Source organism: Armatimonas sp., assembly GCF_043757465.1.
Classification (GTDB): domain Bacteria; phylum Armatimonadota; class Armatimonadia; order Armatimonadales; family Armatimonadaceae; genus Armatimonas.
Genome location: NZ_JAYVPL010000155.1, coordinates 1 through 41,018, shown reverse-complemented (window position 1 = coordinate 41,018; position 41,018 = coordinate 1). Strand labels below are relative to the sequence as shown.

Annotated in this window: 40 protein-coding genes and 1 tRNA gene; 18 read left to right on the top strand and 23 right to left on the bottom strand. The window is 58.0% G+C overall.

Annotation, left to right across the window (positions count from 1 at the left end; genetic code table 11):
- A partial coding sequence (locus tag ACH2ED_RS21380; RefSeq protein WP_395094759.1) for a transposase occupies positions 1-450 on the bottom strand: 450 nt, incomplete at its 3' end.
- A 248-nt stretch (positions 451-698) separates the two neighbouring features.
- Between ACH2ED_RS21380 and ACH2ED_RS21375 the strand changes: the two genes are divergently transcribed.
- The gene (locus tag ACH2ED_RS21375) at positions 699-1,313 is read left to right on the top strand and encodes a site-specific integrase (protein ID WP_395094758.1); all 615 of its coding nucleotides are present in this window, start codon (positions 699-701) and stop codon (positions 1,311-1,313) included.
- Between the two features lie 405 nt (positions 1,314-1,718).
- Here ACH2ED_RS21375 and ACH2ED_RS21370 read toward each other — a convergent pair whose 3' ends face one another.
- The 5 genes from ACH2ED_RS21370 to ACH2ED_RS21350 form a co-directional block, all read right to left on the bottom strand.
- The gene (locus tag ACH2ED_RS21370; protein ID WP_395094757.1) at positions 1,719-4,028 is read right to left on the bottom strand and encodes a sialate O-acetylesterase; all 2,310 of its coding nucleotides are present in this window, start codon (positions 4,026-4,028) and stop codon (positions 1,719-1,721) included.
- Positions 4,025-6,118: a discoidin domain-containing protein gene (locus ACH2ED_RS21365; RefSeq protein ID WP_395094756.1), complete on the bottom strand. Its 2,094-nt coding sequence runs from the start codon at positions 6,116-6,118 to the stop codon at positions 4,025-4,027. Before ACH2ED_RS21365 ends, ACH2ED_RS21370 begins: the two co-directional genes overlap by 4 nt.
- Before the next feature lie 6 nt (positions 6,119-6,124).
- Positions 6,125-6,982 carry a sugar phosphate isomerase/epimerase family protein gene (locus ACH2ED_RS21360; RefSeq protein ID WP_395094755.1) on the bottom strand — a complete coding sequence of 286 codons (858 nt, stop codon included), beginning with the start codon at positions 6,980-6,982 and terminating at the stop codon, positions 6,125-6,127.
- A gap of 175 nt (positions 6,983-7,157) precedes the next feature.
- On the bottom strand, positions 7,158-9,380 hold the full coding sequence (locus ACH2ED_RS21355) for an alpha-L-rhamnosidase C-terminal domain-containing protein (protein WP_395094754.1): 2,223 nt from the start codon (positions 9,378-9,380) through the stop codon (positions 7,158-7,160).
- Positions 9,381-9,388: 8 nt separating this feature from the next.
- The gene (locus ACH2ED_RS21350) at positions 9,389-10,327 is read right to left on the bottom strand and encodes a family 43 glycosylhydrolase (RefSeq protein WP_395094753.1); all 939 of its coding nucleotides are present in this window, start codon (positions 10,325-10,327) and stop codon (positions 9,389-9,391) included.
- A 44-nt stretch (positions 10,328-10,371) separates the two neighbouring features.
- On the opposite strand from ACH2ED_RS21350, the gene ACH2ED_RS21345 reads away from it, so the two are divergent.
- Genes ACH2ED_RS21345 through ACH2ED_RS21330 form a run of 4 tightly spaced genes read left to right on the top strand, consistent with a single transcriptional unit; the run spans position 10,372 to position 13,859 of the window.
- Complete coding sequence (locus ACH2ED_RS21345; RefSeq protein ID WP_395094752.1) at positions 10,372-11,415, top strand: DUF3500 domain-containing protein; 1,044 nt, start codon at positions 10,372-10,374, stop codon at positions 11,413-11,415.
- Positions 11,393-11,983, top strand: a complete 591-nt coding sequence (locus tag ACH2ED_RS21340) for a hypothetical protein (protein WP_395094751.1) — start codon at positions 11,393-11,395, stop codon at positions 11,981-11,983. The genes ACH2ED_RS21345 and ACH2ED_RS21340 overlap by 23 nt, the downstream gene beginning before the upstream one ends.
- Positions 11,984-12,028: 45 nt before the next feature.
- Positions 12,029-13,171, top strand: coding sequence for a radical SAM family heme chaperone HemW (gene hemW, locus ACH2ED_RS21335; RefSeq protein ID WP_395094750.1), 1,143 nt, complete (start codon positions 12,029-12,031; stop codon positions 13,169-13,171).
- Positions 13,172-13,226: 55 nt separating this feature from the next.
- Positions 13,227-13,859, top strand: coding sequence for a hypothetical protein (locus ACH2ED_RS21330; RefSeq protein ID WP_395094749.1), 633 nt, complete (start codon positions 13,227-13,229; stop codon positions 13,857-13,859).
- A gap of 52 nt (positions 13,860-13,911) precedes the next feature.
- Here ACH2ED_RS21330 and ACH2ED_RS21325 read toward each other — a convergent pair whose 3' ends face one another.
- On the bottom strand, positions 13,912-15,456 hold the full coding sequence (locus ACH2ED_RS21325; RefSeq protein ID WP_395094748.1) for a trypsin-like peptidase domain-containing protein: 1,545 nt from the start codon (positions 15,454-15,456) through the stop codon (positions 13,912-13,914).
- 94 nt (positions 15,457-15,550) lie between these two features.
- Entirely contained in the window at positions 15,551-15,946 is a 396-nt protein-coding gene (locus ACH2ED_RS21320) for a response regulator (protein ID WP_309687827.1), read from the bottom strand.
- A 226-nt stretch (positions 15,947-16,172) separates the two neighbouring features.
- Between ACH2ED_RS21320 and ACH2ED_RS21315 the strand changes: the two genes are divergently transcribed.
- From ACH2ED_RS21315 to ACH2ED_RS21305, 3 genes are read left to right on the top strand one after another with little or no spacing between them, the layout of a single operon-like run.
- Complete coding sequence (locus tag ACH2ED_RS21315) at positions 16,173-16,400, top strand: hypothetical protein (RefSeq protein WP_395094747.1); 228 nt, start codon at positions 16,173-16,175, stop codon at positions 16,398-16,400.
- A 4-nt stretch (positions 16,401-16,404) separates the two neighbouring features.
- A complete protein-coding gene (locus tag ACH2ED_RS21310; protein WP_395094746.1) occupies positions 16,405-17,334 on the top strand; it encodes an SPFH domain-containing protein in 930 nt (309 codons plus the stop codon).
- Positions 17,331-18,173, top strand: a complete 843-nt coding sequence (locus ACH2ED_RS21305; protein WP_395094745.1) for an SPFH domain-containing protein — start codon at positions 17,331-17,333, stop codon at positions 18,171-18,173. The genes ACH2ED_RS21310 and ACH2ED_RS21305 overlap by 4 nt, the downstream gene beginning before the upstream one ends.
- A 57-nt stretch (positions 18,174-18,230) precedes the next feature.
- On the opposite strand, the gene ACH2ED_RS21300 is transcribed toward ACH2ED_RS21305, so the two are convergent.
- The 14 genes from ACH2ED_RS21300 to ACH2ED_RS21235 form a co-directional block, all read right to left on the bottom strand.
- On the bottom strand, positions 18,231-18,443 hold the full coding sequence (locus ACH2ED_RS21300) for a hypothetical protein (protein WP_395094744.1): 213 nt from the start codon (positions 18,441-18,443) through the stop codon (positions 18,231-18,233).
- Positions 18,444-18,640: 197 nt separating this feature from the next.
- Complete coding sequence (locus tag ACH2ED_RS21295; protein WP_395094743.1) at positions 18,641-21,922, bottom strand: NB-ARC domain-containing protein; 3,282 nt, start codon at positions 21,920-21,922, stop codon at positions 18,641-18,643.
- Positions 21,922-22,596, bottom strand: a complete 675-nt coding sequence (locus ACH2ED_RS21290; protein WP_395094742.1) for a hypothetical protein — start codon at positions 22,594-22,596, stop codon at positions 21,922-21,924. Before ACH2ED_RS21290 ends, ACH2ED_RS21295 begins: the two co-directional genes overlap by 1 nt.
- Positions 22,593-23,369, bottom strand: coding sequence for a hypothetical protein (locus ACH2ED_RS21285; protein WP_395094741.1), 777 nt, complete (start codon positions 23,367-23,369; stop codon positions 22,593-22,595). Before ACH2ED_RS21285 ends, ACH2ED_RS21290 begins: the two co-directional genes overlap by 4 nt.
- A gap of 20 nt (positions 23,370-23,389) precedes the next feature.
- Positions 23,390-24,262, bottom strand: coding sequence for a carbohydrate kinase family protein (locus tag ACH2ED_RS21280; protein ID WP_395094740.1), 873 nt, complete (start codon positions 24,260-24,262; stop codon positions 23,390-23,392).
- A complete protein-coding gene (locus tag ACH2ED_RS21275) occupies positions 24,259-24,786 on the bottom strand; it encodes a hypothetical protein (RefSeq protein ID WP_395094739.1) in 528 nt (175 codons plus the stop codon). Before ACH2ED_RS21275 ends, ACH2ED_RS21280 begins: the two co-directional genes overlap by 4 nt.
- Positions 24,783-25,622, bottom strand: a complete 840-nt coding sequence (locus ACH2ED_RS21270; RefSeq protein WP_395094738.1) for a class II glutamine amidotransferase — start codon at positions 25,620-25,622, stop codon at positions 24,783-24,785. The genes ACH2ED_RS21275 and ACH2ED_RS21270 overlap by 4 nt, the downstream gene beginning before the upstream one ends.
- A 3-nt stretch (positions 25,623-25,625) precedes the next feature.
- A complete protein-coding gene (locus tag ACH2ED_RS21265) occupies positions 25,626-26,402 on the bottom strand; it encodes a PspA/IM30 family protein (RefSeq protein ID WP_395094737.1) in 777 nt (258 codons plus the stop codon).
- A gap of 161 nt (positions 26,403-26,563) precedes the next feature.
- Positions 26,564-26,818 (bottom strand): hypothetical protein, encoded by a 255-nt coding sequence (locus ACH2ED_RS21260; RefSeq protein WP_395094736.1) that lies wholly within the window; start codon positions 26,816-26,818, stop codon positions 26,564-26,566.
- Positions 26,815-27,372: a sigma-70 family RNA polymerase sigma factor gene (locus ACH2ED_RS21255; RefSeq protein ID WP_395094735.1), complete on the bottom strand. Its 558-nt coding sequence runs from the start codon at positions 27,370-27,372 to the stop codon at positions 26,815-26,817. The genes ACH2ED_RS21260 and ACH2ED_RS21255 overlap by 4 nt, the downstream gene beginning before the upstream one ends.
- A 545-nt stretch (positions 27,373-27,917) precedes the next feature.
- A tRNA-Phe gene (locus ACH2ED_RS21250) sits at positions 27,918-27,990 on the bottom strand.
- Between the two features lie 68 nt (positions 27,991-28,058).
- Complete coding sequence (locus ACH2ED_RS21245; protein WP_395094734.1) at positions 28,059-29,450, bottom strand: Nramp family divalent metal transporter; 1,392 nt, start codon at positions 29,448-29,450, stop codon at positions 28,059-28,061.
- A complete protein-coding gene (locus ACH2ED_RS21240; protein WP_395094733.1) occupies positions 29,447-30,136 on the bottom strand; it encodes a transporter in 690 nt (229 codons plus the stop codon). The genes ACH2ED_RS21245 and ACH2ED_RS21240 overlap by 4 nt, the downstream gene beginning before the upstream one ends.
- 102 nt (positions 30,137-30,238) lie before the next feature.
- Complete coding sequence (locus ACH2ED_RS21235) at positions 30,239-30,673, bottom strand: metal-dependent transcriptional regulator (protein WP_395094732.1); 435 nt, start codon at positions 30,671-30,673, stop codon at positions 30,239-30,241.
- Between the two features lie 73 nt (positions 30,674-30,746).
- On the opposite strand from ACH2ED_RS21235, the gene ACH2ED_RS21230 reads away from it, so the two are divergent.
- The 6 genes from ACH2ED_RS21230 to gap all read left to right on the top strand — a co-directional run bounded on the left by ACH2ED_RS21230 (position 30,747) and on the right by gap (position 37,145).
- Entirely contained in the window at positions 30,747-31,130 is a 384-nt protein-coding gene (locus tag ACH2ED_RS21230) for a response regulator transcription factor (RefSeq protein WP_395094731.1), read from the top strand.
- A gap of 8 nt (positions 31,131-31,138) precedes the next feature.
- The gene (locus ACH2ED_RS21225; protein WP_395094730.1) at positions 31,139-31,474 is read left to right on the top strand and encodes a response regulator; all 336 of its coding nucleotides are present in this window, start codon (positions 31,139-31,141) and stop codon (positions 31,472-31,474) included.
- A 4-nt stretch (positions 31,475-31,478) separates the two neighbouring features.
- Entirely contained in the window at positions 31,479-33,173 is a 1,695-nt protein-coding gene (locus ACH2ED_RS21220; RefSeq protein ID WP_395094729.1) for a glycoside hydrolase family 36 protein, read from the top strand.
- A gap of 6 nt (positions 33,174-33,179) precedes the next feature.
- Positions 33,180-33,614, top strand: a complete 435-nt coding sequence (locus ACH2ED_RS21215) for a hypothetical protein (RefSeq protein WP_395094728.1) — start codon at positions 33,180-33,182, stop codon at positions 33,612-33,614.
- A gap of 148 nt (positions 33,615-33,762) precedes the next feature.
- The gene (locus tag ACH2ED_RS21210) at positions 33,763-36,003 is read left to right on the top strand and encodes a beta-galactosidase (protein ID WP_395094727.1); all 2,241 of its coding nucleotides are present in this window, start codon (positions 33,763-33,765) and stop codon (positions 36,001-36,003) included.
- 122 nt (positions 36,004-36,125) lie between these two features.
- A complete protein-coding gene (gene gap, locus ACH2ED_RS21205; RefSeq protein WP_395094726.1) occupies positions 36,126-37,145 on the top strand; it encodes a type I glyceraldehyde-3-phosphate dehydrogenase in 1,020 nt (339 codons plus the stop codon).
- A 54-nt stretch (positions 37,146-37,199) separates the two neighbouring features.
- Here gap and ACH2ED_RS21200 read toward each other — a convergent pair whose 3' ends face one another.
- Complete coding sequence (locus ACH2ED_RS21200; RefSeq protein WP_395094725.1) at positions 37,200-37,718, bottom strand: DUF4240 domain-containing protein; 519 nt, start codon at positions 37,716-37,718, stop codon at positions 37,200-37,202.
- An 86-nt stretch (positions 37,719-37,804) separates the two neighbouring features.
- On the opposite strand from ACH2ED_RS21200, the gene ACH2ED_RS21195 reads away from it, so the two are divergent.
- The 4 genes from ACH2ED_RS21195 (at position 37,805) to ACH2ED_RS21180 (ending at position 40,853) form a co-directional block, all read left to right on the top strand.
- Positions 37,805-38,575, top strand: a complete 771-nt coding sequence (locus ACH2ED_RS21195) for a sulfite exporter TauE/SafE family protein (RefSeq protein WP_395094724.1) — start codon at positions 37,805-37,807, stop codon at positions 38,573-38,575.
- Between the two features lie 59 nt (positions 38,576-38,634).
- Entirely contained in the window at positions 38,635-39,159 is a 525-nt protein-coding gene (locus tag ACH2ED_RS21190) for a rhodanese-like domain-containing protein (protein ID WP_395094723.1), read from the top strand.
- A 6-nt stretch (positions 39,160-39,165) separates the two neighbouring features.
- Complete coding sequence (locus tag ACH2ED_RS21185; RefSeq protein WP_395094722.1) at positions 39,166-40,527, top strand: rhodanese-like domain-containing protein; 1,362 nt, start codon at positions 39,166-39,168, stop codon at positions 40,525-40,527.
- Positions 40,528-40,724: 197 nt separating this feature from the next.
- Positions 40,725-40,853: a hypothetical protein gene (locus ACH2ED_RS21180; protein WP_395094721.1), complete on the top strand. Its 129-nt coding sequence runs from the start codon at positions 40,725-40,727 to the stop codon at positions 40,851-40,853.
- Positions 40,854-41,018 lie beyond the last annotated feature (165 nt).

Genomic DNA, 41,018 nt, shown 5'->3' with positions numbered 1-41,018 from the left:
TTTTTTTAGCCATTCTCTTCTTTCTAAGACAAATTGTTCATCCTTTTTAGGATTATTTTTTTGTGTCTTTTTCCAAGAAAACCCTGCTTCGTTCATTAGGCAATAGTATGATTGTTGTGACTGATAGACAGTATTGTATTTATCTTTAATATATTGTATTATTTCTTGAATTTTCCAGTTGTTCTTATTTTTTAAATGATTTATCACCTCTTCTTTTTCTTCTTTCGTTAATTTTGGTTTTGATCCTTTATATTGAAGATTTAGCGACTCTGCTCCTTTCTCTGTGTAAATTTTTATCCATTTAGAAACAAAAGCGGAAGATATTTGTAATGTTTTGCAAATGATTTTTCTGTCGATTTTGTTCTGGTGCATTTGTACGGCGATTGCTCTTTTGAGTTCTCGTGTTTGTGTGGTGTTTTGTATGAATTGTTCAATGTCTTGGGAAGCCATTCTGGGAAATTACCTCATGGAAAAAGATGAAGAGAGTATACCAGAGAATAGTATTTTTACAAATCAATTGGGAATACTATAGTATTTCTGCCGCAGCGGTGTTTGCTCCCTCGTGGAGCGTGTTATGCCGCAGATGGTCTTTTGGACTTTCATTATGAGACTTTTCACTTTTTATCAGAAATGCCCTTTCTCAACCGTTCTGTAGGCGAAGGTGAATCCTACCTTAGCTAGGAACAGAATAACACAAAATGACATCTATTTCAACTTTTCTCGACGAGTGTCGAGATGTGGCACGGCTACGCCACCTTGCTTACTCCACGGAGCAGAGCTATGTCGCCACAATCCGGCGCTTCATTTACTTTCATGAGCGACAACATCCAACAAAATTGGGAGTCGAGGAGATTCGAGCCTATCTGACACATCTTGCAGTTGAGGGCAATGTTGCCGCATCCACCCAAAACGCCGCACTGGCAGCACTCCTCTTTCTATACCGCAATGTTCTGAAGGTCGAACTCTCTCACATCCACGATGTGGAGCGTGCACGACGATCCAAGCGTCTGCCAACCGTCTTTACCCGTGAGGAAGTGACGGCGATTCGGGGAGAGATGGCGGAGCTGTACTACCGCGCATCGCCTGTGATCTCCGCGCCGATCCACTGCGGCAACCACGAGGCCCTCGTTGTTTCCCAGAAACGCATCTTCTCCACTAGCGGCCCCTCGCGCACGGTTCGGTGCTCGTCACCAGAAACTTGCGCTCGATCTCGGTGTTCGAACTCACAGAGCGAAAGTCCCGACCTTGTTACTTCCTTCGCGAAGCGGCAGATTTGGCACGGGGGGCAGGCTTCTTTTTCCGAAGTCCAATAGCGGAGTATATGCAAACATAATCATCGGCAACCTGTGGACCGCCTGTCGTTGCCCATATTGCACATCTCGATAGATCCGGTTGGATCGTGATCTCATAGCAAGTCAGCACTGGGGCCAGAGGGTTCTTCGGACTGTGAAACACAGCGGACACACGTGGCTGCTCCCTGAAACCGTTGGGCAGAGCAATATCCGCGGCGAAGGCATTCGATCTCTTTCCATCCGGGGTTTGGCCTCCCGATTGCTGGCACATCGGCTCAGTTCCGCAGCATAAGAGATCGTTGGGGAGCTTCATCTTGACCTGTGTACGCCACTTGGAAGGGGCACAGTGTGAGTGTGCCATTTTGTTTTTCTTACGAGATGCCATGATGGGATTGTAACAGAAAAGCCTCTGGTTTCCTTGGTAGCCTACTGCCGCTCCAGCCAGGGGGCGACTTTTTCTACCCAGCGGGCGGCGTGCTCGCGGAGGCCAGGGCCGCTGAAGTGGACACCCTTGCCGCCGGTGTCGCGCCACTCAGACTTGAGGGAGTCGCTATCGGGGCCTTGGAGGGCGAGGTGCTCTTTCCAGAGGGCGGCTTGGGCGGCGCGGATATCCGGGGAGGACTCGTCGCCGGGGACGTGGTAGCTCACTTGGGCTACAAACCAGGGCGCATCCCAGCCAATGGCGCGGCGGGAGTCTCGGATGAGCTTTGCAAGATAGTCGTGGTAGAGCGTTCCGGCCAGCGTGCGCGTGGTGTCTTTTTGGTTGGCATCGCTCTCCCCCTGGTGCCACAAAACAGCGCGAAAGCCGTGTGGCCCGAGGAGCTTCATGCGGCTCGTAAACATTTCAAATGCCTCGCCCTTGCACTCCCAGAGCCCGTCGGCGCGCTTTTGCACGCGGCTCTCAATGGTCGGGGGATTGGGAAACGTGCTGCCCTTGGGGAGCCACTCACGCACACTGCTCGCCCCGATTCCGCAGGCGATAAAGCCCACCGGGACTTTGAAGCGCTCGGCAATCGCATCGCCAAACGGAGGCAGAAAGCTCCCGCCACCGCCACTCGCGCCGGGCTGTGGGTCGTTTGCAAGCTGCCAGCGGGTGCCGTCAAACGTGACGACCTTGCCCGTCTTGGTGCGCTGCTTCTCCTCGCCGTGATTGGCCGAGTTGGACTGCCCTGCCACCACAAAGACCTCCCCCACCCCGACGTGCGCGACGCTTGCTTCGGCGAGCACGGCTCCAGCGCGTGTGGCTCGCACGTCCAAGCGGTACCAGCCACCGGCGGGCGCGTCGAGCGTTGCCGTAAATGCCATACCTTCAAACTTCGGCTTGAGCCTTTGCCACGGGCCGTCGCCCAGCCGCGCCTCAAGAGTTGTGCCTTTTCCAGAAAGTTCAGCCAGCATGCCCGTGATCGTCAGCTTGCCTTTTGTCCGCGACAAGCGCTGCGTCACTTGATACTCTAGCGGCGCGGTGAGAGCCATACCCGTTGTCTGCGCCAGAACAAAGTCCACCAGCTCCTGGCACAGGAAGAAGCCGGGCCACATGTTGTGCCCCTGGCCGGGAGGCACGATTAGCTGCATCGTTCCACCCAGCGCCTCGTAGCGGCGCTTGACCTCACCCGCGTTCTTCTCCAGCGGCACGACGGTATCGCTATCGCCCTGGATCGCAAAGAGCGGCACGCGGGCTTTGGCGAGCAGCGCAAGCCGATCTATCGGGTTATGCTCCTTGAGCCGTGCCGTCAGCTCCGCCTCGGTCATCCGGTAGGCACCGCTGGCCTTCGCGACTCCGGGGTAGCTAGCAATGTCACAGACCGGGTAGATTCCCGCAAATCCTGCCACTTTCTCCGGGTTCTCTGCCGCCCAGCTCAAAGTCATGAGCCCGCCCCGGCTCCGCCCCAGCAGAACCATCTTTGCAGCAAAGCCACGTTTCTGGGTGAGCTCGGTATAGAGTGCCGTGAACAGCGCGCGACCGTCTGGGCTTCCGTAGGACTCCCCAACATCAATTCCCGCGAGGGCGATCCCTGCCTTTAGGAAGCGCTCGAACATCCAGCGCTCCTCCGGCCCCGGTAGGCCCGGCAAGGTCGGTGCGTACCAGACCCAGGGCGTAGGGCGGCCCGTGGGCTTACCTTCGGGGAGAATCACAAACGCGGGTCGCCCCGCAACCATGAACGCCTCACCGGGCAGTGGGAGTGCTTTCTGGGGGACAAGCGCCGCCGCTGCTTTCCGCGCCGTGGCTTTTTCATCGTCGGTGAGGTCGTTGCCAGGATCGTTGCCGCCCATTAACCGATGAAGCGGGGACGCTCCGGGCTCGGGGTGCTTGAGGCCAAGAAGGTGCCCCAGCTCATGAGCGACCGTGCGGCTAAACGAGCCCTGCTGAAACGGGCCACTCTCCACCAGCACGAGCTTGCGCCCTGGCAGTGCGTGGCTCTGCGACGTGCCGCCGAGATACGGGACGACATAGACATTCACCACTTCCGGGTCTGAGTGCCCCTCGCTATCGCGGACGGCGTTTAGCACATAGGACATCACCTCAGTGCGGCCCTCGCGACGGGTCGTGGCGAGGCTCACGCCGCTTAGTTTCCACGCGATCTGCGCCGCCGACCAGATGTGATTGACCTCGGGAAGAACCGTTTTTGCGAGCTGCTCCGGCGTGAGCCAGGGTATCATCGCGACCTCGCGCTTGGCCATCAGCAGATCGGCGACAAGGTGAAAGTGGACAGGAATCTGTAGTAGTGATTGTTTCATAGCAGATCGATCTCGTAGATAGACCAGTGGTAGATAGGGCTGATGCCGGTCTGCGTGATTCGGACGTAGCGGGCAGTCTGTGTGGGGAACGTAATCGTGGTGATTCCGAGATCGCCCTTGCCGGTGGCAACCGGAGTGCTCCAGTGATTGCCGTCCTGGGAGACGGTGACGGCATACCCGACAGGCGAGTCCCAGAGCGCCCAGGTGTTGTCTAAAACGAGCTTGGAGAAGCGCTCGGTGCGCTGGAGGTCGAGCTGAAACCACTGACCGGGGTACTGCGTTTTTGTCATGTCCCGCCAGCCCGTCCAGTGGTCGCCGTCAATCGCGCTAGCTGCCGGAACCGCAATAGGGATTTTGTCGCCGCTGAAGAGAAACGAGCTATCGGGCACGGACGCCGACGCGACCCAGTGTTTTTTTTCGAGGGGCTTTGCCTTCGCGGCAGGCTTCGGCGCAGGCTTGGACGAGGCAAGCGGCAAGCTCCCAATGCCACGAAACTTCCAGGCCCCCGGGGGAACAGAGAACGTCACATAGTCCGCGTCCTCGGCAAGAAACGCCACTCCTGCGGGGACACCCCGCATGGTCCCGTTTTCCCAGAGTGTCTTACTGCCGAGCTTGATCGCCTTCAGCGCCGAGAACGCCGCTTTGGGAATCCCGACCACCGCAGTGGTGTCTGCCGGAACCGTCACACTGAGTGCGTACTCGGACTTGGTTTTCTTCAGCGCGACTGTGACATTGCCCTTCACCGTGGGCACGACCAAGTTGATCTCGGTGAGAAACGCCTCCTTGGGCAAGACCTGAAAAACCGTCCAGCCCGGCTCGATGGGCGCAACTCCCGTGATGCTCTGCGAGAGAATCAGTGCGGGCGGGTTCCAGCCATGATTCAGCGACGATGCATCGTCGAAGGCGTCTATGCGCGATGCCCACCAGCGGTCGTAGTGCTCCCAGAGGGTGGTGAAGCTGCACGGGATCATGGTCTTGTAGCGCTCGACCATCCGTAAGAGTGCGTACTCTTGCTTGCCCATCAGGCACAGCGCCTCAAAGACCCACCTATCGAAAAAACAGCTCGCGTAGGTCTTCTTGGTAAGGACATTTTCGTAGATCGCGTCCCACTTTCCGCGCTCCGCCAGCCCCACATTGACCGCCATCGCATTGGCACGGTCATCGGGAGCGTTTACTTGCTCCGACTGGTAGTAGCTCCCCTTCCAGAACTTGCTATTAAAAGTCGCCTGGATCGCCGCGCGCTTCTGGTCAATCTCGGGCACATCGGCGTCGTGCCCCGTGGCGAGCGCGATCTTCTTGAGTGTCCCGAGGCAGTTGTAGTAAAAACAGGTCTCCGTCACCGCGATGTCCTTGACCTCTTTGCCCCAGTCAAACCAGGTGCGCTTACCAAACTGATAGGTCTCAAACAGAAAGACTTTGGTCGGCTCGTAGATCTTTCGCAGCGACTCTAGATCACCGGTGTGGAGATAGTAGAACCACAGGCCGTAGTCTCCCAGGAACTCTAAGTGCTGGCCCGGGTAGAACTTGGGCTCCAGCTTGCGCAGCACCAGCTCTTTGGCCAGCGCGTGGGCCTTGGTGTCAAAAACATAGAAGCACTGGTTCAGCTCCGGGGTGCCATCCCCCCAGAAGCCCACGCGCTCACGATCCGGACAGTCGTAGAAGTGGTCCCGCATGCAGATATAGGCCGTGCGCGCCGCTTTTGTCCAGAGTGTGTTGTAGTCGCTGTCGTTACAGACAAACGAGCCCGCGAAGCTCGTATCGTAGCCCGTCTCACGGTACTGTACGGCGCGAACCGTCATGCCTGCAGGAATCGTGTAGACCGCCCCCTCGCCGCTCACCCAGTGTTTCGCCTCGTAGCGCTGCACACCGGGCTTGGCCTCGCACGTCTCCGTGGGTGTGAGATAGAGCACGAGTGGGTTGCTGGAGTTAAACAGAATCTGGCCCCCACTTGCGCTCTCCACCTCGATCCAGGGCTGAAAGTGGCAGTTATACGGGATCGTACAGACCAGCTTCCAGGGCTTATCTTCCCCGTGCGGCAGGTCTTTCGAGGTGCGTAAATAGGGCCTCAGCCCAAAGTCTTTAATTGCCATTTGTGTTCAAGCCGTCTCTTTGATTGCCTGACGTAGCGCCGCCAGTAGTTTTGTTACTTCCACGAAGGGATCGTAGTCCGTGCGGCCCATCGCCAGTGTCTCGATCGGCAAGTAGCCACGATACCCCGACTTGCGGATCAGAGCCAGCAACTTTTCCATGTCAATCCGTGGCGAGTCGAGCTTGCTCTGCATTGTCTCTTTAATCTGCCAGTTTACGGCGTACGGGGCCATGAGAGCGATATCCGCGTACGGATCGGCGCTCAGGTACTTGCCCGTGTCCACAAGCGCCGCGCACCACTCGTGGTTCACGCGCTTGAGCAGGCTGAGGTGCTGCTCCCCCGTGGCGATGAAGTCCCCGTGGTTTTGTACAGCCACAATCACCCCGAACTTCTCCCCGTGCTCTGCACACTCCCGCAGCGCCTCCGCCATCCAGGCTTCGACGGTTTCACGGCTCGCACTGCCCGACGCTTCCTGCCAGCTCTTGAAAGGGGCCTGTGAGTCCGCGAAAGCCCGGATCACGGGTGCCCCCAGCTTTGCGGCGACCTCGATCCAGTCCATGATACACCCTACTCCCTCAGCGCGGACGGACGTATTATCCGTAGTAAAGTCATTGCGCACGCCTGTGCCACTAATATCCAGACCGAGCCGCTGTGCGTGGCGCTTGAGCCGGAAGATATAAGCATCCTCGGGCACTTTGGGATAGCGAGCAAAGAAGTAGCCGGTCAAATCCACGGCATCAATATCCTGCTGGGCGCAGAAATCGCAGACCGCGAAGAGATCAATCCCCACGCTCGCCTCCTTTGCGTTTGCCAGGAGAAGCTCTTGGAAGGATTGACAACCCCCCACGGATAAATCCGGGGGCACTCTCGGACGCTCTCCCGGTAGCCAGCGGGACAGGAATGGTGTTCATGAGTAACAGTCTAGACGATACCGTGTTTTATTTCAACACGGGCCGTCCACTGAAAGTGGGTGTCTACGGGCCTTCGGCCCTAATGTCGCTCCGCGACGCCTCGTCACAACAAACGTTTCAACGGGTCGGTTAGAGCACGTGCCGTCCTGCTCCTACTTGCTTCGTCGTCTCGCTTCCGGGGAGCTTTATCTCCGCATGGCAGCCCTTGGGAACCGTCAGTTCTAGCGTGAGCCGCTCGCCCTGCTTGCGCCAGCTCACTTTGATGTCCCCGTGGGGCGTGGGAACGATACCTTTGGCCCAGGTGAGGCCACTGGGCTGCGGCGCGACGGTGAACGTCTCAAAACCGGGTGTGGCGGGGCGCACCCCAAGAATCTGTACTATCATTTGATAGAGCGGTGTCCCGCCCCAGCTATGGCTCAGGTCACCACGATCCCACATCTCGAGAAGCGACTGCGTGTCCTCCACAATCCTCCAGCGCTTCAGTTGTTCGGGCGCGTGTTTCTCAAAGAGCCCCGTGTGGGCCAGTGCCGCGAAGACAAAGTGCATGAAATACGGCTGGCAAGAAAAGTTTGATGCGGTGATGGCTTTCTCGACAATCGCCGACTGCCGCTCTTTAGGGGCAAGATCATAGAGCGCGGCGAGGAACTGCAGGTGCGCCGTAAATGTCTCGATCTCTTTGTCGGCGGGGAGCCACTGCCCGGGCTTAACCGAGGTCTGGAAGGGCTTGCCGTCATGATACAGACCCTTCTCCGGTACCCAGAGCTCGCGCTCGAAGGCGACGTAGAGATCCCGGCGGATGCGGAAGTACTCGCGCATCCGCCCGGAGTCGTTGGTAAGCCGAGCCACACGCATCCCATCGGCAAGCGCACGGTAGAAGAACGCGGTCATGTAGCCCTGCCCGATCACGGCGGGGGGATGGTGACCGGGAAAGCCAGCGATATCCACCCAGTCTAGGAACATGTAGTTGGGCGCTTCGGAGATCAGGCCGTTCTTGCCAATATAGCTGGTGAACGTATCCAGAAGCGAGTGGATTTGGGGCGCGAGCTCCCGCACCAGCGAGTCATCACCGGTGTGATCCCAGTAGTCCAGCACCATCTGGAGCCAGAGAAGCGCATAGCTCGTGTGAAAGTTCTGGTTCTTGCACTGCGTGAGAATCCAGGCGTACTTGCGTGAGTCTTGGATCGTCAAGGCGGGCTGGAAAAACGCAGCGTAGTTTACGAGCGAGGCGATTAAGTAATCTCCGGGATCACTGATGGGCTCCTGATGGTGCGGCGAGTCTAGGTGATGGGTCTGGAGGCAGATCTGCGTTGCCCAGCGGCACACCGACCAGAGCCGGGTTAGGCTTGGATCACTGCACGAGAAGCTCCCCCGATAGGCCACAGGCTGAGAGACAAAGCTTGCCCGAATATCCATGATCTCCAGTGGCTCGGTGACGTTCTTCGCGGTGAGGTTAACTACGGAGAAACTGTCCATAAATGGCAGCTCGAAGGTCTGGATGCCTCCAGCGAGCGTCGCCGTTGCCATGCGATTATGCCCAGGGGCGTTGGGCTCATTGGGCTCGATGGTGAGAGTTGCTCCCTTGCCGCCTTTGACCACAAAGCTCAGGTACGCCGGTAGCACCCGATCCCAGCGGATACGTGCCGTACCGTCCACCGTCCAACGGGGAAGTGACTGGGGTAGGTGCGGGTACACGACCTCCATGCGGGCGGGAATCTCGCTGGGGACAAAGGGCTGCCACTTATCGGGCATGACACGGGCCATCTCCCAGGCCGACACATCAAACCCTGCTAGCCGCCAGCCATCGGGTTCGGCGGCGGCTTCGTAGTGCCAGTGACCCTTCTTGACCCAGTGCTTGCACTGTGTGACACGCCAGCTTGCATCGGTGGCCGTCACTCCCGGCGCATCAAGGAAGAAGCCACCGTGCCCCCGCGAGCCTTCCCAGCCGATAAGATTCGCGAAGAAGACTTCGGCGGAGAGAGTGTTTATGCCGGGCTTGAGATAGGGCGCGAGATCTACCGTGTCGTAGAAGAACTTGCCGGTTGGGACTCGGTGATAGTCCATCCCGATGTCTGCGGGGCCACGCGCCACCAAGACCCCGTTGATCCAGAGGCGGTAGGCATTGTCGGCACTGATAGAGGCGAGGGCAGTCTTTGGTACACGCGCCAGAGCCAGCTCTTTCCGCACCAGCACAACGGGAGCCTGGGCAGCGAGCCAGATCCAGGCACCGCGCTCGGGCTTGCCTGTCGGCTTGGTGTCTTCGCCTTTGTAGCCTTTTGCTTCGACGCCCTCAGTAACAACTCGGGGCAAAACGCCCTTACGGGCAATCGGGCCGCGTGGATCAGGAGATTGCATGTTGCTCCTTATTCCGCCAGTGCAGGGAGGTTTTCCTTTGTCCAGCGAAGGCGTTTCTGCGAGAGAAACCAGGTCTTGCCCTTGTCGTTGTTGCCCTGGAAGAACAAAACTGTCTTGCCGCGCTCGTCGTAGATCCCCGGATGGCCGGACTCGGAGGCGTTCCACTCGCCTGGCGTGCCGTTGGCCAGAAGCGGCTGGTCGCTCAGGCGGGTCCAGTGGACGCCATCGGTGCTACTCGCCACCCCGATCTGCTGCGGTGCGTTGTTGTAGGCTCCCGCGTAGAAGAGAAACAGTGTCTTCCCCCGCTGACAGAGTGTCGCCGCCTCAATACAGTCGCGCTCCCACGGTAGCTCAGGGGTGAGCATCGGGCCGTCCACGCTCAGATTTTTCCAAGCGTCTTTGTCAAAGTTGGACTTCAAGTCTGCGACAGCCACCCCGAGCATCTGGATCTTAAATGCCGGGTCGCGAGTGGCGTAGTAGAGATAGAGCTTGTCGCCAAGCGGGAAGACCTCGGCATCTATCGCACGCCCACAGTTCCAGGCCCCATCGGGCCGAAAGATAGGATTGGTTGGGTCATGCTCGAAGTGCAGTCCATCGGAAGAGACCGCGTGACAGATCGCATCTTTTGGCCCCATGCCGTAGGTCTGGTAGAAGAGATGAACTTTACCCTTGAGCACCCGTGCCCCCGGTGCACAGATCCCTGCCTCCTCAACCGTTCCTGGCTTGCCCAAGAGCTCGCCCACCTTGGTCCAGTGGATTGAGTCCGTGCTCGCGGCGATCCCAATCCCCCAGCCCTTGGGCGAGTCGGGCAAAGCCAGCTTCGGGTCAAACGGCGGGATTGAGTAGTACATCCAGTACGACTTCTGAAACTTAATCACCGTCGGGTCTTTGGCAAAGGGTCGCCCCAGCCGCGACGAGTCGCCATAGTACATCTTTGGGGTATTCATGACTTCATTATTTCTTTATGATCTCGCGGTATCCTCTCTTCACGATGAAAAAATCTGTTTTTATTGTTGCTGCCGCACTAGCTTTGGGGCTCTGTGGGCTTAGCGTCTATGCCCGCTCGGTTCAGGCACCTAAGGCTCTGGTTGCGGATGCGACGACCAAGAAAGTCGTGGCCGCTGCCGAGGCACTTCGGGCCACACTGAGTCCCGAACAGCGTAAAGCGATGAGTTTTGAGTTCACGGATGCACAGCAGCGTGTTCGTTGGTCGAACTTACCGACAGGGATTTTTAAGCGCGTGGGCCTACGTATGGGCGATCTCAACGAGACACAGCAGAACGCCGTGCACGTGCTCCTTCAGAGCATTCTTAGCAAGCAAGGCTTTCAGAAAGTCACGGATATCGTCAATGGCGATGAGTATCTGCGCCAGAACGACCCGATGAGTGGACGGCTGAACTTTGGCAAGGCCGAGTTCTATCTCGCGTTTCTCGGCAAACCATCGGTGACAAGCCCCTGGATAGTCCAGTTTGGCGGGCATCACCTCGCCATCAACGCCACGGTGGTTGGTCAAGACATTACCCTCGCGCCTAGCCTGCCCGCCGCGCAACCCGCGAAGTACACGCTGGGCGGCAAGACAATCCAACCGCTGGGCCGAGAGATGACAAAAGGCTTTTCGCTCATTCAGGCGCTCACCCCCGAGCAGCAAAAAACGGCGATCCGTGCCCCGTACTTTATTGACCTGGTGCTTGGTCCCGGCCAAGACGGTAAGACGATCGCTCCAGAGGGCATTGCGGGCTCCACGCTCACGGAGCCCCAGAAAAAGCTCCTGCTAGACTTGATGGGGGAGTGGATCGGCAACCTGAACGACGACGATGCGGCTCCGAAGCTGGCGGCGGCTAAAGCGAATCTCGACAAGACCTATTTCGCTTGGGGCGGCCCCACAAGTGCGGGAAGCGCCGCCTACTACCGGGTCACGGCGCCGACGATGGTGATTGAGTACGCTCCCCAGCGGATGGGCGGTGATGGCACAGGTCACACACACTGCATCTACCGCGAGCCCACTAATGACTATGGCGCAGCGCTTACGAAGTAGCGCACTGGCGCTTCTCATTCTCCCCATGGCTTCCCCTGTTCGGGCCCATCCGCGCGATGAGCTTGGGCAGGCAAGCTATGTCGGAATCACGCGCAAGGCGATCACGGTCGAGCTGAGCCTCGCGCCCGGCGACCAGCTTGCTCCCAGCTTTGCAGCGCTTGAAGAAAAACCTGACTTTGCGCAGCGTGTGCTTGGGAATCTCACCCTCTCGCTCGATGGAAAGCGGCTGGCCCTGCGCCTGGTACGTGAGCCACTCCGAACCCCAGAGCAGAGCACCAAGCTCTTTATGGAAGCGCCGCTAGTCTCGCTCTCTGCGGGGGCGCACACGCTGCACTACGAGAACCGCTACGCGCCGTTTAAGAGCGGCTACCTCGCCACGACGCTCGCTGGCACCGATGGCATCACTATCGGCACACAGACCCACGGTGCCTTTCAGCAGACCCTTACCGTAGCGTTTCAGGCTCCTGCGACGGGGTACCCCCTCTTCGTCTGGATCGTTGCCAGCCTTCTAGCACTCGCGGCAAGCTACGGTGCCTGGGGGCGCAAAAAAAGCCAAAATCTGAGATGAGCCCTAAACGAGCCTAGGGGCAACATGGTACAACAAGTCTCACCCATGTCTCAATCCGCCACCGCAATCTATGTCCATATTCCGTTTTGCTCGCGTAAGTGCGGCTACTGCGACTTCAATACCTACTCGGGCTACAAAGATGGCACAAAGGCGCGCTATGTTGAGGCGCTGTGCCGCGAGATTGAAGCCGCAGGAGATGGCAGCCAGATCCAGACGATTTTTTTCGGGGGTGGCACCCCGACCAATCTTGCGGCCAGTGAGCTTACCCGGATTCTGACAACTCTCAGGAGCCACTTTCTGATTGCTGCCGATGCCGAGATCTCGCTGGAAGCCAACCCTTCCGACGCAGACCGGGGTTATCTTGAGGCACTTCGCCAAGCGGGATTTACTCGCATCTCGTTTGGTGTCCAGACCTTCAACGATAGACTTCTCAAGCTCATTGACCGTGAGCACAGCGGCGAGGCGGCAAGGCGTGCCATTGAGCAAGCACGAGCGGCAGGCTTTGATAACGTCTCGCTAGACTTGATGTTTGGCCTGCCTCGGCAGACAGTCGGCGACTTCGAGCGCACACTCGACACCGCACTAGCGCTGGAGATTCCCCATCTTTCGATCTACGGCCTGATTGTTGAGGAAGGTACGCCGTTTTTTGCGAGGCGCGAGCGCGGCAAGCTTCCTCTTCCTCCCGAGAGTGCCGAGGCGACGATGTTTGGCAAGGCGCTCGAAAAGACAAGAGAAGCCGGGCTCACCCGCTACGAGATTAGCAATTACGCCCGCTCGGGCTATGCCTGCCGCCACAACCGTGTCTACTGGCGCAACGAGCCCTACTTCGGACTGGGTGCGGGCGCGACGGGCTATCTCAACGGCGCTCGGCGGGTGAATATTCGGAGGCCCTCCGAGTATATTGAAGCGGCGCTGGTGGGAAAAGAGCTGGCAATCACGCAAGAAACGGAGATACTCACGCAAGAAGAAACCATGGGCGAGACCATGATGCTAGGCCTGCGCCTCGCAGAGGGGATCGCGCTGGACGACTTTGCCGAGCGCTTCGGCGTGCGTGCCGAGGCGCACTGGGCGCAGACAATCGCCACACTAACCACGCAGGGCTTGCTGGAGCGCACACCCACCCACTTGCGCCTCACTGACCCTAAGGGGTTATTTCTCGCCAGCGAGGCGATGGCGAAGTTTATTTGAAGGCAATCAAGCCGTGCAGAGTCCTACTAAGTAACCAACTTACAAGGAGATTCCTATGAAATTCCGTACAATTGCAACTATCGCTCTCTCACTTGTCTTGACAGCAGCACCACGCTCGGTGCTCGCTCAAGACGTTGCGGCCACACCGGTAACCATTACCGCACAAGACGCCCCCGTTCGGAGCACGCTGGAAGCCTTTTTCAAGCAGGCTGGGATCAAAAACTACATCCTTGAAAATGGGGTCGCCGGGTTTGTGACCCTCAACTTGGTGGATCAGCCGATGGAATCCGCGCTTAAACTGGTGCTACGCGCAAACTCTATTCCCTTAACCTACTCCAAAGAGAACGGGGTCTGGATTGTTAAACCCCGGCGCGTCTCAACCGAGGCCGTTCTGGCCCCGATTGAGCTTGCCACGCAGGAGCAACCCGCGTCACCACACTTTGAGCGCATCTCGCTGACCTACCTAGACCCCGCAGATCTCTCGCAGATTCTTGGGGGGATCACCATGATCCATCAGTTCACGCGTTTTACGGGTGGCCAGGGATTTTCAGCGGGGCAAGGTTTTTCATCAGGAAACGGCTTGCTAGGGCGCGGAAACGGGCAACCGAACTCAGGCAATCGGCAGCCAGGAACAGGCGGAGGCGTTCTGTTCCAGGGAGCGGGTAACGGCCAGAGCGGCGGTGGCTAAAACGACTCGCTAAGTGAAAAAAGAGAGCGCCCTGGAAAGAGCGCTCTTTTTGTTAGGGGACAGAGATATTAATGGCCGCTCGGCTCGGCTTCCCTGTCCGACTGGGCAGAAGCACCTTGAGCATTACAAGCCCCCCCGAACGAACCGTACTGGCGGCTTTTTTCGCCTCCTCCAGTGTGGTCACGAGCTTTCCATTGACACTCTGCAAAACCATGCCCCGAGTCAGCCCGGCCTCATCTGTCGGTGTCCCTTGCTTCACTCCAGTGACCAGTAAGCCTTTCACACTCTCCTCAAGCTTCAGCTCTGTCCGAGCCTCCGCATCAAGCGGCTCCAGAGTCGCTTCCAGTACCTCTGGAGTTTTCTTGGTTACAGTAGGACGTGTCGCCGGTGCGGGGCGAAGCTCCTTCAGCTCCTCCAGAGTGGCATTCAGAGTGAGTGGTTTGCCTTCCCGACGAACCTGGATCGCCACCTGGCTCCCCGGCTTGGTGGTCGCAATCGCATTACGTAGGCCTACTTCATCTCGCACATCAGTGGTGCCGAAGCGGGTGATCACATCCCCTGCCTCCACTCCCGCCGTGTCCGCAGGCCCCCCACCGCTCACTTGGGAAACATAGGCGCCCTGAGAGACCTTCAGCTCCTGCCGCCACTCCGGCTCGATATTGGCAGGATTGAGCCCGAGAAAACCGCGGGTTACTTTCCCCTTTGCAATAAGCTGATCCGAAACAAGACGGGCAGTGTTGGCGGGAATCGCAAACCCGATCCCGACACTGCCGCCCGAGGGAGTGTCTATACCCACATTGATACCGATGAGCTCGCCTTTGATATTGAGCAGCGGCCCCCCGGAGTTGCCCGGGTTGATCGCGGCATCGGTCTGGAGAAGCTCAGGATAGTAGCGGCCATCGAGCGGTCCTCCAATCGTGGACTTGCGCTGGAGTGCGGAGACAATCCCGGTGGTGACTGTGTTGTCCTGGCCAAAGGGCGAGCCAATCGCAATGGCCCACTGCCCCACTTTGATGCGCGTTGAGTCCGCGAACTTGATGGCGGGCAGGGGACGCCCCGCGTCTATCTTGATAACAGCAAGGTCAGAGCGGTCGTCGCGCAGGACACGCCCGGTAAAAGTTTCTCCCGTGGAGAGCTTCACTTTCACCTTCCCATCACGTGCTTTCTCTATCACATGGTCGTTGGTCAGGATATAGCCCTCGCTGCGAATGATCACCCCAGAGCCGCCCACGGGTCGCAGGAGCATCTCGGGTTCCTCTGAGGGATTCGGATTCTCTGCGGGTTTCTCCCCGCCATCGGGCTTCGGGGCGGGCTGGAGACGGCGGCGGCGTTGCGGCGCGTTGCCCCCCTGCGGCGGCCCTAAAAACTGCTCAAACGGCGACTCGGCGCGTGGCACTTCGGCAACTGCACTGATCGAGACAGCCGACGGCCCCATTGTCTCAGCAAGCTGTGTGAAAGCCACTTCGAGAGATTGTGCTGTATCACGGCCTTCCTGAACACGAACCGCAGGATCGCGCGCGATCAGACGAGCAGAAAACGGCAAAGTGCAGGTAATCAGCCCCGCAGTTAGGGCAAACGAAACATATTTTCTGGACATTGAACAACCTCCATAGAGAGGACGAGCCAGGGGCTCCTAGCCGCGAAAAATAGAAAAAGCCCCCGCGGCAACGCGCGGGGGCCTGAGAGGCACTTTAAATCTTGTAGCGTCCGTCTCCCTCAGTCGAGGTCTGAAGAATACGTTTCACAAACGAGATCAGCTCCATCGGATTGAAAGGTTTCGTGAGGTACATGTCCGCGCCACCAGAGTACCCACGGAGGACATCCTTATCCTGAGTCTTAGCGGTCAGCATGATCACCGGCAGCTCCGCGAGCGCCGCATCACGACGAATCGAGGCAAGAAGCTCGAAACCATCCATCTCCGGCATCATCACATCGGAGACAACCAGATCGGGGCGGTTCGCTCGAATCTTCTCCAGAGCCTGAACGCCGTTGTTAGCGGTCTCAACGGTATAGCCCATACGCTCCAGGTTCACTTGAATCAATCGGACGATATTGGGCTCATCGTCCACGGCTAAAATACGTGCCATTCTCTTTTTTTACCCTTTCCTGCGGAAAACCCTGTACCAGCATTTTATCCCATTGCCCGGGGTCACGTCAATGGGGATTATCGGCAGGGTGCACCTTTTCCTTTCACTCTGTGCAATCTGCTCACTTTTGCGCTTAAATCAGTGCATAAGTGCAACCCAACACTGTGTCACGGGTCGCATGAGAGGAGTAGAAAAAACAATGGGACCTGTGTGGGGAACCTATTTGATGATTTTTCTGGGCGTGCTTGGTGCGTTGGGGCTCCTGGCCTGGACACTTCGCACACAGCTCAGACGTACAGGGCGCTATCTAATCGCTTGGATAGAGCGAGACAAGCGCGCCGAGGAAGAGGCCCGCACGCAGCGCCAGCAGCGCCAGGAGGCTGAGCAGGAAGTCCAACACTTTCTGCATGAGGATGAGACGCAGGAGCAACAACAGCCCCTGCAGAGGCAATAAAGCCATGAAATTTAAAACATTTGCACTGGGCTGCGGGGGCACTCTTGCCGCCGGGCTCGCGATCTGGGGATTTATTGAGTCCCGATCTGCGTGGATAGATGCGGGGTATGTGGGCATTCTCTATGATGCCAGCTCCGGCGTCCAGCCCAAGCCCCTCAAGCCGGGGCGCGTTTTTGTCGGCTGGCGGCAACGACTCTATACATTTCCCACCAAGCTGATGAGCGCCAAGTATGTTCAGGACGTTGACGAAGGAGAACAGAAGACTGCCGACGGTATCCTTATCACTACGAGCGACAACGCCAACACGACCTTTGATGTTTGTGTGATCTACCGCATCAATGAGGAAAATGCAATTCGTGTCTTCAATAACTTTGGACCCATTGATGTGGAGACAATCCAAGCAAACCACCTGCGCCGCGCCATCAAAGATGTGGTCAATGAGATCGGCCCCAAGTACGATGTCTTTGAGCTGATGGGGCCCAAACGGCAGGAGTTCTGCCGACTTGCCACGGAGTCGCTCAAGAAGCGTATGGAGACCAACGGCATCTCCATAGACTCCCTGATGCTCATGACCGCCGCCCCCGCCCCAGAGACCATGGAGAAGATCACGCGCCGGGTGAACCAGTACACCGAGTACGATATCGCCGTCCTCCGCAGGCAGATCGCGGAGGTGGCGCGGCAAACCAATGTCATCACTGCCCAAGCCAGGATGACTGCCACGAGGCTCACCAGTGCCACCGCCAAAGACAAAGGGCTTGAGCAGCTCCAGCTCCAGGCCGATGAGGAAGCGATTGAAAAATGGGACGGTCACCTCTCCGAAATTCGGACAGGCGGTGGCCAGACCATGGTGCTTGATGGCAGTACGCTCGCCGCGCTCAGCAAACGGCGCTCAGCAGCACCCGCACCCCAGGAAAAAGGACAAAAGGGACAATGAAACGCCACACCAACCGAAACCTACTCTGCCTCGCCCTGCCCCTTCTAGCAGGCTGCGCGCGTGAGATCCCGCCCGCCCAAGTGGGAGTTAAGTTTTCCTCATCCAGCGGCATGGAGGAGAAGCTTCTCAAGCCTCAGGTGGTCTGGGTACTGCCCCGCCAGCGCCTGGTGCTCTACCCCACCAATATCCGCAATGCTACCTACACCCGCGGTGGCCACGGCGGAGCGGAGCGCGCTGGCAACGACGCAATCCAGTGCTCAACCAATGAGGGCGCCATTTTGCCGCTCGATGTGACAATCAGCTACCACGTGGACCCTGCCAATGTGATGACAGTCTACAAAAACTTTGGCACCAACGACATCCAGCAGATCCAGACCGAGTTTATTCGCCCCGCCACCAACTGGGCGGTGAACAGTGTCAGTGGGCAGAAAAGTGTCTTTGAGCTCACCAGCAAGGAGCGCGCACAGTTCGGTCAACGCGTAAAAACGCTTCTCACTCCCAAGCTTGCCGCGTGGGGGCTGACAGTGGACGATGTGTTCACCGGCGAAGTATATCCTCCCGAAGAAGTCAAACAAAAAGTCAATGAGCGTATCTCCGTACGCACGGAACTAGACACTGCTCAAGTCACCCTCAAGCGTGCTACAGTTGAGGCGGAAACCATCCAAACAAAGGCAAAAGAGCAAGCCGAAGTCAACCGTCTTCTGGGAGAAGCGGGTGATAAAGCCGTCGCCCTGAAGAAGATCGAGCTACGGCGCAAAGCTATTGTCAAGTGGGACGGCGTCGCCCCCCTCACGGGGGATGGCCGCATCCCCTTCACCGATCTGACCCTAGGCCGATAACAAAAAAAGCACGAGGGGATAGATTCCCCTCATGCTTCAACGTTTCGAAAAGTGCGTCTAGCCCTTCTTCAGAAGAGGTAGACCCGTCGCATCACTCTCAACGACTAAATAACCAGCGGGCACCGCATCCAGCGCCTTGGTAATATCGTCACTTGCCTTTATTTCTTTGGCAAAAAAGTACATGGTACGCGTGCCATTTGTTGTGGGGGTAACACGCGCGTGCAGAAAATAAGCAACCCCATTCTTCTTCGATACATGACTATAGGCCACGATAGTTCTCCGTTCCTAAAAGATTGTGCTCCTCCGTGGCTACGACGTGTCGTCGACGACCAAGACTACGTCTCCCCTCAGATGAGCCTACAAGATTCGACAGAGTTTACCCTAAAGTTCCTGAGTAGGCAAGCAAACTTTATTCCGGCACGCCCACTATCAATATATAATTCAAAAATGGCAAAACCACTTTTCAGTCATGCTAACATAATAGCAGCATTCTTGATAATTTTATCCAGTCCAGGCAAGTCACGAACATCAATTGACACACTACCAGACAATAAATATACAGCATATAAATCATCAAAACCAGGCACCCAATACCTTAAGTATCTAGTAACCTCCTCAAGCAAATTAGTCAGGCCAGTGGCCCTATACAAATCTATAATTATAAAAAATACCTTCACATCAACTACACCTTCCCTATATTTATATCTATAATAATTATCACAGTAAGCTATAAAATTATTAATATCATCCATATCCAAAAACATCACATTCAATATACCCATGATTTCCGTAAATTTCAACACGTCATCAATATGATAATATAATGACCCTAAAGTAGTCATAGACACACATAAATCTCGAGTACACTGTATTTCATTACCCATATATAACGCTTTTTCCAAATCATTTTCAGCATCAGTAAATTTTCGTTGCCGGATCTTCACCTGTGCTTGGTTATTCAAATTTCTAACACAACGTACTGAATTATTTTCTTTTGTATATATCCCACTAGCTTCCTCATATAATAACAAAGCTTGATCATAATCACCAAGACGAACTAAAACAATACCTTTAAAACTAATTGCTTCAGCATATAAAAAATAATCATGTATATATTTAGCAACAATGACAACTAATTCAAGATATTTTATAGATTCTTCATTTGATTCTCTCTCCCGTAACACAAATGCTTTCATCAAGAGTAATCTTCCAGTTAACAGAGTATATTCTTCTTGATGATTGACTAATGCAAGATCGCACCATTCGCCGAGTTCTTTCAAATATCTTCGACGACGAAGGAAATAATCTAAGTCTAGTAAGTATTCGGCGAATCTTTGAGGAGGTTGAACTTGCATTAGTTCAATGGAGAAACGAATAATGTCGAAGTCCGCTTCTAAAATTTTAAAGTTCTCAAGTTCTTTTGCGGTATCTAGGTGCTGAGCAGAGCTCCTCGCAATAGAAGAGCAGTAGGCCAGTAAGCCTTCCTCGGAGGCTCTCAGTTCTGGGGAATTTTGTTTTAAGGACTCCTGAGCAAATAATCGTACAATGCTTAGCATCCGCCACCGCCCGCCTGCTTCCCGTCGGAGAAGTGATTTTTCTTCGAGGGCCGCTAGCCACTCTAAAATCTCAGGCTCTTCGCAAACCGTGCGAGCCGCCTCGTGGGTGAAGCTTCCGGGAAGGATGGACAGACGCAGGAAAAATCTTTGCTCAGACGTGTCTAGGAGGCTAAAGGACCACTCCAGTGCGGCGCGTAGAGTGCGCTGGCGCTCGGGGACGTCCCGTGCACGGGTTACCAGCAGGCTCAGGGCATTGTCCAGACGAGCTTCGATCTCCTCCAGAGAAAACAAGCGCCGCCGGGCTGCGGCGAGCTCCACGGCGAGTGGCATTCCCTCCAGCCGCTGACAGATCCGGCGAATGCAGCCCAGATCTGCCTCGGTCAGAGCGAGGTCATGCTCTACCTGAAGGGCACGCTCAATAAAGAGCCGTTCCGCCTCCGCCAGCACCAGTGGTGCAACCTCGAAGCGCCACTCTCCGGTGAGTGAGAGCAGTGCCTGAGAGGTCACCAGGCAGACAAGTCCGGGGGCTTGGCGGAGGAGCTGGGCAACACGGGGAGCGGCTACTAGTACCGTCTCAAAGTTATCCAGCACGAGCAGCATCCGTCGCTCTGCCAGGGTCTCGACAAAACGCACGCGGCTATCGCGAATCTCTAGGCCAAGTGCCTCGGCAATGGCTGCATCGAGCTGCTCTTCGTTGTGAACATCGGTCAGGGACACAAACCAGACCCCGTCGGCAAATCGGTCTGCCAGCTCCGCAGCCACTTGAAGCGCCAGCCGTGTCTTGCCAATTCCGCCGGGTCCCGTCAGAGTTACCAGCCGCCGCCCCGATTCCAGAAACGCCCGGATAGAGACAAGCTCCGCCGCGCGCCCCAGCAAAGGATTGGGTTCCAGAGGCAGGTTGTGGTTGCGTACGCGGAGTGTCCGGGGTGGCAATTCACAGAGCGGCACTTCCGGGGCATCAAGCCGACATAGATTGAGAGCCATCGAGAGATCGCGTAAACGATGGATTCCCAGAGCTGCCGTGACAAGAGTGACCTCGGTGGCAAGCTCTTGGGGCAGAAGAATCTGGCCCGCGTGTGCGGCCTGCATGAGTCGAAATGCCATCCCCGGAGCGGCACCAAAATAGCCGTCGCGCACCCGCTCCGCACTGCCCTGGTAGAGGCCAATCCGTGCCAGCAGCGGCGCACAACCTTCCGGCCAGGGGCACCGAGCCAGTGCCTGCTGAACCGCTACGCCTGCGGCGCATGCCGCCTCAGGGGTCGCAAAGACAGCACGAATCCCCTCCTCAACGGCTGCTTGCCGACGGTAGAGAAAGCCTCCCTGGCGCTCCAGTGCGGCGCAAACGGTGCGTTCAAATGCGGCGATATCGTCACGTGCCCCGAGTAGGTCGCTCAGTTCCACGTCGGCGACCAGGAATGTGGGGAGCGAAACCAAAGGCGGCACGGCGCTCGGCACGGAATATCGAAAGCCCTCGCCACCTTCCAGTGCCTGTGCCGCCGCCTCTGCCAGGGTTCCGACCTCGCTGTGGCTGAGAAGAATAATCCCCTCGGCTTGGAGCGCCGAGCGCTTTGCCTCCGTCCAGTGGACCGCACAGAGTGCTCCTTCAGTCAGCGCTCCTGTCGCGCCGAGATGGGGGCGCAGGGGCAGGCCCGTGAGTGCAGAGAGTGTCGCCAGAAAGAGCGGCAGGCCTAGGGAATCTCCTGCGGCGGACAGCCCCTCTTCCACGCCGTAGAGCAGGTGCACCGGGCGAGGCGGCGGCATTCCCACGCGCTCGATGAGTGCGAGGGCCTCGCGCAGTGCGGCGGCAGCGCTCCGAGCCACACTCGGACTCATGGGGGCGACGGGCTCGGGGAGTGGCCAGCCTAGCTCAGTAGGGGTGGAGAGGGCCGCAACCGCAACACGGCAAGTGCGTGCCTTCTGCTGTGCGGGTAGATACAGTGCCCCCCAGATTGTCCCCAGCCCACCGGCATTCACAGGCAGGCTCGCACTTGCAGCCTGTAAGGCGTGGAGCTGGCTATCCAGGCTGAGAAACGCCCCCTCAAGAGGCAAGAGAGGGTCTGCGACGTAGGGAATGAGCTGTGGGTCGTCCAGTGCCTGTAGCGCGAGCCAGAGCCCCCCCAGACGCGCCTCAGTGGGCATACTCTCCACCGCCTTCAGGAGAGCATTGAGCCGGGCAAGTGCTCTGTGTGCCATTAGGCCGTGACCAGCGCCACGCCGAGCAGGCTCACCCCTCCCTGCACCGCAGGAGCGAGGATCTCCAAGGCCCCACGCCCTTGTGCATTCACCGGAACAATCAAGATCTGTAGTTCCAGGTTGCCCTCCTCTTGCAAAGCGAGCGCAACACCGGTCACTTCTTCCGAGAGGAACTCCGGGGAAGCACTGGCATCCACATAAAAACGGAGGCGCGTGGGACTATCGGGGAGCTGGTGCACCTCAAGGCGCACCTTTTGCGCTTCCACAACCTCACGCTGGACACTAAGCGGCGCGACCGATGCTGCCAGTGCAGGCGCGAGTGCGGAAAGCCCAAAGCGATGTTTTTCCAGAGTCAGCACTCGGCGCACTGTCCCTGTAAACGTCTCCAGCCAGCCAGGCAGAGACGCAGAGTCAGAGCCAGCTCTCTGCCGCTCGGCATACTCGCGTCCCACACGCCGTGCGGCAATCGCAAGATTTTCCTGGAGCTGTGTCTGTAAAGCGGCAGAGAGCCTAGGCAGCGGCTCCGTCTCGGCAGCCACGGCTTTAAGGAGTGCCAGCCGCTGCCGCACCCCCACATCGTGGAGCGCAGCGGCAAGCACCCGGCGCTCGGTCAGTGTATCGGCGTTTCCCTCGACCACAGCGACAATCTCTGTATTGGTTATTTTAGTTCTCACGATGCTAACTCTCCTAGCTCATGCCGTAGCACATAGAGCGCTTTTCGTTCCGCCAGAGCGGTGCCGCAGAGCGTATTGACAACAGCAAACAGCTCCGTATCTCCCGCCTCTGGCTGGGCTGCCACTTGCTCCACTCTTCCCCAGTCCTCCGGAGCGATGCCCAGCAGAGAGACATAGCGCTCAAAGAGCCCCGCCGTCTCCCCATCCGCGAGCACCTCGCGTCGGTAGAACTCCGCCAGTGTAAAGAGCACATAGCTCTGGTACTGGCGTGCCCGCCGCTTGGGCTTGCCCACACAGGCCGCACGAAACGCATCGTCGCCCGCGAAAAGTGCCCCGATCAGCTTTTGTCGTGCCCCCGCCTCCAGCCAGAGAAGCCCCTCCCCCAGCTCGGAAGCACCGCTCATCTGTTCCGCCTTCCCATCGTCAAAATCTTGTTCGTCCCGTCCTTCCGCCCGGTCCAGGGTATCGAGGAAGCGCTGCTTGATCATTCGTAGCAAGAGCCGCAGCAGATGCTCTTGGGTACGAACTGCCTCACCCCCAGGCTCGGTCAGATAGGTCAGTGCCCGAATCCAGGCATCCTGCACCAGATCCTCTCCCTCCACGCCCAAGGGCCGCCATGCCGAGCGGATCAAGCGCCGTGCCTGATTCACAAGCGGCTCTCCAAGGGCACGAATTAACGGCGCGGCGGCATGGTCAATCGCTGCGCCTTCCCCGGATCGTAGCGCCTTGCGGAGCCGTGTGATTTCTTCATCTATCTGTAGAACGGTTGACATAGGCCCAATCTTACAAAATCTCAAAAAATAATTACGGGATTTTTGGCCATGAGGTCATGAATTTCCTCTAAAGGCACTTGAGAGGCTCCTCCCAGGCGGCGGCAGTGGCAGGCGGCAGTGGCACTGGCAAAGTAAAGTGTTCGCTCCAGTGGCCAGTTCTGAAGCCTGCTATAGCAGAGTCCGGCACGAAACGCATCGCCTGCTCCTGTCGTGTCACAGACATCGGTGAGAGGATAGGCACGGTAGCGCGTGATGCGTCCCTGGGTCTGGACGATGCCCCCCTCAGCACCTAGAGTCAGCAGGGCGGTACGAGCAGGGAGCGCGGCGACGATCTCCTCAGGCTCTCCCGTGGGGCCACCAAAGCGCCGGAGCGACTCCAAGCTACACTGAAGCACCTCAGCGACTGCGACGACATCAGGCTGGTGTGCAAAGTCCATTGCTATAAGTGGGCATCCGGCTTGCGCCGCCGCGAGTGCTGTCTGGGTGGCCTGTAGACCTAAGTTCGGATCCACGGCGACAATCGGGCGAATCGGGCGGCTGGTAAAGAGCGCCTCAGGAACGGGGGGAGCAATCGCCTGCGCGAAACCACGCCCGGACATCGTCCGCTCCCCGTTGGGTGAGACAACAATATCACAAACAGGCGTGACGGCATCCGGGTCATCGGGGATAAAGGCCCGTGAGAGCCCCGTCGCTTCGATGAGATCCCGCAGGCGTACGCCCTCGGGATCCCGACCAATGGCGGTTCCCACAAGCGCCACAGAGACGCCCCAGCCCGCCAGCAGGCAGGCCGTGTTGAGCGCTTCCCCACCCGGCAGCTCTCTACCCGAGGGGGAGAAACGATCCAGTGCAACCGTACCATAGACAACGATATCAACTCGATCGGGGGCGTTCACAGCTCCAGTTTAGCGAAACGATCTTCCGTGGGGTTGTTCTCACGGCGGATTTTCTCGTAGGCCTGGTTGACTCGGTCGAGAATACGCCGTGCCTGTGCCTGCTCATTGGAGTTTTCCGGGAAGCGCTGGGGATCGCTGCGACGGATAAGATCGTCGTAGGCGGCCTGTACTTCTCCCAGACTCGCTCCCAGAGGCAGCCCGAGGACACGGTAGTCAGCAGCGAGAGGGTTTGTATCCGAAACAGCCACAACAGGAGCAGCTGTAGGTGGAGCGAGCTCTTGACGCGCTTCCATTCCCCGCCGCGCCGCTGCGATTTTCTCCTCGGCACGCCGCATCAAGCTGTCCACATCCGAGAGCTCACTGGCTGGAGGAGGAGGAACCGATTTGCCCGGACGCTCTCTCCCCGCGCTCGCATCGAGCTCATCCAGAGCCGTCTCCCGCTCAGAAAGCTCAGCGTCAATCTTGTCTTTGATCACGCCGACATAGGCCCGCCCCAGTCGTCCGATCCTATCTGGAATGCTCATACCACTATCTCTTTCTGAACGGCACTATCGTGTGCACTATAGAATACCAGCTCCCCTGGGGTAAGCGCTTCCCAGCCCGCCTCCGTGTCGGTTGGCTCCGACGCTAACACCCAGCCGCCTTCTTGCAGTGGCCGTGCTGACAACGTGTAGTAGTCAGCATTTTTCGAGCACTGCCGCAGGGCATAAAGCCCCTCAGGGGCGGCGATCAGCAAGTTAATCGCCGTGTAGTTCTGGGTAGCATCACCGTCGTGGGCCGCCTGAGTCAGTAGCTGGCGGAGCGCCTCGGCGAGCTTCTTTGGCCTCTGCTCGCCTCCGATGTGACCGACCTGGGCAGCGATCCAGCCCGCCAGCGCCACGGTATCGGAGTCGGAGTGCGCCTCGCGACGACCCGCGGCCTTCCCCTCTTCCTGTACCCAGCTCAAGAGTGCTCCCTTAAGAGTGCCATTGTGAATAACAAGAAGACTATCACCGCTCTCCCCTTCAAGCGGATCCACCCGAACAGGATGGGCATTATCGCTGGTGACGGCACCGCACGATGCCTTCCGGAGATGCCCTAAAAAAACAGACGCGGTTTTGGAAGCCGTCTCCGAGGCGAAGACAAAGTAGGCCGAGCCGCTGGCGGAGCCCACTTGTCGCAGCAGAGAGACCTGCCCTGCGCGATCTAGCCAGCCCAGTCCCCAGGAGTCCTCATGACCTGGTGGGTTTCCTGGAGGCACTTTTCCGGTCTCGGCCTGATGGCGCAGAGCGTGAGGGGCTCCCACGCAGTGATACCACGACGGAAGGCCCGCCGGAGGAAGCTCCAGTGGGCCTGTCACCATTCCTAAGAGACGACACACGAACTAGCTGCCCGTGCTGGCGCTACCGCCGCTGCCGCCGACTTTTTGCTCCAGTCGGGCCAGCTCGGCCTCGATCTCGTTGGTGGGTGCGGCGACGCTCTGGGTGATCGGAGCGGCGAGACCGAGCCGGGCCTCCAGCGCTTCTAGCTCGCTTTGAGCGACGACATCCGACTCACTCACCTCAAGCTGACGCAGACGGCTCTCGACATTGGTCTGGCCTAGCTCATTCATTGCCTTGGCTTCGTTAAGCTTGGTATTAATCTTAGTTTTCGCATTGGCGAAGGCATTGTTGCTGTCTTCCCAGCTTCCCATGCCCTGGAGCTGCTTCTCCATCTCAGACTGAATCTGGGCTTGCTTCCACTTTGCTTTGAGTGCCAGCGCCTCAGCAGTCTTCTGGCGAATCTGCTCTTCCTCACGCTTGATGGCAATCTTGACCTGCTCTGAGGTTTCGATCGCCTGTATCAGTGTTTCTTTAGCACTGACCAGGCTCTGCTCATAGCTCTGCTTCTCTTTGAGAAGCTGTAGCGCAAGCTCACGGTCACCACGTTTGAGGGCAAACTCAGCCTTAGCTTGTAAGTTGTCTACGGTTTTCTGAAGGTCATCCACTTGATTCTGGAGGTTGTTCTTCGCCGTGATGGCCATCACCGCACGCTCACGGTTACGTGCATGCATCTCCGTCATCTGACGTTTAGCGTCATCCAGAAGAACCTCGGGGTTTTCAAGAACATCAAGACCTCTACCGAACCAGGACCTGATCAGGGCCATAAATCGCTTCCACATGGCTTTTAACTCTCTCCTAAGCGCACTTGCTTACGGTGCGTATTCTGTACTGGTTATCCGACACCGGTAAGGCGCTTCCGGTTGCATGTGAAATTATACCAGACAGATATTTCTAAACTTCGGTACAAAGTTGCCCATGCCTTAGGTTGACCTGGGTTTCCTTAGGTTTCCTTGCGCTCCACCTGTTCCCAGGCAACTTCGATCTTGTTCCAGCGCTCGTCCGAAAGACGGAGAGGCTCACCCGTGGACACTCCCAGTGTGTGGATACGCTCTCGGATAGTCTGGAGTCCGCTCAGAGCACTGCTACAGTGGGGACAGCGCCGAGCGTGATTTTCTGCATACCAGCGTGCCAGCCCCGTCAGAGAACCGTCGGAGAGCGCCGAGAGAAGTGTCTTCATGTGCGGGCAGGGTGTCATGCCAGCCCCCTTTCCTTTCCCCAGTCCTGGAGCCGCTCCGCAAGCTGGAAACGTGCACGGGCCAGCCGGGAGCGCACCGTTCCCAAGGGGACCCCCAAGCGCTCCGCCGCCTCCTGATAGCTCAGATCCTGTATATCCACTAGAATCACAGTCAGACGCAATGCATCCGGTAGAGATGCTAGCGCCCGGTCCAGTGCCTCATCCAGCGTGCCCTCCAGAAGCGCCACATCGGCTCCCTCAGCACGTGTCGCCTCCGGCCCGATCTCCCCCCCCGCAGTGACATCATCCACAGTCACTCCAGCGCTCCATTTTTTCTCGCGCCGCCACTCATTGATAAAGTGATTGGTGAGGATACGCGCCAACCAAGCGCAGGGATTCCCTCCCGCAATAAACTTGCCCGCACGGAAGGCCTCGTAGCCACGCACCAAGGCTTCCTGCACCAAATCCAGAACCCGGTCATCGTCGCCGCGAACCAGCCGTCGTGCACAGGCAATCAAGCTCGTCTCACACCGGCGGGCCACATGGGCATAGTCTTCGCGAAGAGAAGAAGTCATAATATGAGCTAACAATTCGCCACAACTAAAAAGTTCCCTGCGAGAGCTCGCCCAACCGCAATTTCTCTTCCATCTCCCGGTGACAGTTCGCGCAAAGCAGATCACACTTCTCTGCCTCCGCCAGCACCACATCCCAGCGCCGTAAGAGATTGGATTTAGAAAGTTCAAACACTTTCGTTTTGGGATCACGATGATGGAACTCCAGCGCAGCAATGCACTTTTTATAGCCACATACCCGGCACTCTCCTCCCCTAAGCTCAACCAACCGCGTCTTCCGATCTTTTCTTTCGCGGGATTGATACCGCCAAAATTTCTCCGTCTGGGAGGAAGAGGGGCGTTTAGGCTTAGTTAAGTCTCGCGTATTGTGCCCCCCAAAAGGCGAGCAGACCAGGCAGAACCTTCGATTTGAAAGATTACGAACTCTCCCATCAATCATCTTGAGGCTTGGTATTGTATTCCCACAAACGCAAACAGGTGTTCTCATAAACCAAATGATACCCTAAAAACAAAAGAACCTCTCCAAGATGAAGAGGTTTTTTCTTAGGTGCCGCCTACCGGACTTGAACCAGTGACACATGGATTTTCAGTCCATTGCTCTACCAACTGAGCTAAGGCGGCATGCCCATTACCTTCTCAAAAGGTAAGGTGCGAGGGAAAGTTTATCATAGCTCGGTCTGCTTTGCAAGCTAGTTTTTCTCTTTATAGCCCCAGCGAACCCATGCGGCGAAAGCCGCAATTCCGACAACTCCAACCCCAACCCCGAGCGGTCCGATCTGGGGGGTATCCCAGAGGAGCTTGATATTTAGCCCCGCGATAAGCGTACAGACCACCAGCCCCGCAAGCTTCAGCCAGAGCGGATTGACGTGCTCCCCCATGCGCTTCCTATCGGAGGTGAAGGCGAGCAAGGGGAAGATGGCAAACGAGAGTTGCATCGAGAGAACCACCTGCGAGAAGATGAGCAGGCGCACGGTATCTTTCCCACCACTTGCTGCAATGAGCACCATAGCGGGGACAATTGCCAGCATCCGCGTGATCAGCCGTCGTAGCCACGGAGCGATGCGCAAGTTGAGGAAGCCCTCCATCACGATCTGTCCGGCCAGCGTTCCGGTGATGGTCGAGGACTGCCCGCTGGCGAGAAGCGCAACGGCAAAGGCTGTAGCAGCAGCCCCACCGAGCATTGGCTTCAGGAGCTCATGCGCCTCTTCCAGACCCGCGACCTCGAATTTTCCATTGGCATGGAAAGCGGCGGCAGCAACAATTAAGATCGCAGCATTGACGAAAAAAGCCATGCCGAGCGCCACGACAGTATCTATGGTGGCGAAGCGCAGGGCATGGCGCAGGCCCGCAGGGGTCTTTTCGTAGGCACGGGTCTGGACGATTGAGGAGTGTAGGTAGAGATTATGGGGCATAACGGTCGCGCCAAGAATCCCGAGTGAGATGAACAGCGCTTCTTTATCCGGAAGCTGTGGAGTGACCAAGCCCCGTGCTACCCCCCCCCAGTCGGGATGTGCATAGAAGAGCTGGAGCGCGAAGCAGAGGGCAATCGTGCCAACGAGAGTGACTACCAGTGCCTCGACCTTTCGAAAGCCAAAGCGCATCAAACCAAGCAGGATCAGAACATCCAGCCCCGTGATGAGCACTCCCCAGAGCAGTGGCACCCCCAGCAGTAAGTTGAGCGCAACCGCACTCCCAATCACCTCAGCGAGATCGCAGGCAATAATCGCCACTTCGCAGAGTAGCCAGAGCGCAATAGCGGCGGGCTTTTTGTAGTAGTCGCGACAGGCCTGTGCCAGGTCTTTTTCCGTGACAAGTCCGAGGCGCACACAGAGGGTCTGTAGCAAGATCGCCATCAGATTACTCGCCAGAATTACCCAGAGCAGCGCATAGCCGTACTTCGCCCCACCCGCAATATCGGTACCCCAGTTGCCCGGATCCATGTAGCCCACACTCACCAAATAGCCTGGCCCGGCAAAGGCAAGTAGCCGCCGCCAAGGGTGAGCCTTCTTTGGAACAGCAACCGTCCGATAGGCTTCTGAAAGAGAAGGAAGTGGCTTGTCCTCTGTAGGTGAACTGATCATCGAGTCCCTCCAAACCGAACACTGTAGCCTGCGGCAAGAAAAGAGTGGGGGGCTTGCCGGTTCAGGCCGACTCCAAAATGAATATCCCACTGTGTATTTGAATCAGGCTGGAACGTCACGCCACTATGCAACTGATAGGCAGGCAAAATACTGTCTCCCAGATCCGTAACGGCTTCTGTAAAAAGGGCATATCTTTTTGCAAGAGATATTCCGTAGGAAATTGTATGCTGAATGCGCCTCTGCCTCTTCCCTTCTTCCTGAGGAACGAGAAAATAGAGCATCCCACTCAGACTTCGCTCGCCTGCAAGACTCTGTGCCCATACCAGCTTTATCTCTGGCTGAGTGGCCTCACTTTGAATGCCCACTTTTCCAGCGGGGACAAAAAGAGCAGGGATTAGCGCTAGTTCCGTCCTATTCCGAAGCGAAGGCAGAGGAAGTTTGAGCCCGAGATAGGCATCACCAAAGCCACTGATCCGCGCCGCTTTCCCTCCTCCAGTTCGCTCAAAACCCGGTAAGCCGATACGTCCCTCTACCCCATTTGCAGCACCAAAGCGCAGGAGAGTTTCCGGCAGAGCGAGCAAGTGCATTCCGAGACGCTGATTTGTAAAAGTAAAGCCGCTTTCGAGCTGCAGTTTCCCTTTGGGAACGAGGCGATTGGATTCTGTAAAGTCGGGGCGGTCTGTCACGATCGTCTCCTGAGCAGAACTTGAGGCAGGAAAGATTGCAATTATTGCGATTATCCCTAGAAGATTTCCGTCCAAAAAATATCTCTTCATTTCTTCATTTCTTCATTGCGTTTCTGGCTCCGGGATCGGGGAGCCGTGGGGACAGGTCGTTGGGTGATTGAGAAATATGGCTAAGCGCTCCTCAAACTCCTCGGAGATCACATGCTCCAGACGCTCGGCCTCCTGGTGGGCACCGTCGGGAGAGAATCCGAGCGTGTCGGTGAGAAAGCGCTCTAGGAGCCGGTGATGGCGTGAGAGTTCCCGCGCCAGCCGCTCGCCCCGCTCGGTGAGACGGGCACCTTTGTGAGGAGTGTAGTCCACCAAACCATCGCGCTCCATTCCCTGGAGCATCTTCGTGACAAAGGCACGAGAGGTTCCCGTGCGCACCGCAATCGCGGAAGGGGCCGCAGGCGAGGTCGTTCCCTGAAGCGTGTGAATCGCCTTCAGCATGTCGCCTGTCGCTTTCCCGAGGTATTTTTCTCTTTCAAAATTAACCATGGTTAAATTAACTCAGGTGAATTCTACCACTACCTAAAGCACTTCGCCATAATTTTCGGTACAATTAGTTTCCATGTCTCAGCCTTCTATAACGAACTCCATTATGGTGGTCGAAGACGACCCCAATATTCTGCGTCAGATCGAGTTTAATCTCCGGAGCCACGGCTACACGGTCGTGACAGCGATCTCGGGGGTGGACGCCTTGCGCCAGATGCTCCTGCAACGCCCGAGCCTCCTGATCACCGATATCATGATGCCCGACATGGACGGTTACGAGCTCGTGGCCGCGCTTCGACGCGACCAGCTCTTGGGCGACTTGCCGGTGATCATGCTGACGGCGCGCACCAGCGAAGACGATATGGTGCAGGGCTACACCAGCGGCACGGATCTCTATCTGACCAAACCCTTCGACCCGGCGGAGCTCATTGCTTTTGTCGAGCGCATTCTTCCCGCCTGATTCTTTCTATGAACAAGCGTATTCTTGCCGTAGACGACGACGAAAGTATCCGCCGCATCCTCCAGGTAAACCTTGAGCGGGGGGGCTACACGGTAGAGACAGCGGAAAGCGGTGCCAGCGCACTGCCTCTACTCCTTCAAAATCACTACGACCTGCTGATCTCTGATGTCATGATGCCGGAGCTCCGCAAGCTGCCCGTGATCCTGCTCACGGCGCAGTCCAGCGAGGGCGACATCACGCGCGCCTACGTGAAGGGCACCGATCTGTACCTGACCAAGCCCTTCGATCCCAATGAGCTGCGCACCTGGGTGGGCCGCATGCTCGCGGAGACTCAGGAAGACTAGCCCGGTGCTGCTTGAACGCCTCAAAGCCAGCACGGCGCACGCCCCCACGGGCCTGACCCTGACACGGGCCTGGCACGGGAGCTTCTGCCGCGCGACTCTCTGTAATCCCACCGCAGCAGCTATCACCGTCCCCGAAGTAGTTCTCTTTGATATTGCCCACGGCTTGCCGGGCAGCACGCCCCTCTACGCCGAGGCGTTTCAAATGCTCAGCCAGCTTGCGGGTACCTTGGAAATGCCAACCGATGTGGGCCTCTACCCGGACCGCGCACACTACAAGATCCCCGAGCCCGATGGCCTACGCACGGGCTACGGGATGCTCACGCTCGCGCCAGAATACCAGGAACGCGTGCTACTCGGCTTTACTTCCTGCCAACGCTTTATCGGACGCCTTAGCTTCGATGCAACGCGCTTACGTCTCTCGCTCGACACGGAAAATAAAACACTTGCCCCCGGCGAGCACTGGGAGCTAGAGGAGTTCCTCGCCATTTCTGGCACCGACCGCGAGGCGCTTTTCGACAAGCTCACGCGCTCCATCGCCAAGCACCACCCACAGCTCACGCACACACCCGTCCCGACTGGCTGGTGCTCGTGGTACTGCTTTGGGCCTGAGGTCACCGATAAGAACATCTACGACAACTTGGAGTGGGCCGCAAAGAACCTGCCGAGCTTGCGCTACATTCAAATAGACGACGGCTACCAGCCGCACATGGGCGACTGGCTAAACACAGGCGAGGCATTTGGCGGCAGTGTCCAGACCGTGCTCAAAGCCATCGCGCAGAAGGGCTTTGAGCCCGCACTCTGGGTCGCGCCGTTTATTGCAGAGGAGCGGTCACAACTCTTTTCTGAGCACTCGGACTGGTTTATCAAAGACGAGACTGGCGCTCCACTGCCATCCAACAAGATCGGCTTTGGCGGCTGGCGCAGGGGGCCGTGGTACTGCCTCGATGGCACCAACCCCGCTGTCCAAAAGCACCTCGAAGCGCTCTTCCGCACGCTCAACCGCGATTGGGGCGTGACGTACTTCAAGCTCGACGCCAACTACTGGGGCGCGATCCACGGCGGCCACCACTTCGATAAAAATGCCACCCGCATCGAGGCGTATCGGCGCGGCATGGAGGCCATTCTCCGAGGCGCAGGCAAAAACAGCATCATTCTGGGCTGCAACCACCCGATCTGGCCGTCGCTGGGGCTTATTCACGGCTCGCGCTCGTCCAACGATATTGACCGCTCCTGGGACTCGTTCACCAAGACGGGTCGTGAGAACCTCTACCGGGGCTGGCAGAACGGGCGCTTCTGGTGGAACGACCCGGACTGTATTCTCCTCACGGGCAGCCAGCCCGAAAACGAGTTCGTCTTCCACGCCACCCTGCTCTACGCCACCGGCGGGATGCTACTCTCCGGCGACGATCTCACCCAGCTCTCCCCCGAGCGCCTGGCGATGCTGAAGAAAATGCTCCCCGCCACAGGTGTCTGCGCCCGCTTCGCCGACGAAAACTTCACGGTCGGGGAGCTCAAGCTACGCGGTAAAACCCGCTGGGCACTCTTCAACTGGTCGGATGCTCCCGTCTCCCACACCATTACGCTCGCCAAACCCGCCCATCTCACCGATGTCTGGAGCGACGAGGATTTAGGAATGCACGGCGGTAGCTACACCGTCGAGCTTCCGGGGCGCAGTGCGCGGCTGATTGAAGCGCGGTAGCTCACCATGCAAGCCCAACGGCAAAAGCCCACTCCAAAGCAGCGCCTCAGTGCCGGAGAGATTGTCATTGCAGTACTGAATCTACTTATCGCAGGGGTGATGGGATGGAATGCTTACGCCATGCTCTCGCTCTTACTATTAACCCACAGCTGGAAAGAGTACCTTCTCGTCGGTGGCATGGTTCTTATGAGCATCGGCACAGGCATCACTACTCTTTTACTTTTTTCACAACAAAAGCGACTCGCCTTCTATACACAATCTCTAGCGCTGATCTCCTCATCTGTGCTCACTCTCTATCTTTTCATAACCTTATTTCCCCCCATCCTCGTAAGGAATTCAGACCTCTCTATTGTTATTCCTATCTTGGGGGGAGCATTATTCCTAACACTGTTACTAGCTTGGTTTGCCTGGTTACTCAAGCGCATGGACGGGAGTGAGTAGCCTCTGCAATGGGGCATGCCCTCCTCTCGGAGCGCAAGCCGTGCACGAGCAAAGCACCCCCTAACCCCCGCCCGGCGGGGGGAATACAAGGAATCGTTTTTTTATTTGTCCCCCCGTTGGACGGGGGCTAGGGGGTAAAATGAGGGCCATGAAGCACGCAAAGCACACGTTTGAGATCGGGGAGAAGGACTTCCTTATAGATGGGAAGCCCACGGTTCTGCGCTGCGGCGAGATGCACTACTGCCGCATCCCGCGCCCCTACTGGAGGCACCGCTTGCAGATGCTGAGGGCCATGGGCTGCAACATGGTCGCCACCTACGACTTCTGGAACCTCCACGAGCCCACGCCCGGACGCTGGAACTTTGCGGGGATGGCTGATCTCGCCGCATTTATCAAGCTCGCCCAAGCCGAGGGTCTCTGGGTCATGCTGCGCCCCGGCCCCTATGTCTGCGCCGAGTGGGAGCTGGGCGGGATTCCCTGGTGGCTGCTCAAAGTGCAAGACATTAAGCTCCGCACGCAAGACCCGCGCTACATGGCCGCAGTCTCACGCTACGTCACGCGGCTTGCGGCAGAAGTGCGGAGCCTGCTTGTCACCAACGGCGGGCCGGTTTTAATGGTGCAGGTCGAGAACGAGTACGGCAGCTACGGCAAGGACAAAGAGTATATTTTAGCCATCAAGAAGCTCTGGGAGCGCGCCGGGATAAATGTGCCTTTGTTCACCGCCGACGGCCCCAGCCAGCTCTGGAACGGCTCGCGCACGGATACTTTCTGCGGTGTCAATGGCGGGGTCGGCTCGCTGAAAGAGCTGCGCCGCTTCCGCCCCAGCGGCCCGCTGATCATCACCGAGTACTACCCTGGCTGGCTCTCGCACTGGGGCGAGCCGTTCCCGAAAGTGGGAACGCCGGGCATTGTGCGCGATGTGACCACGATGCTCAACGAGCGCACATCGTTTAACCTCTATGTCGCCCACGGCGGCACGAGCTTCGGGCTGTGGGCGGGAGCCAACTTCCCCAAGTTCGCCCCCGACACCACAAGCTACGACTACAACGCCCCGATCCCGGAGGCAGGTGGTGTGACGGAGAAGTTTCTCGCCATTCGTGAGGCAATCGGCAAGGCGACCGGCGAGACACTCTCGCCCATACCTGCTCCGATCCCTACGATCACGCTGCCTCGGATTCGCTTCGAGGAGTCTGCACGCGTTCTGGAGCACCTGCCCAAGCCGATCTTGGACAGCAAGCCGCGCACGATGGAGAGCTACAACTGCGGCCTCGGGGCGATTCTTTACCGCACCATGCTCCCCCCCGGCGAGGCGGCAACGCTCACGATCAGCGGCGTCCACGACGGCGCACAAGTCACGGTCGGCGGCGAGCGGCTCGGGACGTTAGATCGGCGCAATGGCGAGAGCCACACGCTCTCCGTTCCGCCACGCATTGACTCACGCCCGCTCGATATTCTAGTTGAGGCACTGGGCCGCATCAACTACGGCAGTGGCTTGCACGATCGCAAGGGCATCGCTGGCGATGTGCTCCTCGACGGCAAACTACTGACTGCTCCGTGGCAGGTCTTTCCGCTCCCGCTCGAAGCCGCACCGACGGGGCTTCGCTATCAGCTGCAGGACTACAATGGCCCCAGCTACTACCGCGCCTCTTTTGCGGTCACTCAAACCGGCGACACGTACTTGGACATGCGGAGCTGGCGCAAGGGCATGGTCTGGGTGAACGGGCAGCATTTAGGGCGCTACTGGAATATCGGCCCCCAACAAACCCTCTACTGCCCCGGCTGCTGGCTGAGGCAAGGTGTCAATGAGATCATTGTCCTTGCCTGGGAAGCGCCGCGCCAAGCCGCTCTCTCTGGCCTCACCGAGACCATCCTCGACGACCTGCGCCCCGATGCCCTGCCCGGACAGCCCCACCGCAAGCGTGGGCAGAACCTGAGCCTGGTCTCGCTTGCCCCCGCCTGGGAAGGCACGCTCCCCGACGGCGGCGCGCTCCAGACGATTGTGTTTGCTGCTCCCGTTCCGGGCCGCTATCTGTGTTTAGAGAGCCTCTCGAACTACAAAGGCGATGCCTTCGCCACGCTCGCAGAGCTGACGGTGCTGGGAGAAAATGGTAAGCCGCTCCGGGCACGCGTGATCTATGCCAGCAGCGAGGAGAGCGGTTCGGAGGACGGAAAGTCGGACAATGCGGTGGATGGTAACCCCAGCACGCACTGGCACACGGCCTACTCCAGCGGTGAGCAGAACCACCCACATCACTTGGTCGTGGACATTGGAAGTGAGCAAAACATCACGGGTGTGAAGCTCCTGCCCCGCCAAGGCGAGCCTGCGCCCAATGGCCGGATCAAGAACGCCCGCATCTTCGTGCGCCGAGATGCGTTTCCAGGGATTTAAGACAGTCTGCCTTGCGTCTAAACGTCAAAACGGGTATCCTCTTTGATTGGCGGAAACGTCGCGCCAATGATGCCCGAGACGCTGCCGCACATCTAATCGTTTTCGATTTGTGAGGAAAAAAAATGGCAGTACGTGTTGGCATCAACGGCTTCGGGCGCATCGGGCGTCTGACCTTCCGCGCCATCTATGAGAAATATGGGCTGAACGGCGACGTTCAAATTGTGGCGATCAACGACCTGACGGACGCGCTCACAAACGCCCACCTCCTGAAGTACGACTCCAACTACGGCCCCTTCAAGGGTACCGTTGGCTACGAAGGCACCGATCTTGTGGTGGATGGTCAGAAGATCCAGGTCTTCGCGGAGCGCGATCCCGCCGCGATTCCCTGGAGCACCGAGAATGTGGATATCGTGGTCGAGTCCACCGGATTCTTCACCGATGCCACCAAGGCCGTGGCGCACAAGACGGGCACGGTCAAGAAAGTCGTGATCTCCGCGCCCGCCAAGAACGAGGACTTAACCATCGTGCTCGGTGTGAATGAGCACATGTACGACCCGGCCAAGCACCACGTGATCTCCAACGCGAGCTGCACCACCAACGGCCTCGCACCGGTTGCTAAAGTGCTGCACGAGACATTTGGAATCGAGAAGGGCCTACTCACCACGATCCACGCCTACACCAACTCCCAGAAGACCGTGGACACCGCCACCAAAGACCTGCGCGATGCCCGCGCCGCCGCAATGAACATCGTTCCGAGCTCCACGGGCGCGGCTCGCGCCGTCGGCCTGGTCATCCCCGAGCTTCAGGGCAAGTTCACCGGCATGGCCTTCCGCGTCCCCACCCCTACGGTCTCCGTCGTGGACTTCACTGCGCTGCTCTCCAAGGACGCCCCCGTTGCCGACATCAACGCCGCAATGAAGGCCGCCGCTGCGACCCCTGGCTTCCAGGGAATCCTCCAGTACAACGATGAGCCGCTGGTCTCCACTGACCTCAAGGGCAACCCGCACAGCTCGATCTTCAGCGCGATTGACACCATCGGGCTGGGTAGCTTCGTCAAGGTAGTTGCCTGGTACGATAACGAGTGGGGCTACTCCAACCGCCTCGCCGACCTGCTCAACTTCCTTGAGGACAAGGGCCTGTAGGCACTTCGCCTACCAAAACCCCAAAAGGCCCCGCTTCGGCGGGGCCTTTTTGATTTACCAGAGTTTCTCGAAGAGGCGCGGGTAGAGACGGGCGAGGCCTTCTTCGTCCTCTTCGTCCCACTCCGCGGGGCCAGGGTCGGAGTTGGGGGTACTGGGAAAGGGGTTGTCTGTTTCTAGATCATCCCAGTCTTTGTTGTGGCGCTTGAGCCAGACTTCGATGGCGATAGAGAGCAGGTCTTCTTGTTCGCAGTCTTCCTCTTCGGCGATCTCAGCGAGGGAGTCGGGGTTGGCGAGAGCGGCTTCGTAGGTGGCTTGCCCGCGCCCGATCAGCCAGGCACGGAAGTAGTCGAAGCAATCGTCGGAGCAGCCCCCGTTGATGATATAGGCCGCCCCCCACAGATTCATGCGGTAAGTCGGGGCATAGAGCGTATCAAAGTGCGTGTGAAAGGCGATCAGCTCACCGTCGGGGAGCGTGCGTAGGTGCGCTTCGATTGCCTCTGACTGGGCATCAGGGTCGTTATCGGTGGCGAGACGCGCCGTCTCGATAATCTGCCAAAATTCATCACGATTCATGCCGATAAACTCCCAGATAAGCGCTGATTACGGAAAATATCTTTGAATCCTTTCTCCGTCTTGCGCCCTCTGCGACTGCAGAAACTATGGAAATCTTAGGATACGCGGCGGCAGTTATTATTGGGATCACACTGGGCCTGATGGGTGGCGGAGGCTCAATCCTCACGGTTCCGGTTCTGGTCTATCTCTTTGGCGAGTCGGCCTCAAAAGCGACGGGTGACTCGCTCTTTATTGTCGGGGTGACGGCGGCACTCGGTGCGGCGCTGATGGCACGGCGTGGGCTGGTAGACGTCCTAGCGGCAGTGCGCTTTACCCTTCCCGCGTTTGTAACCGTCTGGCTGACGCGCCACTTCCTGCTCCCCGCTATCCCCGAGAGGCTGGGAATGATCTCTCGCGACACAGCGCTGTTAGTGCTCTTCGCGGCTCTCATGCTCGCCACGGCAGTCTCGATGCTCCGAAAGCGCAAAGAAGCATCGCAAGATGAAAAAGCGGGGTCGCTGACGCTCCCCGCGCTGGTCGTCGGTGTCGTCACAGGGCTTGTTGGTGCCGGTGGCGGTTTTCTCATCGTCCCCGCGCTCACGCTCGCCGCAAAGCTCCCGATCAAGCGGGCCGTGGGAACATCGCTGGCAATTATCGCCGCCAACTCCCTCTTTGGCTTCTTCTCCGATACTAAAGTTCGCAGTGAGGCAAGCTGGGGATTTTTGCTGACGCTCACGGCGCTCGCGGTAGTGGGCATGGGAATCGGAGTGCTGCTCTCAAAGCGAATTCCGGGCGAGAAGCTCCGCCCCACGTTTGGAATCTTTCTGCTCCTAATGGGTATCTACATGGTAGCCCGCGAAATTTTTCGACATCTATGAATCCTTTAGTGAAAACAATGCCTCTATCTTGGTGAATACGAAACGAAAGAGTTATTTTTATGAGTACGCTTACCCTCTCCCCTTCCACCCTCAACGACCGCTTAACACACGGCGAGCGCTTTCAGCTCATAGATGTGCGGTCGCCGCAGGAGTATGCCGAGGGGCATATTCCTGGCGCCATGAACCTCCCTATGGAGCAAGCGGAGGCGCGCATTGACGATCTCCAGCGCCATGATCCTGTCGTGCTGATCTGCCAGAGTGGCACGCGTGCCAAGATGACCTGTGAGCTTCTCAAGGCCCACCACGACGATCTGATCGTGCTGGAAGGCGGAACCAAAGCCTGGATAGATGCCGTACTGCCCGTCGTGAAGACCGCCTCGACCCGGCTCTCACTCATGCGCCAAGTGCAGATGATTGCTGGAACCGCGCTCATGATCGCCACACCGCTGGCCTACTTTATCCATATCGGCTGGCTCTCCGTCCCCGCTCTCGTGGGTGTGGGTATCTTCGGGGCGGGGGCGACGGGCACCTGCGCCATGGCAACTCTCCTGGGGAAGATGCCCTGGAATCGGGCACGGAGCTAAACGATTATGTTCTTTCAACCCTACTACCTGGGCTGCCTTGCGCACGCCTCGTATCTCCTCGGGGGTGCGAACGGAGAAGCTGCCGTGATAGACCCGCGCCGGGATGTGGAGGAGTACATTGAGGACGCGAAAAACGCGGGCCTGAGTATTAGATATGTTATTGAAACCCACCTCCATGCCGACTTCGTGAGCGGCCACGTCGAGCTTGCCAAGCGCACTGGGGCGACGATTCTGCTGGGAGCCGATTCCGGAGCAAGCTTTTCCCACCAACCGATCTCGGGCGGTGAGACGATTCTGCTCGGTGATCTGACCCTGTCGTTTCTGGCGACACCAGGTCACACGCCTGAGGGCATTACGATTCTAGCCGAAGCAGCCGAGCAGCCCTCACGCCTCTTTACGGGAGACACGCTCTTTCTGGGGGATGTGGGGCGGCCCGATCTGGTTGGTGCCAAGGGCCTGACGAGCGAGCAGATGGCTTACATGCTCTACACATCGCTGCGGGAGAAGATCCTGCCCCTCGACGATGCTATTGAGGTCTGGCCTGCCCACGGCGCGGGCTCATCGTGCGGCAAGAATCTCTCCAATGATCGGGTGAGCACACTCGCGGTACAAAAAGCGGTGAATCTGCCGCTACGCCTTGCGATGAGTGGCGACGAAGCGGGTTTTATCGCCTACTCCGTCCAGGGACTGAGCGCCCCTCCCACCTACTTCTTCCACGATGCTGCCAAAAATAAAGAAGGAGGAGCCAGTGTGGGAGAGGTTCTGCGCCAGGCGCGTGCACTCACGCCGAGCGAGGTCGAGGAGCGCAGTGAAGACGGCGTGCTAGTGCTGGACACCCGCGCGACGGGCGCATTTAAAGCGGGGCATATTCCCGGTGCGATTGAGGTGCAGCTCGACGGCAACTTCGCTCCGTATGTCGGAGCCGTGCTTCCCCCTACCGCACCCGTGATCGTGGTCGCGGAGCCGGGCCGTGAGACAGAGGCGCTGACCCGCCTGATCCGGGTGGGCTACGAAAATCTGCTCGGCTGGCTCGATGGTGGCATGGAGAGCTGGAAGGCGGCGGGCGGCGAGCTTGCCAGAGCAACAACACTAGAACCTGGCAAGCTGAAAGCCCTACTCGAAGTCGGCGCAGCTCCGACCGTGCTAGATGTGCGAACGCTCGGTGAGTGGGAAGCGGGCCATATCGAGGGCGCCGTGCATATTCCCATTGCGGAGCTGAACCAGCGTATGGCAGAAATCCCCCAAGGGCCGCTCGCCGTTATCTGTGGCTCCGGCTATCGCTCCGCCATCGCCGTCTCACTGCTGTTGCGTCAGAGCCGCACCGATGTCGCCGATGTACCTGGTGGCTGGAAAGCCTACTGCGCGTGAGTCCCGAAGTCCCACCGCCGGTACGGGAGCGTGGGTGTATTTCGTGGATCAGGCGCACTCCAGCAAGTCGGCACTGCCATGAAAGTCCGCCTGGAGAACAACCAGAACGCTGAGAAAGTCAAGAGGTCAAGCTCGGCTGCGTGAGCGGCAAAGCGGCCTTTACAAAAGCCCCCGAGAAGTTTCTTGAAAAATAGACCATGATAAAAGTCGGCTCACCCGCTCCCAATCTCACCCTACAAACCCTCACAGGTGAGCTGCAATCCCTCCGTGAACTCTACGAGCGCAACCCGAAGACGCTTCTGGTCTTTCTGCGGCATCTGGGCTGACTGCCCTGCCGTGAGTATGTCGCGCAGTTGCGGGACAGAAAAACCGAATTTGATGCACGAGAAATCTCCATAGATAAGCGACCGAGGGGACTGTCTGCTTTAGCTGACAGGGGAATCGGCGACAGGTCTGCCGAAGGCTTCGGGGAAGCCGGATTAAACTCTTCA

What these genes read in the sequence shown, in the direction of transcription:
- ACH2ED_RS21375 (WP_395094758.1), top strand. Translation starts at nt 699, where the DNA reads ATGACATCTATTTCAACTTTTCTCGACGAGTGTCGAGATGTGGCACGG.
- ACH2ED_RS21370 (WP_395094757.1), bottom strand. Translation starts at nt 4,028, where the DNA reads ATGAAACAATCACTACTACAGATTCCTGTCCACTTTCACCTTGTCGCC.
- ACH2ED_RS21365 (WP_395094756.1), bottom strand. Translation starts at nt 6,118, where the DNA reads ATGGCAATTAAAGACTTTGGGCTGAGGCCCTATTTACGCACCTCGAAA.
- ACH2ED_RS21355 (WP_395094754.1), bottom strand. Translation starts at nt 9,380, where the DNA reads ATGCAATCTCCTGATCCACGCGGCCCGATTGCCCGTAAGGGCGTTTTG.
- ACH2ED_RS21350 (WP_395094753.1), bottom strand. Translation starts at nt 10,327, where the DNA reads ATGAATACCCCAAAGATGTACTATGGCGACTCGTCGCGGCTGGGGCGA.
- ACH2ED_RS21345 (WP_395094752.1), top strand. Translation starts at nt 10,372, where the DNA reads ATGAAAAAATCTGTTTTTATTGTTGCTGCCGCACTAGCTTTGGGGCTC.
- ACH2ED_RS21340 (WP_395094751.1), top strand. Translation starts at nt 11,393, where the DNA reads ATGGCGCAGCGCTTACGAAGTAGCGCACTGGCGCTTCTCATTCTCCCC.
- hemW (WP_395094750.1), top strand. Translation starts at nt 12,029, where the DNA reads ATGTCTCAATCCGCCACCGCAATCTATGTCCATATTCCGTTTTGCTCG.
- ACH2ED_RS21330 (WP_395094749.1), top strand. Translation starts at nt 13,227, where the DNA reads ATGAAATTCCGTACAATTGCAACTATCGCTCTCTCACTTGTCTTGACA.
- ACH2ED_RS21325 (WP_395094748.1), bottom strand. Translation starts at nt 15,456, where the DNA reads ATGTCCAGAAAATATGTTTCGTTTGCCCTAACTGCGGGGCTGATTACC.
- ACH2ED_RS21320 (WP_309687827.1), bottom strand. Translation starts at nt 15,946, where the DNA reads ATGGCACGTATTTTAGCCGTGGACGATGAGCCCAATATCGTCCGATTG.
- ACH2ED_RS21315 (WP_395094747.1), top strand. Translation starts at nt 16,173, where the DNA reads ATGATTTTTCTGGGCGTGCTTGGTGCGTTGGGGCTCCTGGCCTGGACA.
- ACH2ED_RS21310 (WP_395094746.1), top strand. Translation starts at nt 16,405, where the DNA reads ATGAAATTTAAAACATTTGCACTGGGCTGCGGGGGCACTCTTGCCGCC.
- ACH2ED_RS21305 (WP_395094745.1), top strand. Translation starts at nt 17,331, where the DNA reads ATGAAACGCCACACCAACCGAAACCTACTCTGCCTCGCCCTGCCCCTT.
- ACH2ED_RS21295 (WP_395094743.1), bottom strand. Translation starts at nt 21,922, where the DNA reads ATGGCACACAGAGCACTTGCCCGGCTCAATGCTCTCCTGAAGGCGGTG.
- ACH2ED_RS21285 (WP_395094741.1), bottom strand. Translation starts at nt 23,369, where the DNA reads ATGTCAACCGTTCTACAGATAGATGAAGAAATCACACGGCTCCGCAAG.
- ACH2ED_RS21275 (WP_395094739.1), bottom strand. Translation starts at nt 24,786, where the DNA reads ATGAGCATTCCAGATAGGATCGGACGACTGGGGCGGGCCTATGTCGGC.
- ACH2ED_RS21265 (WP_395094737.1), bottom strand. Translation starts at nt 26,402, where the DNA reads ATGTGGAAGCGATTTATGGCCCTGATCAGGTCCTGGTTCGGTAGAGGT.
- ACH2ED_RS21260 (WP_395094736.1), bottom strand. Translation starts at nt 26,818, where the DNA reads ATGACACCCTGCCCGCACATGAAGACACTTCTCTCGGCGCTCTCCGAC.
- ACH2ED_RS21255 (WP_395094735.1), bottom strand. Translation starts at nt 27,372, where the DNA reads ATGACTTCTTCTCTTCGCGAAGACTATGCCCATGTGGCCCGCCGGTGT.
- ACH2ED_RS21245 (WP_395094734.1), bottom strand. Translation starts at nt 29,450, where the DNA reads ATGATCAGTTCACCTACAGAGGACAAGCCACTTCCTTCTCTTTCAGAA.
- ACH2ED_RS21235 (WP_395094732.1), bottom strand. Translation starts at nt 30,673, where the DNA reads ATGGTTAATTTTGAAAGAGAAAAATACCTCGGGAAAGCGACAGGCGAC.
- ACH2ED_RS21230 (WP_395094731.1), top strand. Translation starts at nt 30,747, where the DNA reads ATGTCTCAGCCTTCTATAACGAACTCCATTATGGTGGTCGAAGACGAC.
- ACH2ED_RS21225 (WP_395094730.1), top strand. Translation starts at nt 31,139, where the DNA reads ATGAACAAGCGTATTCTTGCCGTAGACGACGACGAAAGTATCCGCCGC.
- ACH2ED_RS21215 (WP_395094728.1), top strand. Translation starts at nt 33,180, where the DNA reads ATGCAAGCCCAACGGCAAAAGCCCACTCCAAAGCAGCGCCTCAGTGCC.
- ACH2ED_RS21210 (WP_395094727.1), top strand. Translation starts at nt 33,763, where the DNA reads ATGAAGCACGCAAAGCACACGTTTGAGATCGGGGAGAAGGACTTCCTT.
- gap (WP_395094726.1), top strand. Translation starts at nt 36,126, where the DNA reads ATGGCAGTACGTGTTGGCATCAACGGCTTCGGGCGCATCGGGCGTCTG.
- ACH2ED_RS21200 (WP_395094725.1), bottom strand. Translation starts at nt 37,718, where the DNA reads ATGAATCGTGATGAATTTTGGCAGATTATCGAGACGGCGCGTCTCGCC.
- ACH2ED_RS21195 (WP_395094724.1), top strand. Translation starts at nt 37,805, where the DNA reads ATGGAAATCTTAGGATACGCGGCGGCAGTTATTATTGGGATCACACTG.
- ACH2ED_RS21190 (WP_395094723.1), top strand. Translation starts at nt 38,635, where the DNA reads ATGAGTACGCTTACCCTCTCCCCTTCCACCCTCAACGACCGCTTAACA.
- ACH2ED_RS21185 (WP_395094722.1), top strand. Translation starts at nt 39,166, where the DNA reads ATGTTCTTTCAACCCTACTACCTGGGCTGCCTTGCGCACGCCTCGTAT.
- ACH2ED_RS21180 (WP_395094721.1), top strand. Translation starts at nt 40,725, where the DNA reads ATGATAAAAGTCGGCTCACCCGCTCCCAATCTCACCCTACAAACCCTC.